Below are 57217 nucleotides of genomic sequence, written 5' to 3' on the forward strand. Positions count from 1 at the left end.
GGCGGGACCGCCGTGCTCGGTCGTGGGTCGACGCCGATCGTCGTCCTCGAGCACGCCCCCGCGATGCGGCACGCCGCTCCGCACGAGGCCGGGCTCTTCCACACCGCGATCCTGTTCGACACGCAGGCCGACCTGGCGGCAGCGCTGTACTCCGTCGCGACGAAGTACCCGCAGACCTTCACGGGCAGCGCCGACCACCTGGTCAGCAACGCGTTCTACTTCCAGGACCCCGAGGGCAACGGCGTCGAGCTGTACTGGGACCGCGACCGCACCGAGTGGTCGTGGACGCACGGGATGGTCGACATGGCGACCATCTGGGTCGACCCGAACGCCTTCGTGCAGGAACACCTGACCTCCTCGGCACTCGAGACGGCCAGCACGCGCCCCGGCCGGGTCGGCCACGTGCACCTGTCCGTGGGCGACGTCGCCACCGCGAAGGCGTTCTACGTCGACCGGCTCGGCTTCGCGACGACCGCGGCGATGGGCGACCAGGCGCTGTTCGTCAGCGCGGGCGGGTACCACCACCACATGGCGATGAACACGTGGAACTCCCGCGGGGCCGGGCGCCGGCAGCAGGCACTCGGGCTCGGGCTCGTGCGGATCGAGGTGCCGGGTGCGGACGACCTCGGCGCACTCGTGTCCCGCATGCACGACACCGGGGTGCAGAGCGCGGACGACGGTCGGACCGTGGCGTTCGAGGACCCGTGGGCGAACCGCATCGAGGTGACCGCGCCCGGTCGCGGCTGAGCGGCTCGCGCGCGGGCGGTCTGCGCCGAGGCTCGGCTCCGCGGACGCGTTCGTGGTCGAGCACACGCGAACATGTCCGCCTGGCCGAGCCTCGGGCCGCACCGACGCGCAGGCGGACCCGGCAGGATGGACCCGTGAGCGAAGACATCCGGTGGGAGGTGGTCGAGGAGAGCGCACTGTCGCTCCCCGACCACGAGGCGATCGCAGCGATGCTCGGGCAGGCGTTCCCGAGCTGGTCGCACTGGTACGTGGGCGGCCGCGACTACGCCGGCATGCAGCCCGAGCGCCGCGTGGTCGGCTGGGGCGAGGACGGCACGGTGCTCGCGCACGTCGGGATCCGTCGGATGTTCGTCACGGTCGGTGGGCAGGACGTCCTGGTCGGCGACACCGGCATCGTCGCCGTCTCGCCGAGGCTGCAGGGCACCGGGGTCGGCCGCGAACTCCTCGTCCGCACCCGCGCCGTCCTCGAGGGACTCCGCGTGCCCTACGGCTTCCTCGGCGCCGGCGAGGACCGCATCCCCTTCTACGCGCACATGGGCTGGCACGAGGTCGACGGCGCCGTCGGCACGTTCTCGGCCTTCACGGCCGACGGGGTCGGTGTGAACGAGACCGAGCAGGGCGGCTGGATGGTCCTGCCGGTCGAGGCGCAGCTGGAGGACTGGCCGACGGGCGAGATCATGCTCAACGGACAGCAGGTCTAGGAACGAGGACCGGGCCCCGCCACCAGCCGGGCGAGGTCATGCTCAACGGCCAGCAGGTCCAGGAACGAGGACCGGGCCCCGCCACCAGCCGGGCGAGATCATGCTCAACGGACAGCAGGTCTAGGAACGAGGACCGGGCCCCGCCACCAGCAGGGCGAGGTCATGCGCAACGGCCAGCAGGTTCAGGAGCGACAACACGACGGACGGGAGGCCCGGTACCAGCTGGTACCGGGCCTCCCGTCCGTCAGGTGGTGGCGACTACGCCTCGACCGCGACCTTCTCCGGGTCCTCGTTCGAACCGGGCGCGCTCGGCGCGACCGCGGCGCGCACGCGCGCCCCCAGGTCGCCGTCGACGCTGGTCCAGTAGGCGAACACGCGCTCGCGCAGGTCGTCGCGCGTCACCTTCGAGACGTGGCCGGCGATGTTGCCGACCAGGCGCTCACGCGCGGCGTCGTCGAGGACCTCACGGTAGAGCGTGCCGGCCTGGCCGAAGTCGTCGTCCTCCGCGTGCAGGGTCGCCGCGGAGCGCTGCAGCGCGCCGTCGGACTCCCAGCCCGGGACGTCGTCCGTCGCGGTCGGGTCGGCGTGCGCTCCACCCTGGGTGTTCGGCGCGTACACCGGCACCTCCGCCTTCTGGAAGTCGAAGCGCATGGCGCCGTCCTTCGAGTACGAGTGGACCTCGTTCTTCGGGGCGTTCACCGGCAGCTGCGCGTGGTTCGTGCCGACGCGGTAGCGCTGGGCGTCCGCGTAGCTGAAGATGCGCGCGAGGAGCATCTTGTCGGGGCTCGCCGCGATGCCGGGGACGAAGTTCGACGGCGCGAACGCGGCCTGCTCGATCTGCGCGAAGTAGTTCTCCGGGTTGCGGTTCAGCTCCATCGTGCCGACCTCGATGAGCGGGTAGTCCGCGTGCGGCCACACCTTCGTCAGGTCGAACGGGTTGAAGCGGTAGCCCTCGGCGTCCGCGTACGGCATGACCTGCACCTTGAGGACCCACTTCGGGAAGTCCTGGCGCTCGATCGCCTCGTAGAGGTCGCGGATGTGGAAGTCGGCGTCCTCACCGGCGATGCGGTCGGCGTCCTCCTGCGTCAGGGTCTTGTGGCCCTGCTGCGTCTCGAAGTGGTACTTCACCCAGAAGCGCTCGCCCTCGGCGTTGATCCACTGGTAGGTGTGCGAGCTGAAGCCGTCCATGTGGCGCCACGACGACGGCAGGCCGCGGTCACCCATGAGCCACGTGACCTGGTGGGCCGACTCCGGGGAGAGGGTCCAGAAGTCCCACTGCATGTCGTGGTTGCGGAGGTGGCTGCCCGGCAGGCGCTTCTGCGAGCGGATGAAGTCGGGGAACTTGATGCCGTCGCGGATGAAGAACACCGGGGTGTTGTTGCCGACGAGGTCGTAGTTGCCCTCTTCGGTGTAGAACTTCAGCGCGAAGCCGCGGGGGTCGCGCCAGGTGTCCGGGGAGCCCTGCTCACCGGCGACGCTCGAGAAGCGGGCGAGCATCTCGGTCTGCTTGCCCGGCTGCAGGAACGCGGCACGGGTGTACTGCGACACGTCGTGCGTGACGGTGAAGGTACCGAACGCACCGCCGCCCTTCGCGTGGACGACACGCTCCGGGACGCGCTCGCGGTTGAACTGGGCGAGCTTCTCGACCAGGTAGTGGTCGTGCAGGGCGAGGGGGCCGTCGGCGCCGACACCCATGGAGTGCTGGTCGCTCGAGACGGGGGCGCCGGAGTTGGTCGTCGTGGTGGGGGTGCCGGCGGGGCCGGTCGTGTTCTGGTCGGACACGGTTCCTCCTCAGGTGGAACGGTTGGTTCGGTCAGGATGGTTCGGGTTGCTCGTGGGGCGCGTCACGTCGGTGTCGCGCCGGGCGGTCTCGTCCGACTCCGGACGTCCCGCCGGAGTCAGGCCGTGACGACCTGGGCGTCGTCGCGCTCCGCCGCTGCGCAGCGTTCGCAGATGCCCCAGTACGTGACCTCGGCCGTCGTGACGGCGAAGCCGTGCGTTTCCGACGGCGTGAGGCAGGGGGCGTGGCCGACGGCGCAGTCGACGTCCTCGACCGCGCCGCACATCGTGCAGACGATGTGGTGGTGGTTGTCCCCGGTGCGCCGCTCGTACCGCGCCGGACTGCCCGCGGGCTCGATGCGCCGGACGAGTCCTGCGCCGGTCAGGGCGCCCAGCACCCCGTAGACGGCCTGGTGGCTCGTCGTCGGCAGCTCGACCGAGACCGCGGTGAGGATGTCGTCCGCGGTCGCGTGCGGCATCGATCCCGAGGCACGCAGGACGGCCAGCCGGGGCGTCGTCACCCGCAGGCCGGCAGCCCGGAGCAGGTCGGCGTCGGCGTCCATCAACTTCTTTCTCTTGCATCGGTCAAGACAAGCTCCACCGTACACGGTCGTGGGCTCGGAGCCCAGGGGGCGGCGTGCTGCGCGTGTCGGCGCGCCATCCGGCCGTGCCCGTCCGAAGCGGCGGTGCGAGCCCCCACGGCGACTCCGCGCGCGACTCTCAGGACGATGTATGCCGCTGCTGGCATGCGATGTGTCACGATCCGGCCGCGATCCGCTGGGACGATGCTGATCCAGCCGGTCGGGCGCTAGCGTCGCGGCATGTCCACGAAGCAGGGGCCTTCGTCGCGGATCGACTCCGTGCCGGCCAGCAGCGCTCAGGACGTCCGGGGGATCATCGCGCAGCGGGACCTGGTCGTCGACCTCATCAGGACGGCGTGCGTCGTCCTCGTCGTCGTCGTGCACGTCACGATGGTCGGCGTGGCGGTGTCGGCCGACGGCATCGGTGTCACGAGCCCGCTGCAGGAGGCGGCCTGGTACGTCCCCGCGACGTGGGCGGGCCAGGTGATGCCGCTGTTCTTCGCCGTCGGCGGGTTCGCGAGCGCGGTCGGGTGGCGCAGCACGCTCGCTCGGGGCGGCGGCGCGCGGGACTTCGTGGCGACGCGACTCGTGCGGCTCTACCGCCCGGCGGTGCCGCTGTTCGTGGTGCTGGCACTCGGCCTGGGGATCGCGACGGCCCTCGGCACCCCCGCGGAGCTGCTCGCCGAGGTCGCGTTCGGCATCGGCTCGCCGCTCTGGTTCCTCGCCGCGTACGGCATCACGCAGTGCTGCGTGCCGGTGATGGCACGCCTGCACGAACGGGCGCCGTTCCGCACGCTCGGTGTCCTGCTGGTCCTCGCGACGGCCGTCGACACCCTCCGCTTCGCGACCGGCACCGCCGAGGTCGGACTCCTGAACCTCGGCCCGGTGTGGCTCTTCGCGCAGCAGCTCGGGTTCCTCTGGGCAGACGGCTGGTTCGCCCGCCGCTCGAGGCTGCTGCTCGCGGCGGTCGCGCTGGCCGGGTACGCCCTCCTCGTCCCGCTGACGAGCGTCGGGCTCTGGGCGCCGGACATGCTGCAGGACCTCAACCCGCCGATGCTGCCGCTGGCGGTGCTCGCGGTGTCGCAGGTCTGCCTCGTGCAGCTCGTGCACCGACCGCTCACCCGACTGATGCAGACCCGGGCGGCGCAGGCGACCGTGTTCCTGCTCGGTCGTGACGGCATGGCGATCTACCTCTGGCACCTGCCGCTGTACATCGCCCTGAACGGCGTCGCGCTGTTGCTCGCTGTCCCGTTCCCCGACCCGGGCTCCGTGCCGTGGTGGGCGACGCGGCCGATCGCACTCGTCGTCGTGCTGGCCGCGGCGATCGGTGTGGCCAGGGCGCTGCGCCGGTGGGACCGCCCGCTCCCCCGACTGCAGGCGGGGACCGACCGGGCGGGGTGGCCCGTGGTGACCGTCGCAGCGCTGTGCACGATCGGTCCGGCGTTCGTCGTGATGCAGTGGCACCTGTCCTTCGGCGTCGCGGTCGTCGGCGCGGTCGCCGTGCCGGTCGGGGTGTGGTTGCTCGGCCGGACCCGGCCCGCCCGGACAACCTCGGCAGCCGTGGGACCAGTGGGCACCTGAGCCGATCCTCACCGCCGCTGCGCATCGGCCCGGCTGCGGCGGGGTCGGACGGGCGGAGGATGACGGAGCCGGCTCGTCCGGCCCGACACCAGGAGGCACCCCACGCCCGAACCCGCCGAGTTCTGGAGCACCTGGCACGTCGATCCCCTGGCTGCGGTGCTGCTGGCGGTCGCCGCGGTGACCTACGGCTGGTGGCTCGTCGGCGCTCGACGCCGTGGGGCCCGGTGGTCCGCCTGGCGCACCGCGTCGTTCCTGGTCGCACTGCTGCTCTTCGCCGTGCTGCAGTTCGGCATCGTCGGGCGGTACGACCAGACGCTCCGGTGGGCGTTCACGCTCCGGCTCGCCCTGTTGTTCTTCGCGGTGCCGACCTTCGCCGCCCTGGCCGCTCCCGTGTCCCTGCTGCGCCTGGGCGGACCCGCGCACTGGTCCGCCGTCGCCGACCGCGTGGTGCACTCCCGGCCGATCCGGGTGCTCGGCAACGCGATCGTCGCCCCCGTGGTCGGGCTGGTGCTCTTCGCGGTGCTGCTCACCCCGCTGTCGGCGGTCGTGCGCGAGTCGAGCGTGTGGGCCGCGCTCGTCACCGTGTCCGTGCCGGTGCTCGGCTTCACGGTGCTCGGGCCGCTGTCCGAGCCGGGGGTCCTCCGGAGTTCGACGTTCGTGACGGTCGAGTTCCTGCTCGCCTTCGTGGAGCTGCTGCTCGACGCGGTCCCCGGCATCGTGCTGCGCGTGTCGAACCACGTGCTCGACGGGTCGCTCGTGCAGGCCGTGGGGCAGCCGTGGTTCCCGTCCCCCCTGCGCGACCAGCACCTGGCGGGTGACCTGCTCTGGTTCATCGCCGAGGTCGCCGACGTCCCGGTGCTCGTGATGCTGTTCGTGCGGTGGCAGCGGACGGACCGCCGCGAGGCCCGCTCCGTGGACGCCCTGTCCGACGAGGAGATGGCGGAGCTGACCCGGGCGCACCTGCAGCGGCGGGGGTGAGCGGGGCCCGAGGGGGGGGTCGTGCGGCGCCGTCGTACGACAGATGCGCTGTCGTACGACGAAGATCCTGTCGCACCAGTCCCCGCCGATCCACGCTCTTCCGCTCTGGACGGCAAGAACGACAAGACCGCTGTCGTACGACAGCGGTCTTGTCGTTCTACACCGGCACGACCCGGACGACTGCCCCGCACGACCGGCACCCCGGACGACTGCCCCGCACGAGCGGGACCGGGGTCCGTGTGACGACGACCGCCCCGCAGCGTCAGCGCGCCGCGGCCTCGGGCTCCGCCGCGCCGGGCTGCGTCTCGACCGCGCCGGTCTGCTTCCACGCCGTCGTCTGCTTCGGCTTCGCCAGGAACAGCGCCGCGACGATGGCCGCCACGAGCACCACGGCCGGCAGCACGAGCGACTGCCCCATCGCCGTGGCGAACGGCTGCTGCAGGAACTCCGGCAGCGCGCCGACCTGCTGCTCCGCACCGCCCGAGCCCGTGCCCGACCCGGACGGGAAGTTCGCCGTGATGCGCGCCTCGATCAGCGCCGCGATGCCGGCCGAACCGAGCACCGCACCGATCTGCCGCGTGGTGTTGTAGACGCCCGACCCCGCACCGGCGAGCGCCGGCGGCAGGTTGCGCGTCGCCGAGACCGAGAGCGGACCCCACATGCAGGCGTTCGCGAGCCCGAGGAGCGCGCTCGGCAGCAGCGTCCAGCCCCAGCCGGCACCCGACCACAGCAGGGCGCCGAACCAGAACAGCCCGCCGGAGAAGCACGCGAGGCCGAACGAGCCGACCCACCGCGGGTTCCACTTGTTGAGGTTCTTGCCGACGAGCGGTGCGAGCGCGGCGGACAGGACGGCCTGCGGCACGAGCAGCAGCGCGGCCTGGGTCGGCGAGAAGCGCAGGACGTCCTGCGCCCAGAGCATGATCGGCAGCGCGAACGACGAGATCGCGACGCCGACGGCCGTGATGGCGATGTTGGCGAGCGTGAAGTTGCGGTCCTTGAACAGGCCGAGCGGCAGCAGCGGCTCGCCCTTCTGCACGCCCTGCCACACCACGAAGGCGGCGAGCACGACGATGCCGGTGATGATCAGCGACCAGACCGAGATCGGGCCCGTGATGGTGCCCCAGTCGTAGGTCTCGCCCTCCTGGATGCCGAAGACGAGCAGGAACATGCCGGCGGCGCTGAGCACGATGCCCAGGTAGTCGAAGCGGTGTCCGTGCCGCTCGAAGCGGGGGACGAAGCGCTGCGCGAGCACGAAGGCGACGACGCCGACGGGGACGTTCACGAAGAAGATCCACTCCCAGCCGAGGCCGTCGACGAGCAGCCCGCCGACGATCGGGCCGACGAGCGAGGCGACGCCGGCGACGGCGCCCCACAGGCCCATGGCCGCACCGCGGTTCTGCGGCGGGAAGATGCGCGTGATGACCGCCATCGTCTGCGGGGTCATCATCGCGGCGCCGAGGCCCTGCACGACGCGGGCGAGGATGAGCACCTCGATCGACCCGGCGAGGCCGCACCACAGGCTCGCGAGGGTGAACACCACGAGACCCGCCTGGTACAGCACCTTCGGGCCGAACCGGTCGCCGAGGCGCCCGGTGATGAGCAGCGGCACCGCGTACGCGAGCAGGTAGGCGCTCGTCACCCAGATGACCGCGTTGATGTCGGCGTCGAGCGCCTGCGCGATCGTGGGCGTCGCGACCGACACGATGGTCGAGTCGACGAGGATCATGAAGAAGCCGACGACGAGTGCCCAGAGCGCGGGCCACGGCTTCTTCCCGTGCTGCAGGTCGGCGGACGTGGTGGAGGTCATCGAGTGGTGTCCTGGTCCTTCTGTGGTGCTGGGTCGGGGACGGCGGGGCCGTCCCAGGGGATGTCGCCGCTCGCGATCCGGTCGGCGGTGGCGGTGAGCCACTCGATCTGCGCGGTGAGCATGCCACGCACGTACGACACGTCGAGCCAGTAGCGCTCGGCGAGCTGCTTGGCCTGGAGGCCCGTGGCGGCTTCGTCGTACCCGGCACGTTCCGCGCGGAGTGCGGCAGCGCGTGCGCGCATCGCGGTCACCGCGTCGGTGGCGGTCAGGTTGTCGACGTGGGACACCGCGAGCTGGAACTCGGGGTACTCGTCGGCGGGCTCCGCGATCATGCGCCGGAGTCCGGCGTCGAGCTCCGCGCGGCCGTGGTCGGTGATGGCGTAGGTGGTGCGCTCGGGCCGGTTGCCCTCGCGCGCGGTCCCGAGTGCCTCGGCGTACCCGAGGTCCACGAGGCGTCCGATCTGGTGGTACAGCGTGCTCGGCCGGACCTTGACGTTCTGGTCCTCGTGCCGGTGGAGCATCGTCTGGAACATCTCGTACGGGTGCATGGGCGCCTCGGCGAGCAGGCCGAGCGCGGCGAACGCGAGGGGCGTGAGCGACGCCATCCGTGCCTCCAGACCGTGTTCGCGAGCGATTATTCGACTTGGAACATACGCCTTGGACGACTTCTCCACAAGCGGCCCGGCGCGGCGCGCGCGGCCCGTAGACTGATGCCGTCCCACCCAACCCACCCAAGCGCTGGAGTGAACACGTGCCAACCATCGTCGTCGAGGTCATGCCCAAGGCAGAGATCCTCGACCCCCAGGGCAAGGCGGTGGGCAACGCCCTCGCCCGTCTCGGCAAGGCCGACCTGACCGACGTCCGCATCGGCAAGCGCTTCGAGATCGCCGTCGACGGCCCGGTCGACGACGCGAAGCTGGCCGAGGTCCGCGACATCGCGGCCGACGTCTTCTCGAACGCCGTGATCGAGGACGTCGTCTCCGTCACCGTGCAGGACGCGTGACGCGGATGCGCATCGGCGTCATCACGTTCCCGGGCTCGCTCGACGACCGCGACGCCCAGCGCGCGGTCCGCCTCGCAGGAGCCGACCCCGTCGCGCTCTGGCACGGCGACCACGACCTGCAGGGGGTCGACGCGATCGTGCTCCCCGGTGGGTTCTCGTACGGCGACTACCTGCGTGCCGGCGCCATCGCGGCGAAGGCCCCGATCATGGCCGAGGTCATCGACGCCGCAGGCAAGGGCATGCCCGTGCTCGGCATCTGCAACGGGTTCCAGATGCTCGCCGAGGCCCGGCTCGTGCCCGGCGCCCACACCCGCAACGCGCACCAGCAGTTCATCCGCCGCGACCAGAAGCTCCGCGTCGAGACCGCCGGCACCGCCTGGACCTCCGGGTTCAGCGCCGGGCAGGAGATCACGATCCCGTTGAAGAACGCCGACGGCCGGTTCGTCGCCGACGCCGACGAGATCAAGCGCATCGAGGACAACGGCCAGGTCGTGTTCCGCTACGTCGGGGTGAACCCGAACGGGTCGATCGACGACATCGCGGGCGTCTCGAACGAGCGCGGCAACGTCGTCGGGCTCATGCCGCACCCCGAGCACGCGACGGAGCCCGGGTTCGGCCCGGACACCCCCGCGGCGATGGCCTCCGGCACGGACGGCCTCACCTTCTTCACCTCCGTGATCGAGTCGACGCTCGTCAAGTGACGACGACTCCGACGAACACGACTCCAGTGACAGGGAACGACAACACCGTGACGACCCACGTTCGCCCGAAGCCCGACACCGTCCAGGACGCCGCCGCCACCCCCGACAAGGAGCAGCCGTACGAGGCACTCGGGCTCAAGGCCGACGAGTACGCGAAGATCCGCGAGATCCTCGGCCGCCGCCCCACCTCGGGCGAGCTCGCCATGTACTCGGTGATGTGGTCCGAGCACTGCTCGTACAAGTCGTCGAAGAACTACCTCCGTCAGTTCGGCAAGAAGGTCACGCCGGAGATGACGAAGAACCTGATGGTCGGCATGGGCGAGAACGCCGGTGTCGTCGACGTGGGCAACGGTTGGGCGGTGACCTTCAAGGTCGAGTCGCACAACCACCCGTCGTACGTCGAGCCCTACCAGGGCGCCGCGACCGGCGTCGGCGGCATCGTCCGCGACATCATCTCGATGGGCGCACGCCCGGTCGCCGTGATGGACCAGCTGCGCTTCGGTGCGATCGACCACGAGGACACGGCGCGCGTCGTGCACGGCGTCGTCGGCGGCATCTCGTTCTACGGAAACTGCCTCGGCCTGCCGAACATCGGCGGCGAGACCTACTTCGACCCGGTGTACCAGGGCAACCCGCTCGTCAACGCGCTCGCGGTCGGTGTCCTGCGGCACGAGGACCTGCACCTGGCGAACGCCTCCGGTGCCGGCAACAAGGTCGTGCTCTTCGGTGCCCGCACGGGTGGCGACGGCATCGGCGGCGCGTCGATCCTGGCGTCCGACACCTTCACCGAGGGCGGCCCGACCAAGCGCCCGGCGGTGCAGGTCGGCGACCCCTTCGCCGAGAAGGTCCTCATCGAGTGCTGCCTCGAGCTGTTCCGCGAGGAACTGGTCGAGGGCATCCAGGACCTCGGTGCCGCTGGCATCTCCTGCGCGACGAGCGAGCTCGCCTCGAACGGCGACGGTGGCATGCACATCTCGCTCGACGACGTCCTGCTGCGCGACCCCACGCTCACGGCCGAGGAGATCCTCATGTCCGAGAGCCAGGAGCGCATGATGGCGGTCGTCCGCCCGGACAAGCTCGACGCGTTCCTCGCGGTCGTCGGCAAGTGGGAGGTCGAGACGAGCGTCCTGGGCGAGGTCACCGGCACCGGCCGTCTCGTCATCGACTGGCAGGGCCAGGAGATCGTGAACGTCGACCCGCGCACCGTCGCCGTCGACGGTCCGGTGTACGACCGCCCGGTCGCCTACCCGTCGTGGATCGATGCGCTGCAGGCCGACACCGCCGCCTCGCTCGAGCGTCCGACCGACGGTCCGGCCCTCAAGGCGCAGTTCCTGCAGCTGCTCGGCTCGCCGAACCTCGCGTCGAAGAACTGGGTGACGAACCAGTACGACACCTACGTGCTCGGCAACACCGCGCTGTCCTTCCCCGACGACGGCGGCATGATCCGCGTCGACGAGGAGACGGGGCTCGGCGTCACCGTCGCGACCGACGCCAACGGCCGTTACTGCCAGCTCGACCCGAAGCAGGGCGCGCGCCTGGCGCTGGCCGAGGCGTACCGGAACGTCGCCGTCACCGGCGCCGTCCCCGCCGCGGTCACCGACTGCCTGAACTTCGGCTCGCCGGAGAACCCCGAGGTCATGTGGCAGTTCTCCGAGGCCGTCGAGGGCCTGGCTGACGGCTGCATGGAGCTCGGCATCCCGGTCACCGGTGGCAACGTGTCGTTCTACAACCAGACCGGCACGACCCCGATCCACCCGACGCCCGTCGTCGGTGTGCTCGGCATCATCGACGACGTCGCCCTGCGCGTGCCCTCGGGCTGGCAGGACGACGGCCACAACGTGTACCTGCTCGGCACGACGAGCCTCGAGCTCGACGGCTCGGCGTGGGCCGGCACCGTCCACGGGCACCTCGGTGGTCGCCCGCCGGCGGTGGACCTCGACCGCGAGAAGGCCCTGGCGGAGCTGCTGCACGCGGCATCCGGCGAGCAGCTGCTCACGAGCGCCCACGACCTGGCGGACGGCGGCCTCGGCCAGTCCCTCGCCGAGTCGGTCCTGCGCTTCGGGATCGGCGCACGCGTGGTGCTCGACGAGCTCGAGGAGCGCGACGGCGTCGACACGGCGACCGCGCTGTTCTCGGAGTCGACGGGTCGCGTCATCGTGACCGTTCGCCGCGAGGACGACGTGCGGTTCCGCGGGCTGTGCGAGGGTCGCGGCTTCCCGGTGCTGCGCATCGGTGTGACGGACGCCTCGTCAGGCACGCTCGAGGTGCAGGGCGCGTTCGAGGCGTCGATCGACGAGCTGCGGGGCACGCACGGCGCGACGCTGCCGGCGCGCTTCGGCGACGTGATCGTCGAGGACGTCACCGAGGGCTACGTCGGGCGCGGGCCGCTCGACGACCACGGTTCGTTCTCGCCGCGCACCGACAGCTGACGGCGACCAGGAGCACCGCGACCGCATGCCGATCGTCACCCTGCCCTTCGTCGAGCTCGTCGACCGGTTCGGCCCCGTGCCGGACGGCGTCGAGCTCGACGTGTGGGACGTCGAAGGCCCGTACGACCGCCCCGAGGATGTCGCGCTCACGCTGCTGCCGTTCTACTTCGCGGGTCGTCACCGGTGGCGGTTCGTGCACGACCTGCCGAACCTGCGACTCCTGCAGCTGCCGAGTGCCGGGTACGAGCACGCGCTGCCGCACGCCCCGGCACACGCGCAGGTCGCGAACGGCCGCGGCATCCACGACGACGAGACGGCCGAGCTCGCGGTCGGTCTGGCACTGACCTCGCTCCGCGAGATCCACGCGTTCCAGGCCGACCGCGCCGCAGGGGTGTGGGACGTCCGCACCACCCGCTCGCTCGCCGATCGTCGGGTCACGGTGGTCGGCCACGGGGCGATCGGCGCTGCGATCGCCACGCGGTTCGAGGCGATGCGGTGCGACGTCACCGTCGTGGCGCGCACTGCACGGGAGCAGGACGGTCGGCACGTGCACGCGTTCGGGGAGCTCCCGGAGCTCGCGGCCCGGACGGACGTCCTCGTGCTCATCACCCCGCTGACCGACGAGACCGAACACCTCGTCGACCAAGCCCTGCTCGCTGCGCTGCCCGACGGCGCCCTCGTGGTGAACGTCGCCCGCGGACGGGTCGTCGACACCGATGCCCTGGTGGCGGAGCTCCAGCGCGGACGACTGTCGGCAGCGCTCGACGTGACCGACCCGGAGCCGCTCCCGGCCGGGCACCCGCTCTGGACGACGCCGAACACGGTGCTGACGCCCCACGTCGGTGGGAACACGGACCTCAGCGTGCCGCGGACCCTCGAGCTCGTGCGACGCCAGGTGTCCGCGCTGGCAGCGGGCCGGCCCTTCGCCAACGTCGTCCACGGCTGACGCCCGGCTCCCTCAGCGCAGCGGCAGCGCCATCCCGAGGCTCGGCGCGACGTCCTCGAACCCGAGCGAACGGTAGAGCCGCTGACCGGGCGGGTCCCCGACGAGCGTGATGTAGGCGCCTTCCGGCGCGCGGGACCGGATGTCCGCCACGAGCCACTCGACGACGACCCTCCCGAGCCCCCGGCGCTGGTGGTCCGGATCGGTGGCGATGTCGGCGATGTGGAAGTACCACCCGCCGTCCCCGATCGTGCGGCCCATGGCGACGGGGACCCCGTCGGTGTCGACGACGTGCACGGCCGACCAGCTCCCCGCGATAGCCCCGGCACCCTGCGCAGCGTCCTTCGGTGACAGACCGGAGTCCCGTCGCAGGCGCAGGTAGTCGTCCAGCGGCGGCGGCCCGACCACCAGGCGGTACCCGTCGGCGAGCACGCCCGACGCACCGGCCCCGGCCACGGGCACGGGCACGGGCGCCCCAGCGCCATCCCCGGCCCCGGCACCAGCGCCGGCCCCAGCCCCGACCTCGGTCACGACCGCGCCGGCACCGGCACGATGCACGCGGGCGACCCGACGGCGATCTGCGCCACGGTCTCGCCCGGCACCCCGTCCGCCCCGACGGGCAGCACGGCGATCGCGTCGGACATCTGGTTGGCCACCAGCAGGTACCCGGGCACCTGCGCGAAGTGCCGCGGCCAGACGCCACCGCACGACGCCGACCCGACGACGGTCAGCCCGTCGTCCGCGGTGTCGAGCACCACGATCAGGTCCCGGCCTCGGACCGCGACGACGACCCGTCCGGCCTGGTCGACCTCGACGTGGCTGAGGAGCGACTCCCCCACCTCGCCCTCGAACGCCGGCGCCGAGGCGATCGGCCGCAGCGTCCCGGAGTCGTCGCGGCGCAGGCGGTACACACGTCCGTCGAGCTCACCCGCGACGACGAGGTCCGCGTCCGCGTCCGCGTCCGACCCGGCCCCGGCCCCGGCCCCGGCCCCGAGCCACGCCATGTGCCGCGGCCCGACCCCGGGCCCGAGGTGGTGCACGCGCACGAGGTCGATCGCGGGGTCAGCCGTCACCCGGAACTCGTGGAGTGCATCGCCGCCGAGGTCCGCGACGAGCACCGTGCCGTCGGGCGTCGCGATCGACTGGTGGGCGTGCGGCCCCTCCTGCCGGTCCTCGACGGGCCCCTCGACGTCGGGCAGCACGCCGGTGACGAGCGCGGACTCGGGGACGACGACCCGGTCCGCGCTGCCGTGGGTCCCGACGACGCCGTCGCTCGCGGTCACCGAGGCGGCGTGCGACTCAGCGGCCTCGAGCGACACCGCGGTCACGGTGCCGGAGACGTAGTTCGTGACGACGAGCGCACCGGAGGGGTCGACCCGCACGTGGCAGGGTGCGTCACCACCGGCGTCGGCATCCCAGCGGTGCTCGAGCGCACCACCGGCGTACCGGAAGGCCGAGACGCGACCGTCCGCGGTCTCGGACACGGCGTAGACCCGGTCGCCGGAGAGCGCGAGGAACGAGGGGTCGTCCATCACGGCGACGGTGGAGGCGGTGGTCCCGTGCACGACCGAGATGCCGGTCGCGTTCCCACCGCCCGTCGCCGTGTACGACCCGACGAGCAGGTGCAGGTCGGCGAGATCCCGCGGGAAGTCGTCGGCCGGGAACCCTGCAGCAGCCCCGCTCACCGCTCGCCGCCGGCGATGCGCTCGTGGTGGTGGATGACCTCGGCGACGATGAAGTTCAGGAACTTCTCCGCGAAGGCGGGGTCGAGGTGCGACTCGGCGGCCAGCTGTCGGAGCCGCGCGACCTGCACCTGCTCACGCCCCGGGTCGGCGGCCGGCATGCCCGCCTCGGCCTTCAGGTAACCGACCCGCTGGGTGTACTTGAAGCGCTCGGCGAGCATGTGGATCACGGCGGCGTCGATGTTGTCGATGCTCTGCCGGATGCTCGCCAGCTCGGCGACCGCATCGTCGTGGACGGAGGTGGACTCGTCGGCACTCATGGCCCGAGCCTACCGGCGGCCCTCCGCCGAGCGGGCTGGTGTGACTGGCGGACACGAGCACTGCTCCGGGGCTGCGAGAATGGAGGCCATGTCGGTCCTGCTCGTGATCTCGGGCGTGTGTGCGGTCCTCGCGGGCCTCGTGCACGTGTACATCTTCTTCCTCGAGTCCGTCGCATGGACGAGTCCTCGCGTCCGCCGCGTGTTCGGCATCGCCTCGGAGTCCGAGGCGCAGGCCACCCGCTCCCTCGCGTTCAACCAGGGCTTCTACAACCTGTTCCTCGCGATCGGCGCGATCCTCGGCGTCGTGCTGGTCGTCACCGGCAGCGGTGCGACGGGGTGGACCCTCGTGGTGTTCTCGAGCGCGAGCATGCTCGGCGCCGCGGTCGTCCTGGCCGGCACGGGTCGCCGGTACCTGAACTCGGCGTTCGTGCAGGGCTCGCTGCCGCTCATCGCCCTGCTCTTCGCCTTCATCGGCTCCACCTTCACCGCCGCGTAGCGGAACGCGCGGAACGGCACCAGACGTCGGACGGGAGGCGCGGTGCCGGCCCGCACCGTGCCTCCCGTCCGGCGACCGCGCACCATCCGTCACCGCCGGTCGCCACGCCCCCGCACGCACGCACGCAACGCAACGAGGGACGCACGCAACGGGAGACGCCGGGTCGCGACTCGCGACCCGGCGTCTCCCGTACTCCCCCTGTGGCTGTCGGTCAGCCGACCTTCTTCGCGAACTCGTCCGGCAGCCGGTCCAGCGCCCACTCGATGGCGGCGGTGGTGCCGAGCGAGAACGCGTTCGACACGTCCGCGTCGTCGACGACGATGGAGTGCCCGGCCTCGACCGACGGCACCTTCTGGAACAGCGGGTCGGACTCGGCCTTCGACGCGTCGACGTAGATCGGCAGGACGACGGTCAGGTCTGCGTCGAGCAGGTCGAGGTTCTCCTCGGACAGGCTCACCGAGAACGCGTCGCCGGCCTGCTGGTCGACGGCCTTCGGGATGGTGAAGCCGAGCTGCTGCATGAAGGTGGAGCGGCTGTCCTTCGAGGCGTACGCGCCGAAGCCGTCCGCCGTGTACGAACCGACGACGGCGGTCTTGCCGTCGAACTCGGGGTGCGCCTTCCGCGCCGCCGCGTACGCGTCGTCGAGGTCGGTCAGCAGCTTCTTGCCCTCGGACTCCTTGCCGAGTGCACGCGACACGAGGTCGACCTGCTGCTCGGTGGTGGTGAGGTAGTTCGCGCCGCCCTTCGGCACCGCGACGGTCGGCGCGATCGCGGAGAGCTTCGCGTAGCGGTCCTTGTCGCCCGAGCTCTTCGTGTCGAGGATCAGGTCCGGCTTGAGCTTGAGGATCTGCTCGTAGCTGGGCTCGAGCGTCTGGATGATCGTCGGCTTCTTCGTGTACGCGTCCTTGAGCCACGGCCCGACGCCGTCGCCACCGAAGGCGAGCCAGTCGCTGGCGCCGACGGGCTGCACGCCGAGTTCGAGCGCCGTCTCCGCGTCACCCCAGCCGAGGGCGACGACGCGCTTCGGCTGCGAGGGGATCTCGGTCGTGCCGAGTGCGGTCTGGATCGAGACGGGGAACGCGCCGCCCGAGCCCGAGGCGCCGTCGGACGCGGCGGGCGACGAGGAGCCGGAGGTGCACCCGGCGAGGACGAGGGACGCGGCGACGACGGCGCCGGCGGCCGCGAGCACGCGGCGGACGCGGCGCGCTGAGGGGGAGGTTCGGATCACACAGGTAAGGCTACCCTAAGCACCCCAGTCGAGGGCGCTGAGCGGCTAGGCTCCGGACGTGGAGTTCACCGACCCCGACCGGACCCGGCTGGCCGTGCTGGGCTCCCCCATCGCGCACTCGCTCTCCCCCACGCTGCACGCGGCGGCCTACGACGTGCTCGGGCTGCCGTTCACGTACGGGAGGCACGAGGTCGCCTCCGGTGGGCTCGACGCGTTCGTCGCGGGGCTGGGTCCCGACTGGCGCGGGCTCAGCCTGACCATGCCGCTCAAGCGGGACGTCCTGCCGATGCTCGACCGAACCACCCCGCTCGTCGACGAGCTCGGGGTCGCGAACACGGTGGCGTTCCGGCAGGAGGGCGACCGCGTCGTCCTGGCCGGCGCGAACACCGACGTCGAGGGCATCGTCCGACCGGTGGAGGCACTCGGGCACCTGCCGGGCGAGGCCACGATCGTCGGCGGTGGGGCCACTGCGGCGAGCGCCCTCGCGGCTGCGGTGCGGCTCGGTGCCGTCGACGTGCGGCTCTTCCTCCGCGACACCGCGAAGGCCGGCTCCCTCGTGGACCTGGCGGTGCGCCTCGGGGTGACGCTCGAGGTGCTGCCGATCGACTCGCTGCCGGGGACGCGGCACGGGTTCCTCGTGTCGACGCTGCCCGGCGGCGCGGCCGATCCGCTCGAGCTGCTGCCCTCCGGGCCGGACGCGGTGCTGTTCGACGTCGCCTACGAGCCCTGGCCGACCGCCGCGGCCGGACGCTGGGCCGCTGCCGGGGGCCGGGTGCTCAACGGGCTGGACATGCTGACGGAGCAGGCGATCGGGCAGATCCGGTTCTTCGTGTCCGGCGACGACACCGAGCTGCTGCCGGACGAGGCCGCGGTCCGACGGGCGATGCGGCTCGCGGTCGGGCTGCCGGCGACCATCACCGCCTGACGATCAGCGCTCAGGCACCACGGTTCAGGCGACCACGCCGTCGACGGTGAACCGCGGTTCAGGCGATGACCCCGTCCAGGGTGAACCACGGTTCAGGCGATGACCCCGTCGACGTAGAACCACCGCCCCTGCTCCCGCACGAACTCGCTCGTCTCCTCGAGCGTCCCGCGGTCGTCGTCGGTGCGCCACCACGCGCGGAAGGCGACCTGCCCGGCGGAGTCGAACGGGCCTCCTGACCGGGCCGACACGATGTCCAGGCGCGTCCAGCGCTGCGTCGGGTCGAGCGTCAGCTCGTCCGGCCGGGTCCGCGGGTGCCAGGTGAGCAACAGGTACTCCGGCAGCCCGAGCGCGAACGCGGTGAACCGGGAGCGCATGAGCCGCTCGGCGGTCGGGGCGGCGGCACCGGCGTGCAGGGGCCCGCAGCACTCGCCGTAGGGGTTGCCGCTCAGGCAGGGGCAGCGCTGTTCGTCGTCCACCCGGGCACGCTAGCAGCGGCCGGTCCTCGCAGCCTCGCGGCGTAGAAGGGTTCCGTGTACCGGCTCGGATGGCAGGTGTTGCGCGGGCGCCTCTGGGAGGTCGTCGACCCGGCGCGGGCCCGTCGCGCCCTGTGGTCGGCGGGAGCCGTCGCCGCGGTCGCCCTCGTCGTGTTCGTCGCGACGGAGTGGACGTGGGCCTGGGTGGGCCCCGGTGTCCTCCGCCCGGTCGCCGCGATCACCTTCGCGACGCTCGGAGTCCTCGCGGTGGCGTTCTCGTGCTTCCCGACGGCTCGCGAGATCGGTCCCGAGCTCCGGATCAACGGGCGACAGGTGCGACCCGACTGGCAGCTGTCCGTGCGGTGGTCGGTGCAGCCCTACATCGGCCGGCGAGCGCGGCCGGTCGCGCCCGAGGACCGCGAGGCCGTCCTGATCGACGTGCCGCTGTTGCAGCGTGGACTGGTGCGACGGCTCTCGCGGCTCGGGCCGCTCCTGGTGGGGGCGGCCTCCGGCGGGATCACGGCGCTCGTCTCCGGACAGGTCGAGGTCTTCGTGATCCTGTGGCCCTTCGTGTACCTCTTCACGCTCCCGGACATGGTGGCGCGGCTCGGGCTCGCCGAACGTGCCCGCCTCGCGGCGCTCGAGACGACACCACCCATGCCGGGGCACCGTCCGCTCCGGCGCCGGCACCCGCACGGGTCGAAGGTCCGCCTGCCCGGCGAGTGACGGCTGCGCGCCCGCACCACTGTCGGCCCCGGCGGGCACACTGGGCGCATGTGTGGAAGGTTCGTCGTCTCCGACACCACGGCCGATCTGCTGCCCGAGCTCGTGGGTGAGCTCGCGGCGCGCACCGAGCACGTCGACGAGGACACCGGCGAGGTGCACGCCGGCCTCGCCCCGAGCTGGAACGTCGCGCCGACCGACCCCGTGTACGCCGTCCGGCAGCGCCACGGGCAGCGCGAGCTCCCGCAGATCAGCTGGGGCTTCGTGCCGAGCTGGGCGAAGGACTTCCGGAAGCAGCGGCCGAAGCCGATCAACGCCCGCATCGAGACGGTCGCGACGAGCGGCATGTTCAAGCGGGCCTTCGCGACGAACCGGTGCATCGTCCCCGCGCTCGGGTACTACGAGTGGGTCGTGCGCGAGGACGGCAAGGAGCCCCACTTCGTGCACGAGCCCGACGGCGCTCTGGCGATGGCGGGCATCGTGAGCGCCTGGCCGGACCCGACGAAGCCCGAGGACGACCCGGACAAGTGGCGGCTGTCGCTCGCGATCATCACCCGCGACGCACACGTCGCGCCCGGCGAGGTCCACGACCGGATGCCGGCGTTCCTCACCCCGGACGGCTACGACGACTGGCTGGACGGCGACCTCGGCTCCGACGACCTGCTCGCACTGCTCGACCACGAGTCGCTCGCGGTCGCGGCCGGGCTCGAGCAGTACGAGGTCTCCCGCGCGGTGAACAGCGTGCGGAACGACGGCCCGCAGCTCATCGCACCCATCGGGTGAGCGCTGCGCACCACGGGCCCGTCCGCTGACCCCCGAGGGCACGGCGACCCGACGTCGGGTCGTGACCACGGACGACGGACGGGAGGCCCGGATCACGTGCGCCTGTCGGCTGTCGTGATCCGGGCCTCCTGTCCGGTGGTGGGGTGCGGTCGTCAGGACCCGCTGCGGCGGCGCGTCCCCGTCACGACGGCGGTCCCGTCACCTCGGCGGCGGACCACCAGGAACGCCCCGGCCAGGACCATCGCGACCGCGGCCAGGCCGAGTCCGACGAGTCCCGTGGTGCCGGTGAAGGCGAGCTTCGCGATGTGCGCGACCGCCGCGATCCCGGTGGGGTAGGACACCTCGATGGTCGCGCGGACCAGCTGCGCGGCACTGTCGAGCACCGTGTAGTCGATCGAGGTGCGCGCTGCCCAGCCGTGCTCGGGGGTGAACACGACCTGCCCGCGGTCGACCTGCCAGGTGCCCATGCCCTGCACGACGACCCGGTCGGTCGGTGCGCCGGTGGCCGGGTCGACCAGGTGCAGCGTGGTCGCCACGAAGTGCGCTCCGCCGCTGGCGTGGTCGTTGTCGATCGGGCGGATGGTGACCGGGTGGCCCACGGCACCGACAGCCGAGTCGTCCGTGGCGGTGGCGGCCGCGACGACCGTCATGACCGCGGTGGCCGTCGTCGTCTGCCCGGAGGCGTCGGTCACCGTGTAGGTGAACCGGTCCGTGCCGGTGAAGCCGTCCGCGGCCTCGTACAGGTACGAGCCGTCGCGCTGCACCGAGACGGTGCCGTGCGCGGGCTTCCGGTCGAGGGCGGCGGTCAGGCCGGTCCCCCGGTCGTTGCCGAGCAGGCCGTGCCGGGCGTCACGGGCGACCGGGGTGCCCGCGACGGTCCGCGCACTGTCGTCGACGGCGTCGATCCCGACGGTGATCCAGACGGTGGCGTCCGCGGCCTGGCCCTCCAGGTCGTGGTCGCGGTACGTGACCGAGTCCACACCCGAGAAGCCCTGGTCCGGCGTGTAGACGAAGGTCCCTGCGCCGGCGATGCGGACCGTTCCGTGCCGCGCCGTCCCCGCGGACACGACCCGCAGGGCCGAGCCGTGGTCGTTGCCGAGCACGCCCGGGTCGACCGCGGTCACCGGGGTGCCGGCGGCGGTGCTGGTGCGGTCGTCGGTCGCGACCGGGGTGACGGTGATCGTCACGAGGCCGGTCGACGTCGAGCCCTCGGCGTCCACCGCGGTGTACGTGAAGGTGTCGGTGCCCGAGAAGCCGGCAGCCGGCGTGTACACGTACGAGCCGTCCTTGTGGAGCTCGACCGTGCCGTGCTCCGGCTGCCGGTCGATCTTCGCCCAGAGGCCCGCGCCGGAGTCGTCGGTCAGGACGCCCGAGGCCGCGGACACCCGCAGGGTGCCGTTCGTGGTGGTGGTGCCGTGGTCGGCCGTCGCGACGTTGCCGACCAGGACCGTGACCGTGGCGGTCGCGGTCTGCCCGGAGGCGTCGGTCACCGTGTACGTGAACGTGTCCGTGCCGGACCAGCCCGTCGTCGGCGTGTAGACGAGCGAGCCGTCCGCCGCGGTGGTCACCGTGCCGTGGCGCGGAGCGTTGTGGTCCGTGACCGTGAGACCGGTGCCGTGGTCGTTCCCGGTCAGCACGGTCCCGCCGAGCGCGAGCGGAGTGCCGGAGGTGGTCTGCAGCACGTCGTCGGTCGCGGTGGGTGCGACGGTGACGCGCACCGTGGCGGTCGCGGTCGAGCCGGCGCCGTCGGTCACCGCGTAGGTGACGGCGTCGGTGCCCGAGAACCCGTCGGCGGGCGTGTAGGTCACGCCGGTGTCGCGGGCGACCGTGCCGCCGGTGCCGGTCGTGTCGGAGATCCGGACGGTGCCGTTCGCAGCCGTGCCGACGCCGGTCACCCGGAGCGCGGTGCCCTTGTCGTTCTCGGTCACGGCGACGTCGATCGGGGTCCCCGTCGTGGTCGTCGCGGTGTCGTCGACGGCCTTCGGTGCGACGGTGATCGTGACGGTGCCGGTCGTGGTGTTCCCGGAGCCGTCGGTGATCGTCACGTCGAAGGTGTCCTTGCCGGAGTACCCCGGCTCGGGCGTGTACGTGTACGAGCCGTCCTTCCCGACCTCGACGGTGCCGTGGCCCGGGTCCGTGTTGTCGGTGACGGTCAGGCCGGTGCCGGTCGCGCCCTCGAGCACGCCCTTGTCCGCGGGCACCACGAGGGTGCCGTCGGCGGTGGCGTCGGCGTCGGTCGCGGCGACCACGGGCGTGATGGTCACCGTGACGGTGCCCGCGGCCTGCTCGTCGTTCGCGCCGGTGACCCCGTACGGGAAGGTCGCCGTGCCCGAGGTCCCCGGAGCCGGGGTGTACGTGACGGTGCCGTCGGCGTTCAGCACGACGGTGCCGGCGCTGGGCTGCCCGACCGACGTGACGGTGAGGCCGGAGCCGTGGTCGTTGCCGGTCAGGTCACCCGAGGTCACGGTGACGGGCTGGTCGGCCGCGGTGCGGATCCGGTCGTCCTCGGTGCGGGGCGTGACGGTGATCGTCACGAGCCCGGTGCTCTTCTCGTCGGTATCGGACGCGTCCTTCGCCGTGTAGGTGAAGCGGTCCGAGCCCGACCAGTCCGCGGTCGGCGTGTAGGTGTACGAGCCGTCGGCGGCGAGGTCGACCGTGCCGTGCAGCGGCTGCTCGTCGATCGTCGCGGTCAGGCCGGTGCCGTGGTCGTTCGCCAGGACGCCCTCCGCCACGGGGACGGTCAGCGTGGTGGACGCCGGGACGGTCGCGGAGTCCGCGGTGGCCTGCGGTCCGACCACGACGACGACCCAGGTGGAGTCGGTGCCGCCCGAGGCGTCACGGACGTCGTACCAGAACGAGCCGGTACCCGAGAAGCCGTCGGCCGGGGTGAACACGGCGTTGCCGTCCGCGCCGAGCACGACCGTGCCGTTCGCGGCCTTGCCCACGCCGGTGACGGTGAGCCCGGCACCGGAGTCGTTGCTCGTCATGGCCGTCGCCGCGACGGTGACCGGGGTGCCGGCCGTCGTCGAGGTGGTGTCCGGGCGGGCGGTCGGCGAGACCGCGATCGTCACGGTCGCCGGCTGCGACGTCCGGCCGGAGCCGTCGGTCACCGTGTAGGAGAGGGTGTCGGTACCGGACCAGTCGCGGGCCGGGGTGTACTCGACGGCACCGTCCCCGTTCACGACCGCGGTGCCGTGGGCCGGAGCCGTGGCGATCCTCGGCGTGAGGTCGGTACCGGTGTCGTTCCTCGCCACGTCGATCGCGACGGGATCGTTCGCCGTCGTCGCCGCGCGGTCGTCGGCCGCGACGGGCACGACCACCACGGTGACGGTGCCGCTGACGACCGTGCCGGCGCTGTCGGTGGCCTGGTAGGTGAACGTGTCGGTGCCGGAGAACCCGGTCGCGGGCACGTAGGTGTAGGTGCCGTCCGGTGCCAGCGTCAGCGAACCGTGCGTCGGCTCGGTGTTCGAGCGGATCGTCAGGCCGGTGCCGCGGTCGTTGCCGAGGACGCCGTCGGCGCGGGTCGTCGCCGTGGCGGTGCCGCCTGCGGGCAGCGTGATCGTGTCGTCGACCGCTGCGGGGCGCACGAGGACGGTCACGGTGACGGTGTCGGACTTCCCGTTGCCGTCGGTGACCGTGTAGTCGAACGTGTCGTCACCGGAGTAGCCGTCGGCCGGGGTGTACGTGTACGAGCCGTCCTTCCCGACGGTGACCGTGCCGTGTGCGGGCTGGGTCGAGCCGGCGACGGTCAGGCCGGTGCCCTGGTCGTTGCCGAGCAGGCCCGGGGCACCGACGGTGGTCGGTCCGCCGGCGGTCACGGTGATCGCGTCGGCGCCGGCCGCGGGCAGCACCGTCACGGTGACGGTCGCCGTCGTGGTGGTGCCGTTGCCGTCGGTCGCGGTGTAGGTGAAGGAGTCGGTGCCCGAGAAGCCAGGGGCCGGGGTGTACCGGTAGGACCCGTCCTCCCTGAGCTCGAGGGTGCCGTGCGTCGGGTCGGTGTGGCTCGTGATGGTCAGGTCGCTGCCGCCGTCGTTGGCCAGGAGGCCCGTGGTCGCGTCCGCCGTCGCGGTCCCGCCGGCGTGCACCGAGAAGGCGTCGTCGGCGCCGGTCGGCTGGACCGTCACGGTGACGGTGCTCGTCGCGGTCTGCCCGGAGGAGTCCTTCGCCGTGTAGGTGAAGGAGTCGGTGCCGGAGAAGCCCGCGGCCGGCGTGTACGTGTAGGACCCGTCGGCACGGACCGTCGCGGAACCGTGTGCGGGCTGCGTGTTCGAGACGACGCTCAGGCCGGTACCGCTGTCGTTCGCGAGCACACCGTCGGCGGCGCTCTTCATCACCGCGGTACCGGTGGTCGTGGTCGCGGTGTCGGCGGTGGTCGCGACGTGTGTGGCCTTCACGGTGTTGGCGAAGGTGACGACGATGTCGCTGCCGTCCGCGGTCGTCGCGTGCGGGAACACGAAGGACGCGTTGTTGCCGCTTCCCGATGCAACGGTCCGACCGCTGTTCAGCTCGACCGCCTGCCAGGTCGTGTCGTAGTTCGCGAGGTCCGTCGTCCCCTTGGCGGACTGCGTCGCCGTGTAGGTCGTGTCCGGCAGCGTCAGTACGGCACCGGCCTTCGGCGTCTGCGCGCCGGCACTCGTGCTCGTCGTGTCAGCGGTGTTGCCCGCGGAGATCTGATCGCCGTCGACGCGGAGACCGAACTGGTCGCCGGCGTTCCACCGCTCGTCGACGCTCGACTGCGCGGCGAGCGTGTTCGCGTAGTTGCAGGTCGCGAGGTCCGACGGCTGGAAGTCCCCACCGATGGTGAAGCTGTCGACCTGCTTGCCGGAGCTCGGGTTGATCTTGTACATCGTGGTGCCGATGGACGCGTAGAGGTAGCCGTCGGACGAGAACGCGATGCCCGGGCTGCCCCCGGCATCGGCCTGGTTGCTCGGCAGCGTCGCGACCAACGAGGTCGACAGCACCTGTCGACCGGCGGAGGTCGGCACGGTCTCGACGTCGACGCGACGGACCTGGTTGCCGGTCACCACGAAGAGCAGGCCGCGGGTGCTGAAGGCCATGTCGCCGTTCATGCCCGTCTGCAGGTTCCCGAGGGAGCCGACCTGGCCGATGCGGGTCTTCGTGTTCGGGTCGTACGCGCCGAGGTAGGCGCTCGCCCCGTTGCCCGCGTAGTAGTACAGGCCCGTCACCGGGTTGACCGCACCGCGCAGCAACGCACGCGCGCCGGAGGGGTCGGCGTTCTTGACGTCGGGGAGCCGCTGCTCGTTGACCGCGTCGTACGTCGTGATGGTGTTCGCGCTGCCCGCGGGCGTCGTCCCGTTGAACGACGCGTAGGCGGCGACACCGTTCTTCGCGAGTCCGAGGGCGTTGTTGCCCGGGCTCATGCTCGCCTTGACCTCGGAAGCGTGGCTCGTCACGTCGATGGACGCGAGGTCACCCGCACCGTTGATCGCGTACACGGTGTTCTGGTCGCAACGGAGTCCGGACGCAGCCGCAGCCGGGTCGGCCACCACGGCCTGGGTGAGACCGACGGCGCCGAGCAGGGCGACGCCGAGCATGGCGACGGTACGGATACCGGGTCGTGGGCGCGCGTGAGCGCGTGCGGGCACACGGGTGCCCTGGTGCACAGGCAGCATGAGTCACTTTCGGGTCGAGACGATGCCGACGCCGAGCTGTCGTGACGGTCCGTGCAGAGGGACGGTCGCTGGCGTCGTCCCGATCCTGGCAGGACACTGAGTGCACCAGGGGTCAACACCGGTCCCCAGTGTGGGGGACCCTCCTCGAACTGGGGGTGCATGCTTCCGCCCCGTCGCGAGGGTCGCGGCGGGCGCGCAACGACGGGAGGCCCGGATCACGTCCGCCGTGTGGCGGAGGTGACCCGGGCCTCCCGGTCGGATCGTTGCTCAGTCGAGCGTGCGGCGCACGTCCGGCAGCAGCTGGTGGAGCCGCTCGGCGAGGCGGTCCTGCGCCTCGTGCAGCGAGCGGAAGTCGCCGACGTACTGACCGAAGGTGTCGGACACGAAGAAGTGTGCGCCCTGCTGGTCGATCACGCCGCCGTAGTAGCCGCCGTAGTTCGCCGCCCAGAGCCCCGCGTCGGCCTCGGACCAGACGACGTGCGCCCGGGCCGGTGCATCGGGGGACACGACGCCGGCAGCGATGCCGGTGATGACCTCGATGGTCGCCGTGTCCACGGTCACCTCGGCCTGCTGGCTGTTGGCGACGCTGGTGCTCATGGTGGTGCTCCTCGTGCTGCTGTGGTGCTGGACGGTGCTGGTGGTTCGGGCCGTGCTGGTGGTGCGGGTCTGGCTGGTGGTGCTGACCGCGAGGGCCGGATGGTCGTCGGGCACTACGCGACCGGACGGATCACGGCCGGCAGCATCACGTGGAGCTGGTCCGAGAGCTTCGTCTGGGCTTCTTCGAGCGTGGCGAAGTCGCCGACGACGAGTCCGAAGGTGTCCGAGGCCACGTAGCGGCCGTCGCGCTTGTCGACGCTGCCGCCGAAGTAGCCGCCGTAGTTGGCGATCCACTCGCCGTCGTCCTCCTGCGTCCACGTGGTCTTGGCACGTGCTGCGCGGCCGGAGTGCTCTGCCTCGGCCTCGAGGATCGCGATGACGTCGACCGTGTCGGTGTCGAGGGTGACCTCGCGGGTGTCGGTGGTGACGGTGGTGCTCATGTCGCTCTCCTTCGCGATCCGGGGTACATCAGGTGATGGTGCAACCGTACGAGAACGTCCCCCGGGGACGCCAGCGATGCCCGTCCATTCACGGGTTTCGTGCATACGGATCGGGGTACAGCCCCGGATTTCCGGGGTCGGGGGACTCGGGAACGGGGTACAGGTGCGCGATCGGGGTACTCGTTCCGTGGATGAACCGGTTCCCGCGGGTTCGCGAGGTCCCCTCGCGTCCATCCCGGACGGGAGGCGCGGCCCGCTAGCGTCGTTCCCGATGAGCACCAGGACGAGGACCACGATCGTGCGCAGCGGGATGGTGGCTGCGGTCGTGCTCGTGGGCGCGGTCCTGCTGGTGCCCGGCCTCGCGGACCGCGCCCGGTCCGCGCTGCTCCACCTCGTGGGCGCGCTGCGCGCGCTCGGGCACGGCACCCTGACGCTCGGTGACGGCTTCGTGGCCGCGATCGCGGTGACCCTGGTGACCGCCCTGCTGCCGGTGCTGCTGGCGGGGGCGAGCCGGGCCTCCCGGCCGGCCGGGGTGGCGGGACGCGCCCTGGTGAGCGCCGTCGTCGTGCTGGCGGCCGCCGTCGCCGTGGCGGCACAGTCCTCCACCCCGGGCGAGCGGTTCCGGTCCGTCGTGCTCGCGGGCCTCGTCGGGGTCGCGATCGGGGCGCTGCTCGACGCAGCCTGGCACGCACGGCACCGCGCCGCGCACGCGTCGGGACGCACGAGGCGGGTGGCGTGGACGCTCGCGGCCGCCTACGCGCTCCTGGTGGTGCTCGTGGCGACGGCGGGCTCCCCCGTCGACCGCGGGATCCACCCGTGGCTGACGCGCGCGATCGCGGCGGGGCACCGGCTCGGCGCTCCGCAGTGGCTCGACTACGGATCGGTCGAGTTCACCGCGAACGTGCTCTTCTTCGTGCCGTTCGGGTTCTTCGTGCTGCTGCTCTTCGGGGCACGCGCGTGGTGGGTCGGCATGCTCGGCGGGTTCCTGGCGAGCTGCGCGATCGAGACGGTGCAGGCACTGTTCCTGCCAGCGCGGTTCGCGTCGGTGGACGACGTGCTGTCGAACACCTCCGGAGCGGTGCTCGGGGTCCTGCTGGGGATCGTGGTGCTGGGGCGGGCCCGCGTGAGCGCGGCTGGCGGACAGTCGCGGGCCGCAGTGTGACGATCTGACGACGGACGAACCGCTCGGCCTGTGCGCGGCCTACGGTCAGCGCATGGACCCGAACCCCGATCGGAAGCACCATCGCCCCTACCGCCGGCCGTCGACCTTCCCCTGGTGGCTGTGGATCGTCGCGCCGCTCGTCGTGATCGCCGTCGTGGCGATCGCCCTCGTCGTCACCTGAGCCGCCCGACCTGATCCGTCCTCGTTCCTCCATCGACGACAGCACGAAGCCCCCGGCACCGAGGTGCCGGGGGCTTCGTTCAGTTCAGCTGCGCTCAGGCGGCGTCGTTCTGACGACGGACCGACTTGCGGGCGACCAGGAGGCCACCACCGAGGACGATGGCGCCGCCGGCAGCCCAGAGGCCGAGCGTCGAGATGGTGCCACCGGTGAAGGCGAGCTGGCCGGGGGTGCCGGAGTTGCCGTTCGAGCCGACCGTGACGGCGGTGTCGCCGGGGGCGACGGTGAACGAGGCGAGGCCGACGACGCCCGAGGTGGCGCCCGTGGCGGTCAGGTTGTAGGTACCCGAAGCGCCGGCCGGGAAGGTGACCTTGACGACGAGCGCGCCGGTCGGCGAAGCCGTGTATGCCTTCGAGACCGTCGTGGTCGGCAGCGCACCGAGGGTCACGGCGCCGGCGCCGGTCACCTGGACGTTGACGGTCTCGCCGTTCTGGAACGCACCGTCGGTGAAGCTGACGTTGGCGGTGCCGCCCGCGCTGTAGGTGCCCGAGACGGAGACGCTCGAGTCCGGCGCGTAGCCGGCAGCGTTCGCCGCGGTCGGGATGGCGATGAACGCTGCGCCCGCGAGGACGGCAGCTGCGATGAGCTTCTTCATGAAGTGTTTCCCCTAAGAATCTGATCCTGCAGACCCTGACGCCCAGAGCCCGTGGCACTCCCCCCAAACGCAAGCCGTGAAGGAGCAAGCGGTCGCTATGGCGAAGTTCCCTCAATCTAGCGGGAATCCTCAGGTTGTTGCCACCTGATCCGAAACTTTTTCGAGATCGGCCCAGCCCTGGTGCGCATGAGGGACAGCTGAGGGGCGCTTGCACCCTCTGCTCGGGGCGCGGTAGCAGAATCATAAGCCCAGGTCAGAGGCACTATCCGACGGATCCACCCCGCCCATCCCGCCGCTCGGTTTGTTCCTGAGACCGGCTGAGCCGCGTGCTCAGAAAAGTCCTGAACCCCCCACTCTGGGGACAACATGAACCGCGATGCACGGCTCGACACGCCGTCGCCTCCGTTCCGTGGACGGGCCGCGGACGTATGGTTCGCGCTCAGCCCGCGGGGACCGGGTCCTTGCACTCGAACTGGAGGGGCTCGACCTTGCCCTGCTTGACGCCGGGCGTCGAGATCGCCTCGACACCGGCGTTCGCGAACTTGGCGTCGCCGAGGTACGCGACGCGGAAGGTCGTGCTCTCCCCCGGCGCGAGCAGCGTCTGCAGCTGCGTGACCGGGTGCCCGCCGTCGGTCGCCGTCTGCACGCCGACCTGCTTGCCGTCCTGCGTCGAGCCGAGGTAGATGGCGTTCTCCGGGGCGTAGACCGCAACGAGCGTCTTGATCTTGCCCGGCTCAGTGCCGAAGTCCCCACCACCGGTCACGTAGCGCGGGAGACTGGTCGCGGCATCCGCGGGAGCCGTGTTCTTGAGCGTGACCTGGACCACGGAGGTCGGACGACCGTCCTGCCGGCAGACGGACGATCCGACCGACACGGTCTTGTCGAGGTAGTAGTCCATCTTCGAACCGGTGCCGTCGTTCAGGTAGACGCCGAACTGCCGGGTCTCACGCGATGCGGTGGGGAGCTCGCCGGCCAGCGCTGTGCCGTCGAGACGCTGCTGCTCGTCCTCCGTCGCACTCCACAAGCGGAGGCGCCCCTCGTCGGTCCCCTGGGTCAGCGCTCCGATGAACCGCTTCGCGTCGAAGCCACCGCTCGACACCTTGTCGAAGACCGCGCTCGCGGCCGACGCGAAGAAGGCGTCCTGCACCGCAGGGTCCGAGTACTTCGTGTAGACGTCGCTCAGCAACAGCTGGACGGCGTTGTCCGCAGTGAGCGTGTCACCCGTTGCCAGCTGCACCGGCCCCGTCGCCCGGAGCATGTAGCTCAGCGTCACCGGGTCCATCGCGAGGACACCGTCGACCTCCTGCCCGAACTTCTGCTTCCACATCTCGCGGGCGAGCTGTGCCGTCACATCGAAGCGGGGCGTGAGGTTCACGTCCTGCATGTACCTGCCGGTGATGTCGCCGTACAGACTGGCCGTGTCCGCCTCAAGCGGAAGCACTGGCTGCTCGTAGGGACCGAACGACGAACCCGCAGCCTGGTTCTCGAGCTTGATCGACCCGTCCTGCACCTTGAGCAGCGCGACGGCCCCTGGGATGCCCCCGCCGGCGCGGAGCTCGGCGTTGTTCTGGAACAGCAGCACGTAGTTGCGCTCGCCGTCCCGAGCGAGCATCGCCGGTGCGAGCTGCACGACGCGGTTGGCCGTGTCGACCTGCGTCGACGCGGACTGCACGGCGTTCCGCAGCTGGTTGACCGCAGACGTCACCGGCGAGAGCGTGCCGCTCGTGTCGATCGCCTGCGCATCGCGGTCGGCCTTGGTCAGCGTCTCGGCCGCCTGCGCGACCGCCGGCTGCGCCTTCACGAGCGGGTCCAGATCGACCTTGCCGTCCTTCGGCGCGAACGAGTCGACGCCGAGTCCACCGACGACGCCGGCGACGGGACTCACCGCACCGTCAGCTACATCGTCGACGACCACGGCGACCTCGCGTACAGCTCGGAGGTTCGTCCCGAAGAACGGGACGTACTGGGCGGCGCCCCACACCGGGTCGCCGGTGAGCGACCGGGCCGCGGACGCCTCGTCCTCCAGGTGCTCCGCGGTCTGCTGCGCGGCGCTCGTGTCGGCGTCCGTCAACTGCGACCGCAGCGTGCTGACGTCGGACACCGCGCGTTCGAGGTGCCCCTTGGCGAGCACACCGCGCACCCCCACCCAGACGACGGCGAGGATCAGCAGGAGGACGACGGCCAGGACGGTCCACAGCACGACGCGGGCCCTGGACCCCCGGCTCTCTGCAGCGCGTCGCGACTCGGGCTGGTCGGACATGAGGTAATCCTACGGTCCCTCATGTCCGACCGAGGTCACTGCCGAACCGAGTCTGCGTGCTCGCGGTACCAATCGATGGTGCTGCGGAGGCCCTCTTCGAGCCCGATCTGTGCGGTCCAACCTGCTTCGGCGAGCTTGGACACGTCGAGGAGCTTCTGCGGAGTGCCGTCGGGCTTGGACGTGTCCCAGACCGTCTCACCCTCGAAGCCGACGACCCTCGCGATGGTCTCGGCGATCTCCCGGATCGTGACATCCGACCCCGTACCGACGTTCACCTGGTCCGGACCGTCGTAGTGCTCGATGAGGTGGAAGACAGCGGAGGCCATGTCGTCGACGTGCAGGAACTCGCGGCGGGGTGACCCCGTGCCCCAGTTCTCCACCTGGTGGACACCCTGCTGCACAGCTTCGTCGTACCGACGGATGAGGGCGGGCAGCACGTGCGACCCCTTGGGCGAGAAGTTGTCGCCTGGCCCGTAGAGGTTGGTCGGCATCGCGGAGATCCAGGAACGACCGTGCTGACGTCGTACTGCCTGCACCTGCAGGATCCCGGCGATCTTCGCGATCGCGTACGCGTCGTTGGTCGGTTCGAGGTGCCCGGTGAGGAGGGAGTCCTCCTGGATCGGCTGTTCCGCCAGCTTCGGGTAGATGCAGGACGATCCGAGGAACACGAGACGCTCGACACCGTGCTCGACGGCCGCGTCCATGACGTTGACCTGGATCTGCAGGTTCTCGCTCAGGAAGTCGTGCGGGTACGTGTCATTGGCGAGGATGCCACCGACCTTGGCCGCCGCCAGGACGACGTGCTTCGGTTGCTCCTGCGCAAAGAAGTCGAAGACGGCGACACGGTCCTTGAGGTCGAGTTCGGACGAGGTCCGTCCGATCAGATCGGTGAAGCCTTCTGCTGCGAACTTCCGTTGGACCGCCGACCCGACGAGACCACGGTGTCCAGCGATGTAGACGCGGTCGTCACGATCAAGCGGCCCTGGGGTGAACTCGGCCGCCATCAGGACTCCCAGCTCGCAAGCTTGACGGTGTCGATCCACGGCCGACCCTCGTGCTGGAGCGCTTCGATGTCCGCGTCGACCATGATCCGAGCGAGCTCCGCAGTGTCGACCGTGGCCTCCCAACCAAGCTTCTCCTTCGCCTTCGACGCGTCGCCGACCAGGGCGTCGACCTCACTCGGGCGGAGGTACCGCTCGTCGAACCGCACGTGGTCCTCCCAGTTCAGCCCGGCGTGGGTGAACGCCGTCGACAGGAAGTCCTTGACGGTGAAGTTCCCGCCGGTCGCGAGGACGAAGTCGTCCGGTTCATCCGCCTGCAGCATGCGCCACATGCCCTCGACGTACTCCGCCGCGTACCCCCAGTCCCGGACTGAGTCGAGGTTGCCGAGGTAGACGTGGTCTTCCATGCCCGCCTTGATCCGGGCAACTGCGCGCGTGATCTTGCGCGTCACGAACGTCTCGCCTCGCCGAGGGGACTCGTGGTTGAAGAGGATGCCGTTGACCGCGAACATGTCGTACGCCTCGCGGTAGTTGCGAGTGACCCAGTAGCTGTAGACCTTTGCGGCACCGTACGGCGAGCGCGGCCAGAACGGGGTCTCCTCGTTCTGCGGAGGTGGGGTCGCCCCGAACATCTCCGACGACGACGCCTGGTAGAAGCGCGTGTGGATACCGGACATGCGGACGGCCTCGAGCATGCGCATCGATCCGACGCCCGTGACGTCACCGGTGTGCTCGGGCTCGTCGAAGGACACGCGCACGTGCGACTGCGCGGCGAGGTTGTAGACCTCGTCGGGCTTCAGCTCACCGAGGAGGCTCACGAGACGGGCACCGTCGCCGAGGTCCCCGTAGTGCAGGAAGAGCTTGGCGTCGGGGTTGTGGGGGTCGACGTAGAGGTGGTCGATGCGCGAGGTGTTGAACGTCGACGCACGACGGATGACACCGTGCACCTCGTACCCCTTGCGAAGCAGAAGTTCGGCCAGGTACGACCCGTCCTGTCCCGTGATGCCCGTGATGAGCGCGCGCTTGGTCAAGCAGTCCCCGATTCCCTAGTAGTAGTTGATCTACGGCTGGTCGCCAGCCTGATCAGCAGGTGAGTAAATCTATCGAACGATGCTTCCGCAGTCAGACGCTCGGTCCGGAACCGTCGACCAGACGCGCCCATCGCCCGGGCTCGCTGAGTGTCTCCGGCGAGCGCGAGCGCTGCGTCAAGCAGAGCCTGCGGGTCGCCGGCGGGCACAACTGGCCCCGCTCCCGCGAGGAGTACCTCACTCTCTGTGACACTGCCGGGGTCTGTAGCGGCGATGACTGGTAGCCCTGTGCTGAAGTACGAGGTGAGCTTGCTCGGGACAGCCATGCCCGCAACTCCAGCACGCTCGTTCACCAGCAGCGCATCAGCGGAAGCGAGCGCATCGCGGAACTCGTCGTCGGGGAGAGAAGCAATCATCTCCACGTTGGCCACCCCGGCGGCGAGTTCAGCAAGGGCCGAGCGTTGGTTCCCGTCTCCGAGCAGGACGAAACGCACTCGCGAACCGGTCGCAGCTGCGAGGCGAGCCGCGTCCACCACGTTCTCGAGGCCTTGCTTCACCCCCATGTTCCCCGCATGCAGGACGACGAACTCCGACGGCTCCCAGCCGAGGGCAGCGCGTGATGCGTCGCGATCGACCTGCCAGTCGTCGTCGAGGTGGGACCAGTTCCGTACGACCTCGACTGAAGCAGGACGAACACCGAGCTCCTCGACGACGGTGTCGCGGAACCGCTCGTGGATCACGACAACCGCATCGGCAGACCGCAGTGTCCACTTCTCGATCGCACCGATGAGCCGGCTTGACACACCAGGACGTCCGACGCCGAGCTCCCGAAGACCGAGGGTGTACAGGTCCTGCACCCAAACTACGACCGGACGCCGCGTCACGAGACGCGCCTTCACCAGCGCCGCTGCGCACGAGATGAGCGCAGGTGAAACCAGGACGACGACGTCTGGCCTCGCAAACCGCGTGCAAATCGCCGCGACGCCGAAGGACAGTTCAGAGAGAGCGCGCGCAACTCCCCCGGGCTTCGATGGGAGCCGATGCCGTCGCCTGACCACCATCACCCCGTCTTCGACAGAGACGCGCGAACGAGGGGGGCGTCCTCCAGCGAAGCGCCACTGTGGATAGTGCGGGAACCCACTCAGCACCCGTACGCGCCACGATCGAGACGCAAGTTCCCTGGCCAACCCGCCGGTGTAGGGAGCGATCCCCGTTGATTCGGGCCCGTAGTTGAGCCCGACGATCGTCACGGATCCTGCTCTTTGCACACGTGATGGTAACAGGTGCTCAGTTTAGTGGGCACGTTCCGCAAGTCCGGTGCAGCCCTCGAGGCTCCAAACGTCAAGTCAGCCCGTTCAAGCCCCTCAGTCAGAGCTTGACCGAAGCACTCGTGACTCAGATGATCGACGTCGGGGCGGATCCACCGGGACCGTTCCGTGAGCAAGCGCCTCGCCTTCTTGGCGAATCCGCGACCAGCTCCTTGCTCGACTAACTGTCGGCCAGACGCCAGATGGAGAAGCGAACGAGCAGCAGGACACTAGCCTGAGCCGACAGTAGAGAAGAAGGGCAACCAACATTGGCTCGGATCGTAATCATGCAGCCGTACGTGCCCACGTACCGCGCTGCGTTCTTCGAAGCACTCGCGACAGAGCTCGCGCATGACGGTCACGAGCTGGTAATCGCGGCCGGCGCTCCCACTGGCGCTCAAGCCAGTCGTCGAGACTCTGCGCATCTCGAAGGCGTCCTCCAGCTTGCCATGACAGCGACGACGATGCGACTCGGCAGAGCCCGTCTGCGACTCGTAAGCGGTCGACGGGCATGGAGAGATGCGGACGTCGTCGTGGCCGAGCTCGCGGCAGGCGCGTCCGCGACGTACGAGGCGTTGTTGCAGCGGAAGAGACCGGTCGGCGTGTGGGGGCATGTCGAGGCCTTCACCGCAGGTGACAATCGGATCACCCGCATGCTGCGCCGATGGCAGACGAGGGCCGCTGATCACGTCCTCGCGTACACGGACACCGGAGCCACGTTGGCGAGGAGGTGGCGCGCTGACTGCGCCGGAGTGACTTCGCTGCACAACTCAATCGACGTCCGTGAGTTGGAAGCGAACATCAACTTCGTTCAGACGAGCAAGCCATCCGAGTCACGTTCTCGTCTTGGAATCGGCGATGGTCCGGTCTTCGCGATGGTCGGCGGCCTGGACGAAAGCAAGCGAATCGACCTCGTCGTGGAGGCCTTGGACGCCCTCTGGACAACGCGGCCAGACATCACCCTCGTAGTGGGGGGACGCGGTCGACTCGAGAAGGCCTTCGCTCGTGCCGCCGCTAGAGGACAGGTACGGTTGCTCGGCTATATCGGAGACGAGATGAAGGCGCACCTGGCGAAGGTAGCGATCGCCCTGGTGAATCCGGGCCGGGTCGGTTTGATCGCCGTTGAGAGCATGGCAATGAGGCTTCCCATCATCACAACCACGGGCACTCGACACGGTCCGGAATACGAATACCTCACGCCAGGCCACGACAGCATCGAGTGCGCCCCTACCGCTGATGCTCTGGCGACATCAATGAAGCAACTCGCCGACGACCCCCAGGCAGCACTTCGTCTGGGTGCCGCCATCGGCGAGAAGTCGAGGAGATACTCCCTCGACCACATGGTGAGGCAGTACGCAGAGGCACTCAGAGCGCTCGTTGCCCTCTCGAAGTCGAGGGCGCGTCACCCTAGGATGTGAGTAGGCGAGGTCGGTCCTCGTTGTACAAGAACTTGGGGACTCATGGCTGTCGACGTCGTGCGCGTCATCGCGCTCAAGCACGCTCCAGGCGAGCGCACATCATGGGGCCGTTCGAAGGCAGTCGTCTACCTCTGGGGGGCCGCCGAGCTTCTCTTCGTGACCAACCCGTGGCAGATCTCCTCCAACCTGCGCGTGAAAGTCCTCCGGGCCTTCGGTGCTCAGATCGGACACAGGGTGACCTTCAGGCCCCGCACACGCGTCCGATTTCCGTGGAAGCTGCACATCGGTGACGACAGCTGGATCGGCGAGGGCGTGTGGTTTCACAACCAGGACCACATCTGCGTCGGTCACGACGTAGTAATCTCTCAAGAGACCTTCCTCACGACCGGGAGCCACGCCCACAGGCGAGACATGGCGCTTGTTACACGACCGATCCACATAGAACCCGGCGTCTGGATCACCTCTAGGTGCATGGTCCTCGGCGGAAGCCATGTGGGGAGGTCGAGCCTCCTGAAGCCAATGAGCGTGGTGAACGGTGCGGTTCCCGCAAACTCAATTGCCAGCGGAAACCCCGCACAGGTGATAGGCGCCCGCTTCGAAGAGGACGGCCGAGATTTTTGAAGATCTTGATGTCGGTCACCTACATCTCGGCAGACGGCGCGTTCGGTGGCCCGGTCAGTGTGGCCCTGAATCAAGCGGCAGGTCTCGTTGAAGCAGGGCATGACGTCACCCTGCTTGCCGGCTGGGACGGCCTGGAACCACCGACGGTACCGGGTGTCGAGCTCATCCTTCTGCGCGCGAAACCCTTGTTGCGCGCAGGATTTGTCGTCACGGCGACCTGGGGGCTCCGAAAATGGCTCCGTCGAAATATACATCGTTTTGACCTTGTGCACGTACATAGCGGTCGTCACCTATTCGACGTGATCGTCGCCAATGCTGCCGTAAAATCGAGCGCACCCACAATGCTTCAGCCACATGGCATGATCGCCCCTAGTTCGCGTGTCGCGGTCAGGGCGGTAGACCGACTGATCATCCTTCCGCTCCTTCGCCGCGCTTCGGCGATACTCGCACTGACCATGGACGAGGAATCTGGCCTGCGTGAGCTCGTGCCACTTCAACTGATTAGTCGCATCAGGAATGGTATTCGATCGGGTTCCGTCGCCGCGAAACGCGTCAACAATGAGGTACTGTTTCTTGCACGATTACATCCACGAAAGCGTGTGCTTGCGTTTGCAGAAGCCGCCAAAGCCATCCAGGAGACATCGCCAGAGGCCACCTTCGCGGTCGTGGGGCCAGACGAAGGAGACCTTGTTCGACTCAAAGCGTTCATGAGCGCGAACCCCGACGTTCGCCTCCGCTATGAAGGCGTCATCGCCCCCGGCAGCGCAGCGGCTCGGTTGGCGCAAGCGACCGTATTTGTCCTCCCGAGTCGCGGTGAGGTCTTTCCCGTCACCGTTCTCGAAGCTCTCTCCGTCGGTACACCAACAGTGATCACTGCAGACTGCGGTATCGCGGGCGAACTCGCCGAATCCGGAGCGGCAAAGGTAACCGACGGCACGTCGCAGGACTTGGCGGCGATCATCGAAGCGCTGTTGAGAGACAAAGCAGCACGCGAGGCACTGAGCCATGCAGCTTTGAAAGCGACTGACCAACTATATTCCAATGCCGCGGTGACGCGAGCCCTCATAGAAACGTACAACGAGGCCACCATGCGAGGAAGAAGAAGAATTCCTTACGGCGACGCGCGTGATCTGGAGCACCGCTCGTGACACTTGCCAATGCCACCATCCGAGCCAAAGCAACTCCCCGGCGGTCCGCTGCCGCCCTACCTCAACCACTTCTGGGAACGCTCTTATTTGTCCTCCTCGCTTTAGTTGTGCCCCTGGTCGTGGTCGCCACGACTCCGACAGGCGGGTACTCAGCTTGGGTTGGATGCTTTGCGACGGCGGCTCTCGCTGCGGCGCGGTTTGCCTGGGCGGTAGCCGATCGTAAGTTTCATATCGTCGACATGGTCATCTCGGTCTTCGTTTACGGCTTCCTGGGGATCGCACCCATGGTGCAACTCCGAGAGCGCGCTGAGATCTCCACGACCCCCGGATTCATTCAAGACTATGCTTGGCAATCAGTCAGCGTAGTGCTGATTGGATACGGCGTGTTCTTAATAGGGTCTTCTGTGGGCAAGCGTCAGGCATCTCCAGGACCTCGATTCGCAGGAAGGATCTTTGAGCTTCACGGCACGTCCGTCTTGGTGACGACACTGCTCGCCTTCCTCATCTCTGCGTACTACGTCGGTAGCTTGGGCATAGGATCACTTTTTCAAGCTCGAACGGTCTTGGATATAGAACGTGCAGCGACTTGGGGCAACCCGACAACGGCAGCATTGATCACCGGCTTCTCGCAGATGGGTCTATTGGTTGCGACAGTCGCCCAAATTTTGCTCTTCCGACAGCGACGCGCCAAGAATGAGACAGCGCCAGTCATACTGCTGATAGTGACGGTGGCCCTGCTGCTCCTACTGGTAAACCCCGTGTCAAGTCCCAGATACACAGTAGGCACTGTTTACGTCGCTCTGGTTGCTGCCTGCGGAGGTTGGTCGTCGATTCGGAGGTACCGGTCGATCTCGATCGCACTTCTGACTTCGCTCTTCTTCCTGTTCCCCATCGCGTCCACTTTCCGCAACTCGACAGATGCCAAAGTCAAGTTCGGCGGACCCCTTGAGGCGCTCCTCAGCGGTGACTTTGATAGTTTTTACCAGATTAACAACGCGATATATTTTCTCGCAGCGAAAGGAATCACTTGGGGTGAGCAGCTGCTCGGGGTGGTCCTCTTCTGGGTGCCTCGCGACTTGTGGGCGAACAAGCCCGTTGATACCGGGATCCTTCTAGCCCAATTCAGGGAGTATTCTTTCACCAATCTCTCCGCCCCGCTATGGGCCGAGCTGATGGTGAACGGCGGCTGGCCTTTACTCATTATCGGCATGGTGGCGTTGGGCTTTTTCACTCGTCGCTGGGATGAGAGGTTGCAACGGGAAATTGAGCTGGCCGGAACACCAGGCGTTATCGGCTGCATCGTACCCGTCTACCTCCTCATCGTACTTAGGGGATCACTCCTGCAATCGATGGCGTCACTGTCAGTCATCCTGTTATTCGCGTGGTTTTCGTCCTTCGGGCGCACTGCACGACGTTGACACCACAGTCGGCGTATTTGAAGGCCATGGTGACTATTCGCTCCCGCGAAGTTCAAACTTGCTTTCTAGACGCGACTTCTGCGAGTTGGCGCTCAATCCAACCCCAGGCGCCACTCACAGCCGAGTTGGGGCCTCCGGAATAGGTACCGCCCGTAGAACCGGACTGCCCCCAGATGCGGGGCCGAGCCGGGAAGCGCTCGAGGCGAATCTGCTTCAGCGCAGCAGCATGGGCGAGTGACGCTGCCACGGTGTGCTCAAGATAGACTCCCGATGACTCGTCGATGAAAGCTGAGTCTCGAAGGACAACACTTTCCCACTCCTGCGCCCGAGCACTGATCACGCGTGTGTCGACGAACGTGCGATCGAGTGTGGATCGAACCCGCACGATCGGGCCCGGCAAAGCCGCGAAGATGCGCGCCGCGTTGGCTACAATCAGGCGACCCGTTACTTTGTGAACCGTGGCCAATGCGCCTTTTTGATCCCTGACGATGCGAATTGCATGACGGAGGGCATCAGCTTCGACCCGCCCCTTTCCTCGCTCTGGATCGGACTCGGTAGCGTCGAAATTGATGACCCGAGTCGCCGTACGACCGGCCGGAGAGAGCAAGGCCGTAAGGGACGATGGATCGGCCCCGCTCGTCTCCACAATCACGAGGTCAACGCTTTTACTGATTCCTGTCCGCATGGCAGCGATAGCCTCCTGGTACTGCCGCATGCGCATCTCGGGGTCGCTTTGAGACACGAAGATATTGGTATTTGGTTGCACTGTAGCTGTCATGAGAACTGTGTCACTCAAGATTACTCCTTCAATGTCGAGCGGCCGAGATGAATTGTTCCACCGACGAGCGCCAGAAGAATGAAAATCTGAGCAGCCAGAGCCGCTTGCGCCGCTCCGAGCGCCCCGCTCGACCCGCCCAGTACGAGGACGAGCATGAGTTGCCCCAGGGCAGCCGTGATCATAACGCCAGCAACGAACCGATCGCGCTTGAACGACTGCAAGATGACGACAAGCGGCTGACATATGATTGAAGGAATGACGACAAGGGCGAGTACTTGCAATGTCGCTGAGGAGTCTTCATAGGCGCGGCCGAGTAGCAGGTCAACCACAAATGGTGCCGCAAAGAAGACAGCGATTGATACACCTATTGCACCGAGGGGCATCCACAGAGCGCGTCGCAATTGCCCCCAGGCTTCGGAGAGAGTCGAGCTTCGCGCCGCATAGGGTGCGAGCGCTGACGAGAAGGCGGCAGCAAGGAGTGCCATCGGCTGCGTCCAGCGGTTCACGGCTCCGTATACTCCGGCGGCCGTCGAACCTGCGACGGCCGAGAGGATCGTGAGGTCCAGCGCTTGCGCACTGTTCGCGACCACGCCCAATCCGAAGAAGTGCGCACCCGACCACGGATTGGTCAAACGTGGCCGGATGCCTCCCTTCCTCACCCCACCCAGGCGTCTGGCAATAACGGCAGCAGCAAGCGACCCCGCGGTCAGCGCGGCCCAGAGCGCGACCGGCGCGTCGACACCAGCGAGGCTCATACCGGCGAACAGCATCGTCGCAGCCACGCGATCGCAAAGTATCACCAGTGCAACCAACTCGCCCCGAGCCGCGCTGCGCAACCGGACCTGATAGGCCTGGTTGATGACGAGCGCAGCAGTGATCGGCCCCGCAAGCCAAACATGCGACTGCGGCAAGAACAGCAGGCAAAGGAGAGCCCATCCGCCCGCAGCGGTGATCGTATACACGAGCTTGGAGAACAGGCGATCTTCAAATAACTGGTCAGGCATCGCCTTGCGAGCGAGTTCACGTGTCCAATGATTATTCGTTCCAAAGTCGATGAATCCCGCCGCCGCTGTGCCGAGCGCAATTGCCGAAACTGTCGCTCCGAACTCTGCCGGCTCCACACCCCGTGCAGCTAAGAGATACAGGACCGCTACGAGCACTTGAGCAGTGCCTGTTGCAGCGGCTAGTAAAAGTGCCTGGTGAGCTAACGGACGCTCGCGGGGCGCGCGGGCGGTCATCGGAGCAACGCGGTAGTGAAACTACGACTATCGGCGGACAGAACAGCCGAGGGTCGCTGCTGAGTGGTCGCCTGTCTGAATGCGATTGCTAACTCGCCAACCTCTAGAGGCACCCAAGTCCCGAGGGCCTCGTGTGCTGATAGATCGTGTCGCAAACTTTGAGCACCAGACGCTACAACACGAGTTCCAATCGCCGCTGCCTTCCCTAGCAATCCGCTTGGTCCCTCGTTGGAGTGTGCCAAAACCACGCAATCCGCTACCGCCACAGCCGCATCAAGCTCCTCGTCGCTCAACAGCCGATCTATGACGATGGCCCGCCCTTCGCGGCTCATTTGAAGAAGCCGCTGGCGCTCCTCATCAAGGACATCGTCACCAAAGCGACCAGCAACAAGCAGCCCAACAGGAGCATCGATAGAACGCAGTGCATCAAGAATCAACGGCAGGTTCTTCCTTGCGGAAACTGCCCCAAGTACCGCGAACCAGTAGCGATCTTCACGAACGCGGTGTGATTCTCGAAAGCGAGCGACCGACTCCGGCGAAGTTGAAAGTCGAATTGGGTCTCGGGCAACGTTGAAACGGGATTTTCCGCGCCACGATGATGACTTGAGCATGCGGAGTCGGACCCGGGGCATCGATGCGACTCTGATGAAGGCTGCCGTCCTGATCATTGACTTCATCGCGGTCATCAAGGCGAACGAGCTCGGTTGAGCTTTCTCTCGCATCACGAGTAGGCTCAGTTCACCAAGGCCACTCCAGCGTCCCCTTCTCGCCAATTCCAGTGCAAGGCCGTCTCCGTCGGGAACGACGGTCAAGCTAGCTGAGAGACTGCGCGAGATCGCCGCTACCTCCTTGACGCTCGATACCGGTCGAAGCAGAACCTCGACGTTTGCAGACAGTCCGGTCAGGTGAACACGCAAATCCTCCTGCGCGGGCGTTCCGCCCAGAACCAGCGTCACCGCATCACCACTGCGGTCTGCCGCGTCCGCTAGGAGGTGCACGTAGAATAGACGGTGTCCTGTCGGATTGGGCTCGACGATGACGACTCGTCGAGCCAACCTGCGCGATGTGGTTCCCGACATCAATCTTCTCCCTGCGTGCCGCCAATATCATACTTACTGTCTCGGTGCAGCCGAGCGCATGTACAGGGGGCGTTGGGACACAACGACTGCGCTCGGCGTCAACTCGTCGCTTGTCAGTAGGCTCCCTGGGAGCGCAGAACCGCGCGCGCAGTGCGCCACAGAATGATCAAGTCGCTGACTAACGACCAGTTCTCGACGTAGTACAGATCGAGCCTTACCGAGTCCTCCCATGACAGGTCGGACCGACCGCTGACCTGCCAGAGGCCAGTCATGCCGGGCTTCACCAGGAAGCGTCGGTGGACATGGACGTCGTAGCGCTCGACCTCACGAGCGAGCGGCGGCCGCGGGCCCACGAGCGACATGCTCCCGACCAGGACGTTGAACAACTGCGGAACCTCGTCGAGGCTGTAGCGCCGCATGAAGGCACCGACGCGCGTGACGCGCGGATCGTTCTTCATCTTGAACAGGACCGTGTTGCCTTCGGCGCGGTCGAGCGCGCTGAGCTCCTGCAGGCGCTGCTCCGCGTCGACGACCATCGACCGGAACTTGATCATGTGGAACGTCGAACCGTTCAGGCCGACGCGCTCCTGCAGGAAGAACACCGGCCCGGCGGAGGTCACCTTGACGAGCACCGCGAGCACGAGCAGGACCGGGGAGAGCACGATGATCAGTGCTGCCGATCCGATCAGGTCGAACGCACGCTTGGTGTAGAGCTTCCGGCCGGAGTAGGTCGGAGTCTCGACGTGGATGAGCGGGAGGCCCTGGACCGGGCGCGTGTGGATCCGCGGGCCACCGATGTCGGTCAGGCTCGGCGCGACGACCAGGTGCTGCCGGCCGGGCTCAAGCGACCAGCTCAGCTGGCGGACCCGCTCCGGGGGCAGGTCGTCGGAGCTCGTGATCACGACGGTGTCCGCTCCGGTCGTGGCCAGGGCTGCCGTGACGTCGTCGATGCCGCCGTGACTCTCGACGGCGGAGCCTGGCAATACACCCCGCGTTCCGTCGGACACCGCTGCCCCCACCACGCGGTAGCCGGCTTCGGGCGTTCGGGCGAGCTCCCGTGCAATGTGCAGCACGCTCGCCGTCGAACCGACGAGCAGGACCCGCGCGGAGTACCCGCCGTGCTTGCGCTCGGCGACGAGCCACTGGCGCCACATCCAGCGCGAGAGCAGCAGCACGAGGATGCCGACGGGGAACGCGATGAGCACGTAGCCGCGGGCCAGGTCGACGCGCAGCAGGTAGGCGGCGATCGCGATCAGCCCGAACACCCGGACGCTCGAGTCCGCGACCAGCCGGTACTCGGTGCTCCCGACGCCGATGACGCGGTCACCACGGGTGTCGTAGAGCGCCAGCCCGATCATCCAGACGGCGATGACGACCACGGAGATGCCGAAGTAGCTCAGGCGCAGGTCTGCCGTGTTCGTCATCAGGTCCGAGTCGAACCCGAGCCAGGCGATCTGCACGCCGAAGACGACCCAGATCAGTGCGAGGAGGTCGGTGACGAGCACGCGACGCGAGTACGTGCGGCTCCACTCGCGGGTGCTCCCCGTGGAGACCGGCTGGTGGACGGCCTCGGCCGTCATCGCCGACCCCGCGTCACCACGTCGCCCCGCCGTCCTTCGACACCGCGACGCCGGCGCCCGCCCACATCCAGACGTCCTGCCCGGAGCGGTCGAGCGCGATCGCACCGTCCGTCGCGACCCGGTTGCAACCGATCGGCGTGGTGGTCGTCGCAGGCGTCACACCCGACGCCGGCATCGTCTCGATCTGCACGCCGTCGCACGAGTCGGTCCCGATGCGCGCGAGCGTGTACTCGGTCCCGTTCACCGCGAGGGCACGGACGCCGTCGATCGGCACGGTCACCCACGCACCGGTACCGGTGCGCCACCGCAGCTCGTCAGCGCACGCGACCAGCGTCGTGCTGTCACCCCGGAAGGCGTCGAGCGGGTCCTCGCAGGGCGAGGGCACGACCGCGTCCCCGAGCACCAACCCCTGGTCGGTCACCCCCGCGCCTGCGGCACCGGCGGTCCCGAGCACCCAGGTGGCTCCGTCGTCGGTGCTGGTGCGGACCTCGGTCGCGCACTCGTCGCCGACGCCGACGAGCACGGACAGGCCGTCGGCGGTCGCGCGCAGCGACCCGATGGTCCGCACGTCGTCGCCCAGGGCGACGGGTGACCACTCCTGCCCACCGTCGGTGGTGTGCTCCAGCACCGTCTCGGAGACGTCACAGGTCGTACTGGAGGCTCGCCATGCCTCCAGGCCGTCGACCGCGGACAGCATGTGACGGGTCGACACCCCGTCGGCCGTCGGTTCTGCCGACGCGGTGGCGGACGGTCCCGGCGTCGCCGGCGCTGACGCGCTCGAACCGAACGTCGGCACCGGACCGGCGTCGCCGCGCGCCTCCGGCGCGGTGCGCGCGAGCGCCAGCGCCACCAGGACGACGTCGACGACGACGAGCGCGACGACCACGAGTGCGATCCCGATCAGCGTCGTCCGCGGCAGCTCGCTCCCGAGGCTTCGGATCCCCCGGCGCTGGCTCATCCCCCGACCGCCGTCAGCGGTCCGCGCGGCGGACCACGCCGAGCTTGCCGCGGGTCTTCCCCGACGACTTGGTGGACTTCTGGGGCGGTTCCTCTTCGTCGAGGCCGTACCCGTAGCCGTACCCGTAGCGGCCGTAGCCGTACGCGCCCGGACCCTTGACCGGCATCATCGTGATGACGAAGCCGGCGATCGGTGCGCCGACGTTCTCGAGCGACGCGACCGCGGCGGCGAGCTGGCCCTTGTGGGTCTTGCCGGACGCGACCGCGAGGATGGCACCGGACGCCTTCTTCGACAGGATCGCGGCGTCGGTGACGGGCAGCAGCGGCGGTGCGTCGAAGAGCACGTAGTCGAACTGCTGCTCGAGCGTCTCGATCAGGTCCTGCATGGCCTTCGAGCCGAGGAGCTCCGACGGGTTCGGCGGGATCTGACCGGCGGGCAGCACGACCATGTTGCCGCGGCCCCAGGGCTGCGCGACGTCCTCCAGGCTCGCGCGACCGATGAGCACGTCGGTCAGCCCGGCGGAGCCGTCCACCTCCATGTACTCGCCGACGCGGGGGCGACGGAGGTCGGCGTCGATCAGGATGACCTTGAAGCCGGCGCTGTCCAGCGCGATCGCGAGGTTCGCGACGGTGGTGCTCTTGCCCTCGGACTGCATCGACGACGTCATGACGAACGTGCGCGAGCCCGTGCCGAGGTCGAGGAACTGCAGGTTCGTCCGGAGCGTGCGGAACGACTCGGCGCGCGGGCTGCGCGGGTCGACCTGCACGATGAGCGGTCGCTCGGACGCCTTGTTGTCGTAGGCGATGCCGCCGACGACGGGCTTGTCGCTGATCTTCTCGACGTCAGTCTCGACACGGACGCGGTTGTCGAGGGTCTCGCGCAGCACGGCGATGCCGACGCCGAGCGCCAGACCGACGAGCAGACCGAGCGCGATGTTGACGGGGACGTTCGGGCTGACGGGCGAGCTCGGCACCTGCGCCTGCTTCACCCGGGTCAGCTTGACGCTGCTCGAACCGTTCTCGTCGGTGGCCTCGATGTCCTCGACCACGTTGGTCAGGCTCTGCGAGGTCGCATTCGCGATGTTCGTCGCCTGCACCGGATCGGTGCCGTTGACCGTGATCGAGATGAGGGTCGTGCTCGTCGGCGCCGTCGCCGACACCATCTTCGACAGCTCGTCCGCGTTCATGTCGAGCCCGAGCGACGAGATGACCGGCAGGAGCACGATCGGCGTCGACACCAGGTTCGAGTACGTCAGCACGCGCTGCTGCGTGAAGGTGTTGCCCTGGGCCAGGTCGCTGGCGCTGCCCGACGTCTCCGTCGACACGAACACCTGCGCCTCGGCGGAGTACACCGGCTTCTTCAGCAGGGAGAACCCTGCTGCCGCCGCGACGCCCACCAGGGCGAGCACGAGGATCAGTGCCCAACTCTTCCGCAGCACTGTGATGTAGTCGCGCAGTTCCACGCGGCCCGCCTTCCCCGATCCTGGCCGTTCCTGTGGTCCCGACACAGGTTCCGTGGGCTTGTCCCAGCAGACGGCATACAAATAGTGCCACACCATTGAGCCTCACTCGGCTGTTCTTGCCGATCTGCGTCGGTCGTCCTCTACGCTCGCCCCATGACATCCGAGCCGGAAGTGGCCGCCACCGAGCCCTCGACCGCCCGGCAACGCGACCTCGTCGCCCTGCTGGTCGCCCTCGTCGTGGCGGTCGTCCTCGCCCGGATCGTGAGCAGCCTGACGCTGCGCGGCGCCGTCCCCGGCCCGGTGCTCCAGGTGCTGCTCGGCAACCTCGCGGTGTGGGTGCCGCTCGTGCTCGGCATCGTCTGGGTACTCCGACGCTCGGGCCGTGACCTCTTCGGCCGCTTCCGGATCGAGCTCGGCGACCTCGTGTTCGCGCTCGGGGTCGTGATCCTGACACGGGTGTTCGACGCCGTGCTCGCGCTGTCCTTCACCGGGACGAGTGGCCTGCAGCCCGCGCCGTCGCTCGGGACCCCGGACATCGGGCTGCTGCTCGTGTCGGCGGTCGGCATCGTGCTGGTCAGCCCCGTGCTCGAGGAGCTCTTCTTCCGCGGGCTGTTCCAGCGTCTGCTCGCGGCCGAGCTCACGCCCCGGACGCGCTGGCTGGCCGTGCTCGTGACGGCGTTCCTGTTCGCGCTGTCGCACCTCTTCCTCGGGTCGGCGACGACCTCGCTCGGCGGGGTGCAGGTGTTCCTGACGACCTTCGTGCTCGGGCTGCTCACGGGCACGCTGGTCGCGATGACCAACCGCATCGGCGGCGCGATCGTGGCGCACGTGCTGTTCAACGCGGTGGCGGTCGTCGCGACCTGGCCGCGCTGACGCGGTCCGGAAGCCGCCCAGCGCCGTTCGACCTGGCCGCACCGATCCTGCTCAGGGCTCCGACCGGCGCCGTCCGTCCCGCAAGCGCACGACGACCGCACCGGCGACTCCGATGACGGCGGCGACCAGCAGCGGCACCAGGGTCGCTCCCGCCGGTCCCATCGCCATCACGAAGACCGTGGCGCCGGCCGACACCATCTCGAGCGGGTACGGCAGGTACACGCGCGACCCCAGTGCGTACGACACCGCCGTGATCGCCGCGGTCCCCGTCCACAAGAGCCCGAGCGCGATCAGCGCGGCGATGCCCTGACCGACCGTACGGAGCCCGGTCCACGCGATCGCCGCACCGACCGCCACGGCCGGCAGCCACCGCAGCACCGCGAGGACGACGCCCGCCGCGTCACCGGGCGAGGACACCGGCGGGACGACGAACGTGTTCGCCCACGACCCGAGCGCCACCGCGCCGACGGCGAGTGCGACGAGCGCACCGCCGGGAGCCGCTCGGGCGACGAGCGCAGCGAGCACCGCCGCCGCGCCGACGCACACGAGCGACCCGACGGTGAGCGCGACGACGTACAGCTGCGCGGCGCTGACGTCCGCACCGGTGCCCGGCGTCCCGTCCATCCGCATGCCGGCGCCCGTGACGACGGCGGTCTCGACGACGGCCACGACCTGCACCCCGACCAGCCCGGCGAGCGCCGCGAGCGATCCGCTGCGCCGGACGGCCCCGCGAGCACGCAGTACCCGGACGGCGATGCCGGCGACGACTCCCCCGACGAGCAGCAGCGACGCGATGGTCGTCACCGCGTACTGGCTGAACGGCAGCAGGGCGATCGGCATGTCCGACGGGTCGGTGGTCGGCGTCGCCCACAGGTTCTGCAGTGGGAGCCGCATCCCGGTGACGATCCACGGGAGCAGACCGGCGACGCCCGCCCCGGCTCCGACCGCGACTCCGACGGTGATCTGCTGCGCGCTGCCGCGTTCTCCCTGGTGCACCACGGCACCGTACCGACCACGGCGGAGCGTGCCGGCGTCCGCTGCCACCTGTGGGCCGTCGGACACATCGCCCACCGGCCCGGCGCGCACCGGCCTCGACCGGGCTACCGGCCGGCTTGCTCGTCGAGCTGGTCGCGGAGGAGCTCGAGCCTGCTCGGTGACGCAGCGACCTCGTAGCGCCGCTGATCGCTGTCGAGCCCGATGATGTGGCCGGACGGACACACGATCGCCGTCGCAAAGTCCCGCTCGAGCCGGGGAAGCCGCACCGCAGCGACCGCGCGACCAACCAGCTCCCCATCGGTGGGATCGTGAAGTACGGCGCTCTGAGCAGTGCCGACACGTTCACGATCCCACCCGGGCGGGCTCGCCAACGGCAGCCAAGGCGAACAACTGATCGGGAAGCGCGTGGCAGGCGACGTCGTCGCACAGGCCTCAAACGTGTTTCTGATCGGGCTGAGGCACGACGACGCCCCGTACTCGGACGCGCAGATTCGGACGGCGGTGAACTCCGTCGGCCTCACCGATATCAGCGGCGCCACAATCGACACCGCGAACCGGCCGTGGGTGACGGCTACGCTCTCCCCGAAGTACGTCAGCACCGACGAGACGCACCCGTGCAGCTCAGCGCGAACTACTTCGGCATCTTTTACGCGACGTTGATCGCCGAAGCACTCGCGGTCTAGTCCTTCGGGCTTCAGCTACTTGAGACCCTCTTCGACGCGCTTGGCGATAGCGGCATGGCCTTCGTCGTTCACGTGTCCGCCGTCCGGGAGCACCCAGGCGGGGTCGATCACGTTCGGGTCGATGAGGCTGACATAAGTCGCATCGACTGATGCTGCGGCTGCTTGGACTGCCGCGTCGAGTCCGAGAACGTGGGAAGCGACAGCCGTCGTCGTCGACGGGCCGACCGCAATGATCCTCGCGTTAGGCAGTTGCTCGCGGAGCTGGTCGAAGGTCTTCGTGATGTTGGCTTCGACAGCGCTGCGGTCCTGGAGGTAGAGCCCGAAGTCGTTCTGTCCGCCTGCGACCACGACGATGTCCGGTTTCTGCTTCACGACGTCGCCGATGCGTCCGACGTAGTTGTCGCAGAACTGCTTCCCGCATCCAACGAGACTGGCGGTCGCTGCGTACCCGGTCCCGCCGGCTCCGTCGTTCCTGACTTGCCAGTCCTCGACGTCTGCAACGATATTCACCCACCGGTCCGCGGGGGCTGAGGCTCCCTTCCCTGCGGTGTAGGAGTCACCGAGGAACGCTGCGACGGGTCGGGGGTCTTTCATCCGTGTGTAGGTCGGTGCTGGTAGCGGTTCAGCGCCTGCGGCGGGCTTGCTCGCATTGACTTGCTGCACTGCTAGGAATACGAGCGTGACCGCCATGACGGCGACGAGCGCGATGATGATGCCTTTGTAGGAGCGGCTGAACCAGCCAACGAATCCGTTCCCCATGATGTGTCGATCCTAAGCGACGCTCAGGAAGCACCCCGCCCCTTCGCCCGAGGGGCGGGGCGCTCTCGTCGTCGTGCGGCTAGTTACCGGGACAGGTTCTGAGACGTCCGGATCGTCCCTCGCCCAGCTCTCTCCGCACTGCGTGCATTCGAGGTCGCCGGTCTGCATCCCGAGCATGTACTCCTTGCGGAGCGCGTGGGTGTTTGTTTCGGTCATCGCTCCTCCTTTCGGCCGCCTGGTCTACGAGGGTCGCGGCCTTTTGGTTCACATCTGTTCCGGCGACGACGCGCAAATTGGGGGAGATCGGCGGCGTGAAGCATCGCTACGGTGCCAGGCGTGGACCCTGACCAGATGTTTTCCTCGTGCTCGCGGGCGTCCTCCAAGGTGTGAATGCCCTGCTCGCGGGGTTGTGGGGCTACGCGCTGATCCATCCGTGGGTCTGGATCTTCGTACTCGCGATGGTCACGCTGAAGGTCTTCGAGGTTCGCGTGCGTCGCCGTCCCGCGCGGCGGCGCTGACCTCCGAGCAACAGACCGCGTCACGCCAGACCCAGGCGCAGTCGGCGCCCTGCCCGAACCCCCACCCGACGAGGACGGCCCGCTCGGTGTGCGCGAGTGCCCGCGCTTCAACTTCGAGGATCCGGTCAGGGAATTGCACCCAAGCGAGCACCGGGTCCGGCACGGCGAGGTCGATCTCTGCGCCGCCGCGGGCAACTTCGGGAGGTGAGTACGCGTCGCCATGCGTCCACCGGTCGCGGCGACCCTTTGCCGATCAGCGGTCGCGGGGCTTCCGCGTCCGCGCGGTGACCGAACCGCTGGGCGCCCACGCAGGCTGCAGTCTCTGCCGGGCGACTTCGACGTACGCGACGTCGTCGGAGCGCGCGACGGCGAGCGCCTTCACCTGGGCGAGCACGCCGGTCTGCTCGAACCGGAGGTCATACACGGAGACAGGCTGGGGCGAGCCGAGGGGCTCCAAGCTGCCGATTGTGTCGAGGGGCATCGACTCGGCAGCGTAGATGGGAACGTCCTCATGCTCGCGGGACAGCCCGCTGGCCAGACCTGTTCCGAACACCTCCACAAGGCATTGACGATCACCATCCTCAGCTGCCGCGGACCGTATCGGGGAGGACCAGCCAGGGGTCGGCCCGGGAAGTTTTAAACCCTCGACACCAACGAGCGCGATCCCCGGCGGTCCTGGCTAAGGAACGTCGAGGGACCTCCACCCTTCATAGGCAGAAGGTGCCTAATGCTGGGTGGCAGGGGTTGTGGCGTACGCGCCAGATGCCTCGGTCACCTCGTCGATTGAACCGCGTGTCGAGCTCCTTCGGCACGGGTCGGTGGGGACCACCCGAACCTACGCAGCAGTCCCCGGGAGCGTTCGTCCTCGGTACCGGGCGTGCGATCGGACCTCGGGACGCGCCGGGGTGCGGCGACCGACTCGCGTCGAGCCGTGGTGAGGTGAACCCATGACCAGCGACCTCGTGCCGTGGGTGGTCGCCGGGGGGCTCGCGATCGTCGTGGTCGTCCTGGTGATCGTCCTGCGGCGGACCCAGTCCTCCAACCGTGCCGCCCTGTCCGACGCCGAGGTCCGGCTGGACCACCGCACCGGCACCCTCGAGCGGGAGCACCGCGAGCATACCGCCGCCGCCGACGCGGAGCACGCGCGGCAGCTCGCCGGTGCCGAGGCCTCCCGCCAGCAGGCCCTCGCCGAGGCCGAGGCCGGTCGCGCCCTCGCCCGCACCGGCATGCGCTGGGAGGAAGCCTCGCAGCGCACGATCCTCGAGGTCTGCAAGGCCGCCGGGATCAACGGCGCCCTGCTGACCAACGTGGTGTTCGTGCCGGTGGCCCAGGGCGAGCGGGACCGCGACCGCAGCTACGCCGCCCAGCTCGACCACGTGCTCGTGTTCGAGTCCGGCCACGTGCTGGTCATCGAGAACAAGCGATGGAACGGCATCGTGTTCGACGGTCGCAAGCCGAGCGCCGTGCACCACGCCTTCCGCAACCTGCTCGACGAGTCGTCGCTGACCGGGTCGTTCGCGATCCAGGTCCGCAGCCGTCGTGTCCTCGACCACGCGGACGACGTCGAGCACTGGTGGCAGGTCCGGGTGCAGTCCGGCGGGAACGCCCCGACCCGGCAGGTCCGGCAGCAGGCCCGCCGGCTGCAGCGGTTCCTGGCCGACGAGGACGGCAACGGACCGCAGTGGGTCGACTCGTGCGTGTTCTACTCCGGCGACGCCGCGGCGTACGTCAACCCCGAGGACCGCAGCACGAGCACGACGCCGACGGGTCGTCCCGCGACGACCGCCGTCGTGACGAACGACAACGAGCTCCGCGGGCTCGTCACCGACCTGGCACGCAAGCACGCCGTGCCGAACCGGGCGCGCACCGACTCGGTCGTGCGGCAGCTGGCCGGCCAGGGCGCGCACACGATCACGGTCGGGACGTACCGCCTGCCGGAGGCGTGAGCAGACACGACGAAGCCCCCGCCACCGAGGCGGGGGCTTCGTCGTTCCCGGAGCGGAGGGGCGTCAGCGCAGCGCGCGCAGGGCGTCCGCGATGGGCGTGAGCGCCGCGTCGATCTCGTCGGCGACCCGCACGTGGGTGTCCTCGGACCGACGGTAGGGGTCGTCCACGTCGTCGTCCGCCGGGTCGGCGGGCGGCGGCACGGTCCCCCGCAGTCGAGCGACCCGGTCGACCAGGTCCTGCGCGGTCTCGATGCCGGCCAGGTCTCCGGGCTCCAGCCCGTCGAGCACCCGGGCGAACTGCTTGATGGTGAACGCCCGCTTCGCTGCCCGCGGTGCGAGCGACACGACGGCTGCGCGGTGCGAGCGCTCGGCGGTGAGCACGAGGTCGGCCGACGCCGCGATCTGCTCCGTCAGGTAGCGCGAACGGTGCGTGGAGGGCTCCCCACCCAGACGCGACGACTGCGCGGCAGCCGTCTCGTCCATCAGGGCGCCGTCGTCGGCGATGGTGCCGGCCGACTCGACCGTGAACGCCGGGGCGTCCGGGCCGAGCCGGGCCTCGAGCACCTGGGCGCCGAGGGGCGAGCGGCAGATGTTGCCGCTGCAGACGAACAGGATCCGCATCGTCACGCGGCAGCCTCGCCGGTCCCGAGCAGGTCGTGGCGGACCACGATCGCGTCACGGCCGGGGCCGACGCCGATCGCCGAGATCCGCGCTCCGGACATCGCCTCGACCGCGAGCACGTAGTCCTGCGCGGTCTTCGGCAGGTCCTCGAACGACCGGGCACCGGTGATGTCCTCGGTCCAGCCGGGGAACTCCTCGTAGATCGGCTTCGCGTGGTGGAAGTCCGACTGGTTCACGGGGACCTCGTCCACGCGCTCACCGTCGACCTCGTACGCCACGCAGACCGGGATGGTCTCGAGGCCCGTCAGCACGTCGAGCTTCGTCAGCACGAAGTCGGTCACGCCGTTGATGCGCGCCGTGTACCGGGCGATCGGGGCGTCGTACCAGCCGCAGCGACGCGGACGGCCGGTCGTGGTGCCGAACTCGAAGCCGTTGGCGCGGAGGAACTCCCCCGACTCGTCGAACAGCTCGGTCGGGAACGGCCCGGCGCCGACGCGGGTCGTGTACGCCTTGACGATGCCGATGATGCGCTCGAGCTTGCCCGGTCCGATGCCCGAACCGGTCGCGGCGCCGCCGGCGGTCGCCGACGACGAGGTCACGAACGGGTAGGTGCCGTGGTCGACGTCGAGCATGGTGGCCTGGCCGGCCTCGAACAGCACGGTGTCGCCCCGCTCGAGCGCGCGGTGGATCTCGAGCGCGGTGTCGGCGACCATCGGGCGCAGGCGCTCGGCGAAGGACAGCAGCGACTCCACGACCTCGTCCGCGTCGATCGCGCGACGGTTGAAGACCTTGACCAGCAGGTGGTTCTTCTGGTCGAGGGCCGCCTCGACCTTCTGCCGCAGGATGTTCTCGTCGAAGATGTCCTGGATGCGGATGCCGACGCGGTTGATCTTGTCGGCATAGGTCGGGCCGATGCCGCGACCGGTCGTGCCGATCTGGCGCTTGCCGAGGAAGCGCTCGGTCACCTTGTCGACGGTGCGGTGGTAGTGCGTGATGACGTGCGCGTTCGCGGACACCAGGAGCTTCGAGACGTCCACCCCGCGGGCGCGGAGCGCGTCGAGCTCCTGGAACAGGACCTCGAGGTCGACGACGACACCGTTGCCGATGATCGGGGTGACGCCGGGCGTCAGGATGCCGGACGGCAGCAGGTGCAGCGCGTACTTCTCGCCGCCGACGACGACGGTGTGGCCGGCGTTGTTGCCGCCGTTGAACTTGACGACGTAGTCGATGCGGGACCCGAGGAGGTCGGTTGCCTTCCCCTTGCCCTCGTCACCCCACTGGGCACCGATGATGACTGCTGCGGGCATGGAGGTTCTCCTCACGTTGGCGGAGGACCGCACCGGCGGGCTGGGCCGATGGTCCACCCGAGTCTATCGAGTGGACACCTCCACGCCACATCCCTGTGGACGAGACGGTGGACGAGACGGCTGACGAGGGCGACCCACAGATCGGACCTGGGAGCCCGTCCGGGCCGACCGGCGCAGCGTCGGACGGGTCAGATCCGACGAGCAAGGGAGCACGACATGAGTGACCTCGGTGACAAGGCCAGGGACTTCGCGGACAGCGACAAGGGCGAGCAGGCGACCGACGCCGGTCTCGGCAAGGCCGCGGACGCGGCCGACAAGGCCACCGGCGGTGGCCACGGCGACCAGATCGACAAGGCGGAGCACGCCGCCGACGACAAGATCGGCAAGTAGACCGCACCACGGAACGGACGGGAGGCGCGGTGCCAGCTGGCACCGCGCCACCCCGCCGGGGGGGCGGGGGCCCGGCGGGCCCCGCGCCTCCCGTCCGTCGTGGTGGTGGCGTTCCGCGATCAGGCGCGGAAGAAGTCCTGGTACGACGGGTCGCCCACCGGCTGGGCGTGACCGGGCTGCGCGAGCCGCTCCTCGACCATGGCCTGGAGCGCGTCGGGCGGGGTCAGCCCACGGCGGCGCCACTCCATCGGGTTCGCCCGGAGCTGCATCAGGGAGGTGTGGGATCGCATGGCCTCACTCTCCCATCCATTGCCTAGTTTGCCTAACTACATGTCCCATTGCCGCACTCGGGACCACTCCGCTCGGAGACCGGGAACGGCGAACGCCCCGCCACCGGACCGGTGACGGGGCGTTCGTGTCGATCGCTACTTGCGGGGTGCCACCTTCGCGGTCTCGGCGGAGGTCGCCGAGCCGTCCTGGTAGCCCGTCGCCTTCGCCGTCACCTCGACGGAGAAGCGGTGCCCCGCGTCCGTCGTGCCGAGCGTGTAGCGCTGGTCCGTCGCACCCTGCACCGCGACGCCGTCACGGAGCCACTGGTACGAGTACGAGACCTTCTTGCCGTCCCACGAGCCGGGCTTCGCCTTGAGCGTCTTGCCGACCTTCGGGGTGCCGGAGATCGTGACGGCGCTGCCCTCGCGGAGGGTGAGCGTCGGCACGGTCTGCGCTGCCTGGAGCACGTCGGCCTGGTCGCCCACCGCGTTGCCGAGGTGGAGCAGCAGGACCCGGGCGTTCGTGGCGTCGGCCTGTCGCGTGACCTGCAGCGCGCCCTTGTCCGCGTAGAGCACACCGGTGGTGGTGCCCTGCGCGAAGGTGAGCGCCGGTGCCGACGGGTCGTACGTCGCCGGGTCGGTCTCGTCCACGACGTTGGAGCCGCTGGTGGCGAGGGCCGGGGCGTACGCCGACTCGGTCAGGACCGAGTAGTCGAACGGACCGGTCGCACCGATGGTCGACGCCGACACCGTCAGCACCTTGACGGCGCTGTCGAACGTGTTGACGTCCTGTCCCGCGGTGCCGCCGTTGAGCGGCTGCGCGTCGACCGTCTTGCCCGTCGCGAGGTCCACCGTGGTGGCGAGCGTCGCGTCGACCGTGGCCGACTTGGCGTCGTAGACCAGGTAGTCCGGCTCACCGTCGCGGTCCGTGTCGATGAGGACCTCGACGTTGGTCACCGCGCCGGGGTTCGCGTCGGCACCCGCGGTCTGGACGCCGAAGGCGAGCGTGTCGGATGCCTTGTCGTAGTTCGCGCCGTAGGCCCGGATGTCGGCGGCCTGGAGCGACTGCTTCGCCGAACCGGCGGGCAGCGGCTCCTGCGGGTCGGTCCCGCCCAGGACGAACGGTGCGACGGACGAGTGGTACCCGGTGACGGCGTCGCCCTGGTCGACCGAGCGGCCGGTGAGCGCGAGCTCCGCGGTCGTGGTCGAGCCCGAGAACGCGATGTCCTTGCCGTGCACGGCGCTGACCGGCTTCGGCGCGACGTACGCACCGAGGCGCATCGGGTTCAGCTTCGCGTCCGTCGGCGTGAAGGACACGACACCGGACTCGGCGGCGACGAACTCACGCTGGTAGCCGGACTGCACCGACTCCTGCGTGGGGTCGATGACGCGACGCAGCTGCGTCGGGTCGGCGATCGTGTACGTCAGCTTGACGGTCGCGGTGCCGTGCGCCGGAGCGGTGACCCGCTTCGTGCTCAGCGAGAACGCGACACCCGGCTGGTCCACCTGGGCCTGGTACGCCACGTCGTACGTGTGCGGACGGCCGTCGGTGTTCTGGATCTGCAGGGTGCGGGACTCGGTGGTCTTCCCGCTGACCTCGACGACACCGTACGAGGCGGTGACGAGCTGGTCGTTCTCGATGCTGCGCACCGTGGTGCCCGCGGTGACCGCCTGCAGCGCGTCGACGCGGCCGGTGCCCTGGCGCAGCAGCGTGGCGTCCCGGTCACCCTGACGAACGTCGTGCGTCGCGGTGTTCATCACGGCGGCCTTGACCTGCGGGGCCGTCCACGACGGGTGCGACTGGAACGTCAGCGCGACGATGCCGGCCACGTGCGGGGTCGCCATCGAGGTGCCGCTCATCGACATGCGGCCGTCACCGGTGCCGTTGGCCGCGGAGATCACGTTGACCCCGGGGCCGGCGACGTCCGGCTTGACGATGTCGTCGAACGAGCCGTGCACGCCACGGCTGGTGAACGGGGCGAGCGTGTTCACGTTCGCCTGGTCGGTCGCCAGCTGGAAGCCCTTGAGCTCCTGGGCGAACTGCACGTGCAGGGTCCCGGCCGTCGCGGCGGCCTGGAGGCTCGCAGCACTGTCCGAGGTCAGCTCGGCACCCGGGATGGTCGCGTTCCCCGCGATGCCCGAGTCGAAGCTGGTCACCGTCCCGGCCAGCAGGACGCCGACACCGCCGGCTGCCTGCACGTTGGTGAAGCGCACACCGGAGCCGCACTCGAGCGCCCCGTCGGTCCACTTCAGCCAGACGACCTTGCCCTTGATCTTCGCGGCCTCGTCGGCGCTGAACGCTGCGCAGCCGTCGATGTTCGTGGTCGGGACGACGACGTCGCCCTCCACCGGCAGCGTGCCCTGGTAGTTCTGCGAGTACTGCGCACGGTAGGTGCCGGCGACGTCGGACGGCGCGGTGGCCTTGACACCGTCGAACAGCGACTGCCCGGTGGCGCTCGCGGCGACGGTGAGGGCGCCCTCGGCGTTGCCCGGCGAGCCACCGATGTCGGTGAAGTCGTCGGCGTTGCCCGAGGCGATGACGGGCAGGACACCGCGGGCGGTGAGCGCGTCGATCTTCGCGTTGTCGGGGTCGTCCGGTGCGCCGTAGTCGGAACCGAGCGACAGGTTGAGGACGTTGATGTCCTTGCCCTCGGTCAGGGCCTGGCCGACCCAGTCGAGCGCGGCACCGGTCAGGTCGGTCGAGCCGCCGCCGTCACCGAACACCTTGAGGGCGTAGAGGCCGGCGTCCGGCGCGGTGCCCGGGCCGATCCACATGTCCTGGACGGACTGGTTGGTCAGCTTCGTGTAGTCGCCGCGGAACGTCTTCTTGTCCGCGGTCAGGCCGTAGCCGGCGGCGGTGCCGGACACGTGCGTGCCGTGGTCGCCGCCCTTGCCGTCGATCGGGTTCGCGTCCGGCTTCGGGGTCGGGTCGTAGCCCGCGCTCGAGGAGTCGGCGTTGTAGGTGGGGCCGGCGAAGTCGTAGCCACCGAGGTACTTCTTCGCGTCGAACCAGC

53 protein-coding genes (1 of these 53 cut by a window edge) are annotated in these 57217 nt (G+C 69.3%); 22 read left to right on the top strand and 31 right to left on the bottom strand.

The features are described 5' to 3' along the window. Together M3677_RS09930 and M3677_RS09935 are read left to right on the top strand one after the other, a co-directional pair. Positions 1 to 747, top strand: a 747-nt coding sequence (locus M3677_RS09930) for a VOC family protein (protein ID WP_251160437.1), incomplete at its 5' end; no start/stop codon positions are given. 134 nt (positions 748 to 881) lie between these two features. Continuing rightward, positions 882 to 1448, top strand: coding sequence for a GNAT family N-acetyltransferase (locus M3677_RS09935; protein ID WP_251160438.1), 567 nt, complete (start codon positions 882 to 884; stop codon positions 1446 to 1448). 258 nt (positions 1449 to 1706) lie between these two features. On the opposite strand, the gene M3677_RS09940 is transcribed toward M3677_RS09935, so the two are convergent. Further along, a complete protein-coding gene (locus tag M3677_RS09940; RefSeq protein WP_066652137.1) occupies positions 1707 to 3230 on the bottom strand; it encodes a catalase in 1524 nt (507 codons plus the stop codon). Between the two features lie 116 nt (positions 3231 to 3346). Further along, positions 3347 to 3790 carry a Fur family transcriptional regulator gene (locus tag M3677_RS09945; RefSeq protein WP_066652134.1) on the bottom strand — a complete coding sequence of 148 codons (444 nt, stop codon included), beginning with the start codon at positions 3788 to 3790 and terminating at the stop codon, positions 3347 to 3349. Positions 3791 to 4048: 258 nt separating this feature from the next. Here M3677_RS09945 and M3677_RS09950 point away from each other — a divergent pair, with 258 nt between their 5' ends. Together M3677_RS09950 and M3677_RS09955 are read left to right on the top strand one after the other, a co-directional pair. Beyond that, positions 4049 to 5389, top strand: coding sequence for an acyltransferase (locus tag M3677_RS09950; RefSeq protein ID WP_251160439.1), 1341 nt, complete (start codon positions 4049 to 4051; stop codon positions 5387 to 5389). Positions 5390 to 5545: 156 nt separating this feature from the next. Continuing rightward, positions 5546 to 6367 (top strand): cytochrome c oxidase assembly protein, encoded by an 822-nt coding sequence (locus M3677_RS09955; RefSeq protein WP_251160440.1) that lies wholly within the window; start codon positions 5546 to 5548, stop codon positions 6365 to 6367. 262 nt (positions 6368 to 6629) lie between these two features. Here the strand turns inward: M3677_RS09955 and M3677_RS09960 are convergent, their stop codons facing one another. Beyond that, positions 6630 to 8174, bottom strand: coding sequence for a DHA2 family efflux MFS transporter permease subunit (locus M3677_RS09960; RefSeq protein ID WP_144411226.1), 1545 nt, complete (start codon positions 8172 to 8174; stop codon positions 6630 to 6632). Beyond that, positions 8171 to 8779 (bottom strand): PadR family transcriptional regulator, encoded by a 609-nt coding sequence (locus M3677_RS09965; protein ID WP_066652130.1) that lies wholly within the window; start codon positions 8777 to 8779, stop codon positions 8171 to 8173. Before M3677_RS09965 ends, M3677_RS09960 begins: the two co-directional genes overlap by 4 nt. A gap of 146 nt (positions 8780 to 8925) precedes the next feature. Between M3677_RS09965 and purS the strand changes: the two genes are divergently transcribed. From purS to M3677_RS09985, 4 genes are read left to right on the top strand one after another with little or no spacing between them, the layout of a single operon-like run. Next, the gene (gene purS, locus M3677_RS09970) at positions 8926 to 9177 is read left to right on the top strand and encodes a phosphoribosylformylglycinamidine synthase subunit PurS (protein WP_066652126.1); all 252 of its coding nucleotides are present in this window, start codon (positions 8926 to 8928) and stop codon (positions 9175 to 9177) included. A gap of 5 nt (positions 9178 to 9182) precedes the next feature. Next, a complete protein-coding gene (gene purQ / locus M3677_RS09975) occupies positions 9183 to 9878 on the top strand; it encodes a phosphoribosylformylglycinamidine synthase subunit PurQ (RefSeq protein ID WP_066657734.1) in 696 nt (231 codons plus the stop codon). A gap of 47 nt (positions 9879 to 9925) precedes the next feature. Further along, a complete protein-coding gene (gene purL / locus M3677_RS09980) occupies positions 9926 to 12307 on the top strand; it encodes a phosphoribosylformylglycinamidine synthase subunit PurL (protein ID WP_235426458.1) in 2382 nt (793 codons plus the stop codon). 25 nt (positions 12308 to 12332) lie between these two features. Then, positions 12333 to 13253, top strand: coding sequence for a 2-hydroxyacid dehydrogenase (locus M3677_RS09985; protein WP_251160441.1), 921 nt, complete (start codon positions 12333 to 12335; stop codon positions 13251 to 13253). A 12-nt stretch (positions 13254 to 13265) separates the two neighbouring features. Here M3677_RS09985 and M3677_RS09990 read toward each other — a convergent pair whose 3' ends face one another. The 3 genes from M3677_RS09990 to M3677_RS10000 are packed head-to-tail and all read right to left on the bottom strand — an operon-like array spanning position 13266 to position 15252. Next, a complete protein-coding gene (locus M3677_RS09990; RefSeq protein ID WP_251160442.1) occupies positions 13266 to 13718 on the bottom strand; it encodes a GNAT family N-acetyltransferase in 453 nt (150 codons plus the stop codon). Between the two features lie 59 nt (positions 13719 to 13777). Further along, a complete protein-coding gene (locus M3677_RS09995) occupies positions 13778 to 14935 on the bottom strand; it encodes a beta-propeller fold lactonase family protein (protein ID WP_251160443.1) in 1158 nt (385 codons plus the stop codon). Then, a complete protein-coding gene (locus tag M3677_RS10000; RefSeq protein ID WP_251160444.1) occupies positions 14932 to 15252 on the bottom strand; it encodes a chorismate mutase in 321 nt (106 codons plus the stop codon). The genes M3677_RS09995 and M3677_RS10000 overlap by 4 nt, the downstream gene beginning before the upstream one ends. Positions 15253 to 15340: 88 nt before the next feature. Between M3677_RS10000 and M3677_RS10005 the strand changes: the two genes are divergently transcribed. Continuing rightward, positions 15341 to 15748, top strand: a complete 408-nt coding sequence (locus M3677_RS10005) for a DUF1304 domain-containing protein (protein ID WP_200884129.1) — start codon at positions 15341 to 15343, stop codon at positions 15746 to 15748. Between the two features lie 211 nt (positions 15749 to 15959). Here M3677_RS10005 and M3677_RS10010 read toward each other — a convergent pair whose 3' ends face one another. Beyond that, entirely contained in the window at positions 15960 to 16976 is a 1017-nt protein-coding gene (locus tag M3677_RS10010; protein WP_066652111.1) for an iron-siderophore ABC transporter substrate-binding protein, read from the bottom strand. 58 nt (positions 16977 to 17034) lie between these two features. Between M3677_RS10010 and M3677_RS10015 the strand changes: the two genes are divergently transcribed. Then, positions 17035 to 17901, top strand: a complete 867-nt coding sequence (locus M3677_RS10015) for a shikimate dehydrogenase (RefSeq protein ID WP_066652109.1) — start codon at positions 17035 to 17037, stop codon at positions 17899 to 17901. A gap of 92 nt (positions 17902 to 17993) precedes the next feature. On the opposite strand, the gene M3677_RS10020 is transcribed toward M3677_RS10015, so the two are convergent. After that, the gene (locus M3677_RS10020; protein WP_251160445.1) at positions 17994 to 18377 is read right to left on the bottom strand and encodes a YchJ family metal-binding protein; all 384 of its coding nucleotides are present in this window, start codon (positions 18375 to 18377) and stop codon (positions 17994 to 17996) included. Positions 18378 to 18431: 54 nt separating this feature from the next. Here M3677_RS10020 and M3677_RS10025 point away from each other — a divergent pair, with 54 nt between their 5' ends. Together M3677_RS10025 and M3677_RS10030 are read left to right on the top strand one after the other, a co-directional pair. Next, the gene (locus tag M3677_RS10025; protein ID WP_251160446.1) at positions 18432 to 19100 is read left to right on the top strand and encodes a hypothetical protein; all 669 of its coding nucleotides are present in this window, start codon (positions 18432 to 18434) and stop codon (positions 19098 to 19100) included. Between the two features lie 48 nt (positions 19101 to 19148). Next, entirely contained in the window at positions 19149 to 19880 is a 732-nt protein-coding gene (locus tag M3677_RS10030) for an SOS response-associated peptidase (protein WP_251155389.1), read from the top strand. 152 nt (positions 19881 to 20032) lie between these two features. On the opposite strand, the gene M3677_RS10035 is transcribed toward M3677_RS10030, so the two are convergent. The 3 genes from M3677_RS10035 to M3677_RS10045 all read right to left on the bottom strand — a co-directional run bounded on the left by M3677_RS10035 (position 20033) and on the right by M3677_RS10045 (position 26550). Then, positions 20033 to 25435, bottom strand: coding sequence for an Ig-like domain-containing protein (locus M3677_RS10035; protein ID WP_251160447.1), 5403 nt, complete (start codon positions 25433 to 25435; stop codon positions 20033 to 20035). A 345-nt stretch (positions 25436 to 25780) separates the two neighbouring features. Further along, the gene (locus tag M3677_RS10040; protein WP_209684057.1) at positions 25781 to 26110 is read right to left on the bottom strand and encodes a hypothetical protein; all 330 of its coding nucleotides are present in this window, start codon (positions 26108 to 26110) and stop codon (positions 25781 to 25783) included. 113 nt (positions 26111 to 26223) lie between these two features. Continuing rightward, complete coding sequence (locus M3677_RS10045) at positions 26224 to 26550, bottom strand: hypothetical protein (protein WP_066652101.1); 327 nt, start codon at positions 26548 to 26550, stop codon at positions 26224 to 26226. A gap of 271 nt (positions 26551 to 26821) precedes the next feature. Here M3677_RS10045 and M3677_RS10050 point away from each other — a divergent pair, with 271 nt between their 5' ends. Then, positions 26822 to 27712, top strand: a complete 891-nt coding sequence (locus M3677_RS10050) for a VanZ family protein (RefSeq protein ID WP_251160448.1) — start codon at positions 26822 to 26824, stop codon at positions 27710 to 27712. A gap of 52 nt (positions 27713 to 27764) precedes the next feature. Next, positions 27765 to 27893 (top strand): hypothetical protein, encoded by a 129-nt coding sequence (locus M3677_RS18060; RefSeq protein ID WP_268746769.1) that lies wholly within the window; start codon positions 27765 to 27767, stop codon positions 27891 to 27893. 94 nt (positions 27894 to 27987) lie between these two features. On the opposite strand, the gene M3677_RS10055 is transcribed toward M3677_RS18060, so the two are convergent. The 5 genes from M3677_RS10055 to M3677_RS10075 form a co-directional block, all read right to left on the bottom strand. Beyond that, the gene (locus M3677_RS10055; protein ID WP_251155392.1) at positions 27988 to 28545 is read right to left on the bottom strand and encodes a hypothetical protein; all 558 of its coding nucleotides are present in this window, start codon (positions 28543 to 28545) and stop codon (positions 27988 to 27990) included. A gap of 439 nt (positions 28546 to 28984) precedes the next feature. Further along, positions 28985 to 30805, bottom strand: coding sequence for a DUF4012 domain-containing protein (locus M3677_RS10060; RefSeq protein WP_251160449.1), 1821 nt, complete (start codon positions 30803 to 30805; stop codon positions 28985 to 28987). 35 nt (positions 30806 to 30840) lie between these two features. After that, a complete protein-coding gene (locus M3677_RS10065) occupies positions 30841 to 31809 on the bottom strand; it encodes a GDP-L-fucose synthase (RefSeq protein ID WP_251160450.1) in 969 nt (322 codons plus the stop codon). Beyond that, entirely contained in the window at positions 31809 to 32837 is a 1029-nt protein-coding gene (gmd, locus tag M3677_RS10070) for a GDP-mannose 4,6-dehydratase (RefSeq protein ID WP_251155395.1), read from the bottom strand. The genes M3677_RS10065 and gmd overlap by 1 nt, the downstream gene beginning before the upstream one ends. Then, positions 32834 to 34102: a glycosyltransferase family 4 protein gene (locus tag M3677_RS10075; RefSeq protein WP_308201976.1), complete on the bottom strand. Its 1269-nt coding sequence runs from the start codon at positions 34100 to 34102 to the stop codon at positions 32834 to 32836. The genes gmd and M3677_RS10075 overlap by 4 nt, the downstream gene beginning before the upstream one ends. 326 nt (positions 34103 to 34428) lie before the next feature. On the opposite strand from M3677_RS10075, the gene M3677_RS10080 reads away from it, so the two are divergent. From M3677_RS10080 to M3677_RS10095, 4 genes are all read left to right on the top strand, one after another. Then, positions 34429 to 35559 (top strand): glycosyltransferase family 4 protein, encoded by a 1131-nt coding sequence (locus M3677_RS10080; RefSeq protein ID WP_251160452.1) that lies wholly within the window; start codon positions 34429 to 34431, stop codon positions 35557 to 35559. A 42-nt stretch (positions 35560 to 35601) separates the two neighbouring features. After that, on the top strand, positions 35602 to 36180 hold the full coding sequence (locus M3677_RS10085; protein ID WP_251160453.1) for an acetyltransferase: 579 nt from the start codon (positions 35602 to 35604) through the stop codon (positions 36178 to 36180). Between the two features lie 8 nt (positions 36181 to 36188). Beyond that, entirely contained in the window at positions 36189 to 37328 is a 1140-nt protein-coding gene (locus M3677_RS10090) for a glycosyltransferase (RefSeq protein WP_251160454.1), read from the top strand. Between the two features lie 239 nt (positions 37329 to 37567). Continuing rightward, positions 37568 to 38746 (top strand): hypothetical protein, encoded by a 1179-nt coding sequence (locus M3677_RS10095; RefSeq protein WP_251160455.1) that lies wholly within the window; start codon positions 37568 to 37570, stop codon positions 38744 to 38746. A 52-nt stretch (positions 38747 to 38798) separates the two neighbouring features. On the opposite strand, the gene M3677_RS10100 is transcribed toward M3677_RS10095, so the two are convergent. The 6 genes from M3677_RS10100 to M3677_RS10125 all read right to left on the bottom strand — a co-directional run bounded on the left by M3677_RS10100 (position 38799) and on the right by M3677_RS10125 (position 45841). Next, on the bottom strand, positions 38799 to 39542 hold the full coding sequence (locus tag M3677_RS10100; RefSeq protein WP_251160456.1) for a hypothetical protein: 744 nt from the start codon (positions 39540 to 39542) through the stop codon (positions 38799 to 38801). A gap of 2 nt (positions 39543 to 39544) precedes the next feature. After that, positions 39545 to 40762: a lipopolysaccharide biosynthesis protein gene (locus M3677_RS10105; RefSeq protein ID WP_251160457.1), complete on the bottom strand. Its 1218-nt coding sequence runs from the start codon at positions 40760 to 40762 to the stop codon at positions 39545 to 39547. Next, entirely contained in the window at positions 40759 to 41373 is a 615-nt protein-coding gene (locus tag M3677_RS10110; RefSeq protein ID WP_251160458.1) for a glycosyltransferase, read from the bottom strand. Before M3677_RS10110 ends, M3677_RS10105 begins: the two co-directional genes overlap by 4 nt. 581 nt (positions 41374 to 41954) lie before the next feature. After that, entirely contained in the window at positions 41955 to 43421 is a 1467-nt protein-coding gene (locus M3677_RS10115) for a sugar transferase (protein WP_251160459.1), read from the bottom strand. 13 nt (positions 43422 to 43434) lie between these two features. Then, positions 43435 to 44379: a hypothetical protein gene (locus M3677_RS10120; RefSeq protein ID WP_251160460.1), complete on the bottom strand. Its 945-nt coding sequence runs from the start codon at positions 44377 to 44379 to the stop codon at positions 43435 to 43437. A gap of 13 nt (positions 44380 to 44392) precedes the next feature. Beyond that, a complete protein-coding gene (locus M3677_RS10125) occupies positions 44393 to 45841 on the bottom strand; it encodes a polysaccharide biosynthesis tyrosine autokinase (RefSeq protein ID WP_209684074.1) in 1449 nt (482 codons plus the stop codon). Positions 45842 to 45994: 153 nt separating this feature from the next. On the opposite strand from M3677_RS10125, the gene M3677_RS10130 reads away from it, so the two are divergent. Then, positions 45995 to 46714, top strand: coding sequence for a CPBP family intramembrane glutamic endopeptidase (locus tag M3677_RS10130; RefSeq protein ID WP_081984608.1), 720 nt, complete (start codon positions 45995 to 45997; stop codon positions 46712 to 46714). A gap of 51 nt (positions 46715 to 46765) precedes the next feature. On the opposite strand, the gene M3677_RS10135 is transcribed toward M3677_RS10130, so the two are convergent. From M3677_RS10135 to M3677_RS10145, 3 genes are all read right to left on the bottom strand, one after another. Then, positions 46766 to 47710 carry a hypothetical protein gene (locus M3677_RS10135; protein WP_251160461.1) on the bottom strand — a complete coding sequence of 315 codons (945 nt, stop codon included), beginning with the start codon at positions 47708 to 47710 and terminating at the stop codon, positions 46766 to 46768. Positions 47711 to 47814: 104 nt separating this feature from the next. Continuing rightward, positions 47815 to 48309 (bottom strand): hypothetical protein, encoded by a 495-nt coding sequence (locus tag M3677_RS10140; RefSeq protein WP_251160462.1) that lies wholly within the window; start codon positions 48307 to 48309, stop codon positions 47815 to 47817. 99 nt (positions 48310 to 48408) lie between these two features. Continuing rightward, positions 48409 to 49152, bottom strand: a complete 744-nt coding sequence (locus M3677_RS10145) for an SGNH/GDSL hydrolase family protein (RefSeq protein WP_251160463.1) — start codon at positions 49150 to 49152, stop codon at positions 48409 to 48411. A 362-nt stretch (positions 49153 to 49514) separates the two neighbouring features. Between M3677_RS10145 and M3677_RS10150 the strand changes: the two genes are divergently transcribed. Continuing rightward, entirely contained in the window at positions 49515 to 49670 is a 156-nt protein-coding gene (locus M3677_RS10150; protein ID WP_251160464.1) for a hypothetical protein, read from the top strand. Positions 49671 to 49923: 253 nt separating this feature from the next. On the opposite strand, the gene M3677_RS10155 is transcribed toward M3677_RS10150, so the two are convergent. After that, complete coding sequence (locus M3677_RS10155; protein ID WP_251160465.1) at positions 49924 to 50094, bottom strand: hypothetical protein; 171 nt, start codon at positions 50092 to 50094, stop codon at positions 49924 to 49926. A 523-nt stretch (positions 50095 to 50617) separates the two neighbouring features. On the opposite strand from M3677_RS10155, the gene M3677_RS10160 reads away from it, so the two are divergent. Then, positions 50618 to 51616 carry a nuclease-related domain-containing protein gene (locus M3677_RS10160; protein WP_251160466.1) on the top strand — a complete coding sequence of 333 codons (999 nt, stop codon included), beginning with the start codon at positions 50618 to 50620 and terminating at the stop codon, positions 51614 to 51616. A 63-nt stretch (positions 51617 to 51679) separates the two neighbouring features. On the opposite strand, the gene M3677_RS10165 is transcribed toward M3677_RS10160, so the two are convergent. Beyond that, positions 51680 to 52237, bottom strand: a complete 558-nt coding sequence (locus M3677_RS10165) for a low molecular weight phosphatase family protein (RefSeq protein ID WP_245171941.1) — start codon at positions 52235 to 52237, stop codon at positions 51680 to 51682. A gap of 2 nt (positions 52238 to 52239) precedes the next feature. Beyond that, positions 52240 to 53544, bottom strand: a complete 1305-nt coding sequence (locus tag M3677_RS10170; RefSeq protein ID WP_066652061.1) for an adenylosuccinate synthase — start codon at positions 53542 to 53544, stop codon at positions 52240 to 52242. Between the two features lie 216 nt (positions 53545 to 53760). Between M3677_RS10170 and M3677_RS10175 the strand changes: the two genes are divergently transcribed. Then, complete coding sequence (locus tag M3677_RS10175; protein ID WP_251160467.1) at positions 53761 to 53934, top strand: Rv0909 family putative TA system antitoxin; 174 nt, start codon at positions 53761 to 53763, stop codon at positions 53932 to 53934. A gap of 119 nt (positions 53935 to 54053) precedes the next feature. Here M3677_RS10175 and M3677_RS10180 read toward each other — a convergent pair whose 3' ends face one another. Both M3677_RS10180 and M3677_RS10185 read right to left on the bottom strand, forming a co-directional pair. Continuing rightward, positions 54054 to 54224, bottom strand: a complete 171-nt coding sequence (locus M3677_RS10180) for a hypothetical protein (protein WP_153257418.1) — start codon at positions 54222 to 54224, stop codon at positions 54054 to 54056. 135 nt (positions 54225 to 54359) lie between these two features. Next, positions 54360 to 57217, bottom strand: the 3' portion of a protein-coding gene (locus M3677_RS10185; RefSeq protein WP_251160468.1) for a S8 family serine peptidase. 802 nt of this gene lie beyond the right edge of the window; only the last 2858 of its 3660 coding nucleotides appear in the window; its start codon lies off the right edge, out of view — the gene reads right to left on this strand; it ends in the stop codon at positions 54360 to 54362.

The organism is Curtobacterium sp. P97 (assembly GCF_023712445.1).
Taxonomy (GTDB): Bacteria; Actinomycetota; Actinomycetes; order Actinomycetales; family Microbacteriaceae; genus Curtobacterium.

Excerpts from the sequence above, each read along its gene's own strand:
- M3677_RS09945 (WP_066652134.1), bottom strand. The coding sequence starts at position 3,790 with ATGGACGCCGACGCCGACCTGCTCCGGGCTGCCGGCCTGCGGGTGACG.
- M3677_RS09950 (WP_251160439.1), top strand. The coding sequence starts at position 4,049 with ATGTCCACGAAGCAGGGGCCTTCGTCGCGGATCGACTCCGTGCCGGCC.
- M3677_RS09960 (WP_144411226.1), bottom strand. The coding sequence starts at position 8,174 with ATGACCTCCACCACGTCCGCCGACCTGCAGCACGGGAAGAAGCCGTGG.
- M3677_RS09965 (WP_066652130.1), bottom strand. The coding sequence starts at position 8,779 with ATGGCGTCGCTCACGCCCCTCGCGTTCGCCGCGCTCGGCCTGCTCGCC.
- purQ (WP_066657734.1), top strand. The coding sequence starts at position 9,183 with ATGCGCATCGGCGTCATCACGTTCCCGGGCTCGCTCGACGACCGCGAC.
- M3677_RS09985 (WP_251160441.1), top strand. The coding sequence starts at position 12,333 with ATGCCGATCGTCACCCTGCCCTTCGTCGAGCTCGTCGACCGGTTCGGC.
- M3677_RS10000 (WP_251160444.1), bottom strand. The coding sequence starts at position 15,252 with ATGAGTGCCGACGAGTCCACCTCCGTCCACGACGATGCGGTCGCCGAG.
- M3677_RS10005 (WP_200884129.1), top strand. The coding sequence starts at position 15,341 with ATGTCGGTCCTGCTCGTGATCTCGGGCGTGTGTGCGGTCCTCGCGGGC.
- M3677_RS10030 (WP_251155389.1), top strand. The coding sequence starts at position 19,149 with ATGTGTGGAAGGTTCGTCGTCTCCGACACCACGGCCGATCTGCTGCCC.
- M3677_RS10035 (WP_251160447.1), bottom strand. The coding sequence starts at position 25,435 with ATGCTCGGCGTCGCCCTGCTCGGCGCCGTCGGTCTCACCCAGGCCGTG.
- M3677_RS10040 (WP_209684057.1), bottom strand. The coding sequence starts at position 26,110 with ATGAGCACCAGCGTCGCCAACAGCCAGCAGGCCGAGGTGACCGTGGAC.
- M3677_RS10045 (WP_066652101.1), bottom strand. The coding sequence starts at position 26,550 with ATGAGCACCACCGTCACCACCGACACCCGCGAGGTCACCCTCGACACC.
- M3677_RS10050 (WP_251160448.1), top strand. The coding sequence starts at position 26,822 with ATGAGCACCAGGACGAGGACCACGATCGTGCGCAGCGGGATGGTGGCT.
- M3677_RS18060 (WP_268746769.1), top strand. The coding sequence starts at position 27,765 with ATGGACCCGAACCCCGATCGGAAGCACCATCGCCCCTACCGCCGGCCG.
- M3677_RS10055 (WP_251155392.1), bottom strand. The coding sequence starts at position 28,545 with ATGAAGAAGCTCATCGCAGCTGCCGTCCTCGCGGGCGCAGCGTTCATC.
- M3677_RS10060 (WP_251160449.1), bottom strand. The coding sequence starts at position 30,805 with ATGTCCGACCAGCCCGAGTCGCGACGCGCTGCAGAGAGCCGGGGGTCC.
- M3677_RS10065 (WP_251160450.1), bottom strand. The coding sequence starts at position 31,809 with ATGGCGGCCGAGTTCACCCCAGGGCCGCTTGATCGTGACGACCGCGTC.
- M3677_RS10080 (WP_251160452.1), top strand. The coding sequence starts at position 34,429 with ATGCAGCCGTACGTGCCCACGTACCGCGCTGCGTTCTTCGAAGCACTC.
- M3677_RS10085 (WP_251160453.1), top strand. The coding sequence starts at position 35,602 with ATGGCTGTCGACGTCGTGCGCGTCATCGCGCTCAAGCACGCTCCAGGC.
- M3677_RS10090 (WP_251160454.1), top strand. The coding sequence starts at position 36,189 with ATGTCGGTCACCTACATCTCGGCAGACGGCGCGTTCGGTGGCCCGGTC.
- M3677_RS10095 (WP_251160455.1), top strand. The coding sequence starts at position 37,568 with ATGGTCATCTCGGTCTTCGTTTACGGCTTCCTGGGGATCGCACCCATG.
- M3677_RS10105 (WP_251160457.1), bottom strand. The coding sequence starts at position 40,762 with ATGACCGCCCGCGCGCCCCGCGAGCGTCCGTTAGCTCACCAGGCACTT.
- M3677_RS10110 (WP_251160458.1), bottom strand. The coding sequence starts at position 41,373 with ATGCTCAAGTCATCATCGTGGCGCGGAAAATCCCGTTTCAACGTTGCC.
- M3677_RS10115 (WP_251160459.1), bottom strand. The coding sequence starts at position 43,421 with ATGACGGCCGAGGCCGTCCACCAGCCGGTCTCCACGGGGAGCACCCGC.
- M3677_RS10120 (WP_251160460.1), bottom strand. The coding sequence starts at position 44,379 with ATGAGCCAGCGCCGGGGGATCCGAAGCCTCGGGAGCGAGCTGCCGCGG.
- M3677_RS10130 (WP_081984608.1), top strand. The coding sequence starts at position 45,995 with ATGACATCCGAGCCGGAAGTGGCCGCCACCGAGCCCTCGACCGCCCGG.
- M3677_RS10145 (WP_251160463.1), bottom strand. The coding sequence starts at position 49,152 with ATGGGGAACGGATTCGTTGGCTGGTTCAGCCGCTCCTACAAAGGCATC.
- M3677_RS10160 (WP_251160466.1), top strand. The coding sequence starts at position 50,618 with ATGACCAGCGACCTCGTGCCGTGGGTGGTCGCCGGGGGGCTCGCGATC.
- M3677_RS10165 (WP_245171941.1), bottom strand. The coding sequence starts at position 52,237 with ATGCGGATCCTGTTCGTCTGCAGCGGCAACATCTGCCGCTCGCCCCTC.
- M3677_RS10170 (WP_066652061.1), bottom strand. The coding sequence starts at position 53,544 with ATGCCCGCAGCAGTCATCATCGGTGCCCAGTGGGGTGACGAGGGCAAG.
- M3677_RS10175 (WP_251160467.1), top strand. The coding sequence starts at position 53,761 with ATGAGTGACCTCGGTGACAAGGCCAGGGACTTCGCGGACAGCGACAAG.
- M3677_RS10180 (WP_153257418.1), bottom strand. The coding sequence starts at position 54,224 with ATGCGATCCCACACCTCCCTGATGCAGCTCCGGGCGAACCCGATGGAG.